This window comes from Parasphingomonas halimpatiens, assembly GCF_036663795.1.
Taxonomy (GTDB): Bacteria; Pseudomonadota; Alphaproteobacteria; order Sphingomonadales; family Sphingomonadaceae; genus Sphingomonas.
This window is the reverse complement of the sequence record NZ_JAXOJP010000009.1, coordinates 111,661-168,506: the sequence shown is the minus strand read 5'-3', so window position 1 is coordinate 168,506 and position 56,846 is coordinate 111,661. Positions and strand designations below refer to the sequence as shown.

The 56,846-nt window shown below is 65.7% G+C and carries 53 protein-coding genes (1 of these 53 running past the window's edge); 31 read left to right on the top strand and 22 right to left on the bottom strand.

Features of this window, described 5'->3' with window-relative positions:
• The first annotated feature begins 61 nt into the window (after window positions 1-61).
• The 6 genes from U1839_RS12040 to U1839_RS12015 all read left to right on the top strand — a co-directional run bounded on the left by U1839_RS12040 (window position 62) and on the right by U1839_RS12015 (window position 8,132).
• Window positions 62-1,486, top strand: a complete 1,425-nt coding sequence (locus U1839_RS12040) for an MFS transporter (protein WP_332803864.1) — start codon at window positions 62-64, stop codon at window positions 1,484-1,486.
• A 73-nt stretch (window positions 1,487-1,559) separates the two neighbouring features.
• Window positions 1,560-2,330, top strand: coding sequence for a nuclear transport factor 2 family protein (locus U1839_RS12035; RefSeq protein WP_332803863.1), 771 nt, complete (start codon window positions 1,560-1,562; stop codon window positions 2,328-2,330).
• Between the two features lie 114 nt (window positions 2,331-2,444).
• A complete protein-coding gene (locus U1839_RS12030; protein WP_332803862.1) occupies window positions 2,445-3,872 on the top strand; it encodes an NAD-dependent succinate-semialdehyde dehydrogenase in 1,428 nt (475 codons plus the stop codon).
• A 14-nt stretch (window positions 3,873-3,886) separates the two neighbouring features.
• Window positions 3,887-5,479: an FAD-binding oxidoreductase gene (locus U1839_RS12025; RefSeq protein WP_332803861.1), complete on the top strand. Its 1,593-nt coding sequence runs from the start codon at window positions 3,887-3,889 to the stop codon at window positions 5,477-5,479.
• A complete protein-coding gene (locus tag U1839_RS12020) occupies window positions 5,476-6,531 on the top strand; it encodes an amidohydrolase family protein (RefSeq protein ID WP_332803860.1) in 1,056 nt (351 codons plus the stop codon). Before U1839_RS12025 ends, U1839_RS12020 begins: the two co-directional genes overlap by 4 nt.
• Window positions 6,528-8,132 carry an MFS transporter gene (locus U1839_RS12015; RefSeq protein WP_332803859.1) on the top strand — a complete coding sequence of 535 codons (1,605 nt, stop codon included), beginning with the start codon at window positions 6,528-6,530 and terminating at the stop codon, window positions 8,130-8,132. The genes U1839_RS12020 and U1839_RS12015 overlap by 4 nt, the downstream gene beginning before the upstream one ends.
• Window positions 8,133-8,136: 4 nt before the next feature.
• Here the strand turns inward: U1839_RS12015 and U1839_RS12010 are convergent, their stop codons facing one another.
• Window positions 8,137-8,595, bottom strand: a complete 459-nt coding sequence (locus U1839_RS12010) for a DUF3237 domain-containing protein (RefSeq protein ID WP_332803858.1) — start codon at window positions 8,593-8,595, stop codon at window positions 8,137-8,139.
• Window positions 8,592-10,061, bottom strand: a complete 1,470-nt coding sequence (locus U1839_RS12005; RefSeq protein WP_332803857.1) for a lignostilbene-alpha,beta-dioxygenase — start codon at window positions 10,059-10,061, stop codon at window positions 8,592-8,594. The genes U1839_RS12010 and U1839_RS12005 overlap by 4 nt, the downstream gene beginning before the upstream one ends.
• 104 nt (window positions 10,062-10,165) lie before the next feature.
• Here U1839_RS12005 and U1839_RS12000 point away from each other — a divergent pair, with 104 nt between their 5' ends.
• Window positions 10,166-10,630: a Saro_0803 family transcriptional regulator gene (locus tag U1839_RS12000; RefSeq protein ID WP_332803856.1), complete on the top strand. Its 465-nt coding sequence runs from the start codon at window positions 10,166-10,168 to the stop codon at window positions 10,628-10,630.
• A gap of 42 nt (window positions 10,631-10,672) precedes the next feature.
• Here U1839_RS12000 and U1839_RS11995 read toward each other — a convergent pair whose 3' ends face one another.
• Genes U1839_RS11995 through ligK form a run of 4 tightly spaced genes read right to left on the bottom strand, consistent with a single transcriptional unit; the run spans window position 10,673 to window position 14,982 of the window.
• Window positions 10,673-12,382 carry an acyl-CoA dehydrogenase family protein gene (locus tag U1839_RS11995; protein ID WP_332803855.1) on the bottom strand — a complete coding sequence of 570 codons (1,710 nt, stop codon included), beginning with the start codon at window positions 12,380-12,382 and terminating at the stop codon, window positions 10,673-10,675.
• A complete protein-coding gene (locus U1839_RS11990; protein ID WP_332803854.1) occupies window positions 12,382-13,263 on the bottom strand; it encodes an amidohydrolase family protein in 882 nt (293 codons plus the stop codon). The genes U1839_RS11995 and U1839_RS11990 overlap by 1 nt, the downstream gene beginning before the upstream one ends.
• A complete protein-coding gene (locus U1839_RS11985; RefSeq protein WP_332803853.1) occupies window positions 13,260-14,315 on the bottom strand; it encodes a 4-oxalomesaconate tautomerase in 1,056 nt (351 codons plus the stop codon). The genes U1839_RS11990 and U1839_RS11985 overlap by 4 nt, the downstream gene beginning before the upstream one ends.
• Window positions 14,308-14,982: a 4-carboxy-4-hydroxy-2-oxoadipate aldolase/oxaloacetate decarboxylase gene (gene ligK / locus U1839_RS11980; protein WP_332803852.1), complete on the bottom strand. Its 675-nt coding sequence runs from the start codon at window positions 14,980-14,982 to the stop codon at window positions 14,308-14,310. The genes U1839_RS11985 and ligK overlap by 8 nt, the downstream gene beginning before the upstream one ends.
• Before the next feature lie 97 nt (window positions 14,983-15,079).
• Here ligK and U1839_RS11975 point away from each other — a divergent pair, with 97 nt between their 5' ends.
• From U1839_RS11975 to pobA, 7 genes are all read left to right on the top strand, one after another.
• Entirely contained in the window at window positions 15,080-16,291 is a 1,212-nt protein-coding gene (locus U1839_RS11975; protein WP_332803851.1) for a LysR family transcriptional regulator, read from the top strand.
• Between the two features lie 55 nt (window positions 16,292-16,346).
• The gene (locus tag U1839_RS11970; RefSeq protein WP_332803850.1) at window positions 16,347-17,237 is read left to right on the top strand and encodes an NAD(P)-dependent oxidoreductase; all 891 of its coding nucleotides are present in this window, start codon (window positions 16,347-16,349) and stop codon (window positions 17,235-17,237) included.
• Window positions 17,234-18,253 (top strand): amidohydrolase family protein, encoded by a 1,020-nt coding sequence (locus U1839_RS11965; RefSeq protein WP_332803849.1) that lies wholly within the window; start codon window positions 17,234-17,236, stop codon window positions 18,251-18,253. Before U1839_RS11970 ends, U1839_RS11965 begins: the two co-directional genes overlap by 4 nt.
• Window positions 18,250-18,660 (top strand): protocatechuate 4,5-dioxygenase subunit alpha, encoded by a 411-nt coding sequence (gene ligA / locus U1839_RS11960; RefSeq protein ID WP_281125238.1) that lies wholly within the window; start codon window positions 18,250-18,252, stop codon window positions 18,658-18,660. The genes U1839_RS11965 and ligA overlap by 4 nt, the downstream gene beginning before the upstream one ends.
• 2 nt (window positions 18,661-18,662) lie before the next feature.
• A complete protein-coding gene (locus U1839_RS11955; RefSeq protein ID WP_332803848.1) occupies window positions 18,663-19,559 on the top strand; it encodes a class III extradiol dioxygenase subunit beta in 897 nt (298 codons plus the stop codon).
• 76 nt (window positions 19,560-19,635) lie between these two features.
• Window positions 19,636-20,577, top strand: a complete 942-nt coding sequence (locus tag U1839_RS11950; protein WP_332803875.1) for a Gfo/Idh/MocA family oxidoreductase — start codon at window positions 19,636-19,638, stop codon at window positions 20,575-20,577.
• Entirely contained in the window at window positions 20,574-21,737 is a 1,164-nt protein-coding gene (gene pobA, locus U1839_RS11945; protein WP_332803847.1) for a 4-hydroxybenzoate 3-monooxygenase, read from the top strand. Before U1839_RS11950 ends, pobA begins: the two co-directional genes overlap by 4 nt.
• 18 nt (window positions 21,738-21,755) lie before the next feature.
• Here the strand turns inward: pobA and U1839_RS11940 are convergent, their stop codons facing one another.
• Both U1839_RS11940 and U1839_RS11935 read right to left on the bottom strand, forming a co-directional pair.
• Window positions 21,756-23,093 (bottom strand): MFS transporter, encoded by a 1,338-nt coding sequence (locus U1839_RS11940; protein ID WP_332803846.1) that lies wholly within the window; start codon window positions 23,091-23,093, stop codon window positions 21,756-21,758.
• The gene (locus U1839_RS11935) at window positions 23,093-23,803 is read right to left on the bottom strand and encodes a nuclear transport factor 2 family protein (RefSeq protein WP_332803845.1); all 711 of its coding nucleotides are present in this window, start codon (window positions 23,801-23,803) and stop codon (window positions 23,093-23,095) included. The genes U1839_RS11940 and U1839_RS11935 overlap by 1 nt, the downstream gene beginning before the upstream one ends.
• 68 nt (window positions 23,804-23,871) lie before the next feature.
• Here U1839_RS11935 and U1839_RS11930 point away from each other — a divergent pair, with 68 nt between their 5' ends.
• On the top strand, window positions 23,872-24,786 hold the full coding sequence (locus tag U1839_RS11930) for an SDR family NAD(P)-dependent oxidoreductase (RefSeq protein ID WP_332803844.1): 915 nt from the start codon (window positions 23,872-23,874) through the stop codon (window positions 24,784-24,786).
• Here the strand turns inward: U1839_RS11930 and U1839_RS11925 are convergent.
• The gene (locus tag U1839_RS11925; protein ID WP_332803843.1) at window positions 24,783-25,574 is read right to left on the bottom strand and encodes a CmcJ/NvfI family oxidoreductase; all 792 of its coding nucleotides are present in this window, start codon (window positions 25,572-25,574) and stop codon (window positions 24,783-24,785) included. The genes U1839_RS11930 and U1839_RS11925 overlap by 4 nt on opposite strands.
• Window positions 25,575-25,801: 227 nt before the next feature.
• Between U1839_RS11925 and U1839_RS11920 the strand changes: the two genes are divergently transcribed.
• The 8 genes from U1839_RS11920 to U1839_RS11885 all read left to right on the top strand — a co-directional run bounded on the left by U1839_RS11920 (window position 25,802) and on the right by U1839_RS11885 (window position 36,115).
• Entirely contained in the window at window positions 25,802-28,309 is a 2,508-nt protein-coding gene (locus U1839_RS11920) for a TonB-dependent receptor (RefSeq protein ID WP_332803842.1), read from the top strand.
• 116 nt (window positions 28,310-28,425) lie between these two features.
• A complete protein-coding gene (locus tag U1839_RS11915; RefSeq protein ID WP_332803841.1) occupies window positions 28,426-29,205 on the top strand; it encodes a glutathione S-transferase family protein in 780 nt (259 codons plus the stop codon).
• Window positions 29,202-29,951: a glutathione S-transferase family protein gene (locus U1839_RS11910; protein WP_332803840.1), complete on the top strand. Its 750-nt coding sequence runs from the start codon at window positions 29,202-29,204 to the stop codon at window positions 29,949-29,951. The genes U1839_RS11915 and U1839_RS11910 overlap by 4 nt, the downstream gene beginning before the upstream one ends.
• 1 nt (window position 29,952) lies before the next feature.
• On the top strand, window positions 29,953-31,515 hold the full coding sequence (locus tag U1839_RS11905) for a class I adenylate-forming enzyme family protein (RefSeq protein ID WP_332803839.1): 1,563 nt from the start codon (window positions 29,953-29,955) through the stop codon (window positions 31,513-31,515).
• 28 nt (window positions 31,516-31,543) lie between these two features.
• On the top strand, window positions 31,544-33,700 hold the full coding sequence (locus U1839_RS11900) for a PQQ-dependent dehydrogenase, methanol/ethanol family (protein WP_332803838.1): 2,157 nt from the start codon (window positions 31,544-31,546) through the stop codon (window positions 33,698-33,700).
• Between the two features lie 22 nt (window positions 33,701-33,722).
• Window positions 33,723-34,595 (top strand): amidohydrolase family protein, encoded by an 873-nt coding sequence (locus tag U1839_RS11895; RefSeq protein WP_332803837.1) that lies wholly within the window; start codon window positions 33,723-33,725, stop codon window positions 34,593-34,595.
• Entirely contained in the window at window positions 34,592-35,341 is a 750-nt protein-coding gene (locus U1839_RS11890) for an SDR family NAD(P)-dependent oxidoreductase (RefSeq protein WP_332803836.1), read from the top strand. Before U1839_RS11895 ends, U1839_RS11890 begins: the two co-directional genes overlap by 4 nt.
• A 9-nt stretch (window positions 35,342-35,350) precedes the next feature.
• On the top strand, window positions 35,351-36,115 hold the full coding sequence (locus U1839_RS11885; protein WP_332803835.1) for a glutathione S-transferase family protein: 765 nt from the start codon (window positions 35,351-35,353) through the stop codon (window positions 36,113-36,115).
• Between the two features lie 3 nt (window positions 36,116-36,118).
• On the opposite strand, the gene U1839_RS11880 is transcribed toward U1839_RS11885, so the two are convergent.
• A complete protein-coding gene (locus U1839_RS11880; RefSeq protein WP_332803834.1) occupies window positions 36,119-36,517 on the bottom strand; it encodes a VOC family protein in 399 nt (132 codons plus the stop codon).
• A 149-nt stretch (window positions 36,518-36,666) separates the two neighbouring features.
• Between U1839_RS11880 and ligM the strand changes: the two genes are divergently transcribed.
• Both ligM and U1839_RS11870 read left to right on the top strand, forming a co-directional pair.
• A complete protein-coding gene (gene ligM / locus U1839_RS11875; protein ID WP_332803833.1) occupies window positions 36,667-38,070 on the top strand; it encodes a vanillate/3-O-methylgallate O-demethylase in 1,404 nt (467 codons plus the stop codon).
• Between the two features lie 65 nt (window positions 38,071-38,135).
• On the top strand, window positions 38,136-38,807 hold the full coding sequence (locus U1839_RS11870; RefSeq protein ID WP_332803832.1) for an alpha/beta fold hydrolase: 672 nt from the start codon (window positions 38,136-38,138) through the stop codon (window positions 38,805-38,807).
• 17 nt (window positions 38,808-38,824) lie between these two features.
• Here U1839_RS11870 and U1839_RS11865 read toward each other — a convergent pair whose 3' ends face one another.
• The 3 genes from U1839_RS11865 to U1839_RS11855 are packed head-to-tail and all read right to left on the bottom strand — an operon-like array spanning window position 38,825 to window position 41,584.
• Window positions 38,825-39,718: an SDR family NAD(P)-dependent oxidoreductase gene (locus U1839_RS11865; protein ID WP_332803831.1), complete on the bottom strand. Its 894-nt coding sequence runs from the start codon at window positions 39,716-39,718 to the stop codon at window positions 38,825-38,827.
• The gene (locus U1839_RS11860) at window positions 39,715-40,674 is read right to left on the bottom strand and encodes an SDR family oxidoreductase (protein ID WP_332803830.1); all 960 of its coding nucleotides are present in this window, start codon (window positions 40,672-40,674) and stop codon (window positions 39,715-39,717) included. The genes U1839_RS11865 and U1839_RS11860 overlap by 4 nt, the downstream gene beginning before the upstream one ends.
• Window positions 40,675-40,708: 34 nt before the next feature.
• Complete coding sequence (locus tag U1839_RS11855; RefSeq protein WP_332803829.1) at window positions 40,709-41,584, bottom strand: beta-keto acid cleavage family enzyme; 876 nt, start codon at window positions 41,582-41,584, stop codon at window positions 40,709-40,711.
• 118 nt (window positions 41,585-41,702) lie between these two features.
• Here U1839_RS11855 and U1839_RS11850 point away from each other — a divergent pair, with 118 nt between their 5' ends.
• Window positions 41,703-42,524, top strand: a complete 822-nt coding sequence (locus U1839_RS11850) for a helix-turn-helix transcriptional regulator (RefSeq protein ID WP_332803828.1) — start codon at window positions 41,703-41,705, stop codon at window positions 42,522-42,524.
• A 9-nt stretch (window positions 42,525-42,533) separates the two neighbouring features.
• Here U1839_RS11850 and U1839_RS11845 read toward each other — a convergent pair whose 3' ends face one another.
• The 5 genes from U1839_RS11845 to U1839_RS11825 are packed head-to-tail and all read right to left on the bottom strand — an operon-like array spanning window position 42,534 to window position 47,616.
• Window positions 42,534-43,937, bottom strand: coding sequence for an MFS transporter (locus tag U1839_RS11845; protein WP_332803827.1), 1,404 nt, complete (start codon window positions 43,935-43,937; stop codon window positions 42,534-42,536).
• A gap of 14 nt (window positions 43,938-43,951) precedes the next feature.
• A complete protein-coding gene (locus U1839_RS11840; RefSeq protein ID WP_332803826.1) occupies window positions 43,952-45,622 on the bottom strand; it encodes a GMC family oxidoreductase in 1,671 nt (556 codons plus the stop codon).
• A 24-nt stretch (window positions 45,623-45,646) separates the two neighbouring features.
• Entirely contained in the window at window positions 45,647-46,510 is an 864-nt protein-coding gene (locus U1839_RS11835; RefSeq protein WP_332803825.1) for a CmcJ/NvfI family oxidoreductase, read from the bottom strand.
• Between the two features lie 2 nt (window positions 46,511-46,512).
• Window positions 46,513-46,941, bottom strand: coding sequence for an acyl-CoA thioesterase (locus tag U1839_RS11830; RefSeq protein ID WP_332803824.1), 429 nt, complete (start codon window positions 46,939-46,941; stop codon window positions 46,513-46,515).
• Window positions 46,942-46,947: 6 nt separating this feature from the next.
• On the bottom strand, window positions 46,948-47,616 hold the full coding sequence (locus U1839_RS11825) for a glutathione S-transferase family protein (protein WP_332803823.1): 669 nt from the start codon (window positions 47,614-47,616) through the stop codon (window positions 46,948-46,950).
• 215 nt (window positions 47,617-47,831) lie between these two features.
• On the opposite strand from U1839_RS11825, the gene U1839_RS11820 reads away from it, so the two are divergent.
• Genes U1839_RS11820 through U1839_RS11805 form a run of 4 tightly spaced genes read left to right on the top strand, consistent with a single transcriptional unit; the run spans window position 47,832 to window position 51,736 of the window.
• Window positions 47,832-48,584 (top strand): glutathione S-transferase family protein, encoded by a 753-nt coding sequence (locus U1839_RS11820; RefSeq protein WP_332803822.1) that lies wholly within the window; start codon window positions 47,832-47,834, stop codon window positions 48,582-48,584.
• Window positions 48,585-48,596: 12 nt separating this feature from the next.
• Window positions 48,597-49,430, top strand: a complete 834-nt coding sequence (locus U1839_RS11815) for a beta-etherase (protein ID WP_332803821.1) — start codon at window positions 48,597-48,599, stop codon at window positions 49,428-49,430.
• Entirely contained in the window at window positions 49,431-50,267 is an 837-nt protein-coding gene (locus U1839_RS11810) for a glutathione S-transferase family protein (RefSeq protein WP_332803820.1), read from the top strand. It abuts the gene before it with no gap.
• Window positions 50,268-50,290: 23 nt separating this feature from the next.
• On the top strand, window positions 50,291-51,736 hold the full coding sequence (locus tag U1839_RS11805; protein ID WP_332803819.1) for an aldehyde dehydrogenase family protein: 1,446 nt from the start codon (window positions 50,291-50,293) through the stop codon (window positions 51,734-51,736).
• Between the two features lie 45 nt (window positions 51,737-51,781).
• On the opposite strand, the gene U1839_RS11800 is transcribed toward U1839_RS11805, so the two are convergent.
• Window positions 51,782-52,390, bottom strand: coding sequence for an NAD(P)-dependent oxidoreductase (locus U1839_RS11800; protein WP_332803818.1), 609 nt, complete (start codon window positions 52,388-52,390; stop codon window positions 51,782-51,784).
• A gap of 83 nt (window positions 52,391-52,473) precedes the next feature.
• Here U1839_RS11800 and nov2 point away from each other — a divergent pair, with 83 nt between their 5' ends.
• A complete protein-coding gene (nov2, locus tag U1839_RS11795; RefSeq protein ID WP_332803817.1) occupies window positions 52,474-53,952 on the top strand; it encodes a lignostilbene-alpha,beta-dioxygenase NOV2 in 1,479 nt (492 codons plus the stop codon).
• A gap of 7 nt (window positions 53,953-53,959) precedes the next feature.
• Here the strand turns inward: nov2 and U1839_RS11790 are convergent, their stop codons facing one another.
• The 3 genes in view from U1839_RS11790 to U1839_RS11780 are tightly spaced (each overlapping or abutting the next) and all read right to left on the bottom strand, a layout consistent with a single transcriptional unit that may run on beyond the window.
• A complete protein-coding gene (locus tag U1839_RS11790; RefSeq protein WP_332803816.1) occupies window positions 53,960-55,522 on the bottom strand; it encodes a class I adenylate-forming enzyme family protein in 1,563 nt (520 codons plus the stop codon).
• Window positions 55,522-56,364: an HAD-IIA family hydrolase gene (locus U1839_RS11785; RefSeq protein WP_332803815.1), complete on the bottom strand. Its 843-nt coding sequence runs from the start codon at window positions 56,362-56,364 to the stop codon at window positions 55,522-55,524. The genes U1839_RS11790 and U1839_RS11785 overlap by 1 nt, the downstream gene beginning before the upstream one ends.
• Window positions 56,361-56,846: the 3' end of a hydroxymethylglutaryl-CoA lyase-like TIM-barrel protein gene (locus U1839_RS11780; protein WP_332803814.1), read on the bottom strand. 981 nt of this gene lie beyond the right edge of the window; only the last 486 of its 1,467 coding nucleotides appear in the window; the start codon falls outside the window, past its right edge; its stop codon occupies window positions 56,361-56,363. Before U1839_RS11780 ends, U1839_RS11785 begins: the two co-directional genes overlap by 4 nt.

The following is a 56,846-nucleotide window of genomic DNA, read 5'->3' as shown; positions in this document are numbered from 1 at the left end:
ACAGTTTGCCAAGCCAAAACGACGCGTCGCCCGAGCGATGCGCGATTAGGAGAGGACGAGAATGGGCATCGCGCACGCCGCCGCCGCTACCGAAATCATGGCGAGCGAGGAAATGGCGCTCGTCGAGGGATCACCCGCCTCGGCACGCACATGGTCGTCGCCGGGCGCCGCCTATTGGGCGCTGTTCGTGATCGTGCTGGCGACCTTCCTGACCTTTTTCGACCAGGTCGTGTTCGGCATGCTCGCGCAGCGCATCAAGACCGATTTCGGCCTGACCGATTCGCAACTTGGCTTCCTCGCCGGGCCGGCGAGCATCATCTGCTACCTCTTCATCGGCATCCCGCTCGCACGGCTGGCGGACATCTTCCCGCGCAAATATGTGCTCGCCGGCGGGGTTACCGTGATCGGCGTCATCACCGCATTGGGCGGGATCGCGCAGACCTTCACCCAGTTTGTCGGGACGCGCGTTTTCCTCGCCGCCGGCGGGTCCGCGCATGCGCCCTCATCCTATTCGCTGCTCGCCGATGCCTTCCCACCGAAAAAGCTGACGCGCGCCTTCGCGCTATTGCAGTTCGGGTTCATCGGCGGCGTCACGCTCGGCCCGATCGTCGGCGGCATGCTGATCGGCATGACTGCGCAATGGGCGCCGACCTATATCGGCGGCCTGAAGATTCTCGGCTGGCAGTGGATCATGGTGTGGATCGGGATTCCCGGGCTGCTCGTCGCGTTGCTCTTCCTGACCGTGAAGGAGCCCTTGCGGCTGGCGCCGCATGCCGACGCCGTCCAGCCGCCGCGCGATGCCCCGCTCGGGCGGCGCCTGCTGACCTTTAGCGGGTTCGATGCGGCGCAGGCGATCCATGCCAAGCGGCGCGTTTATTATCCGCTGTTTGCGGGTCTCGCGCTCAGCGCGATCGAGACATTCGGGCTGCAATTCTGGCGCGTCCCCTTCATGATTCGCACCTTCGGCTGGAACGAGGCGCAGATCGGCGCGGTGATGGGGAGCATGATCCTTGTCGCCTCGCTGCTCGGGCTGCTGCTCGGCGGCATCTTCGTCGAATGGCTGGCCAAGCGTTACAAGGACGCCAATGTCCGTGCCGCCGCGATCCTGTTCGGCTGCGTCACGGTCTGTTCGATCATCTCGCCGCTGATGCCCAACGGCTATATGTCGCTCGGCGTGATGAGCCTCGGCGCAATGTTCGGCATTGCGGGTGCCGTCCCGCAAAATGCCGCGATCCAGCGCGTCGCGCCCAATGCGATGCGCGGACAGGTGACGGCGATCTACCTGTTCATGTTCACCTTCTTCGGCGCGATGGGCAGCTTCATCGTCGGGCTGGTGCAGGATCTGGTGATCGGCAACGAGGCCGAACTGTGGAAGACGCTGGTGATCACCGCCTCAGTCCTCCTGCCGATCGCGACTTTGTGCATGGTGCGGGCGATCCGGCCGTATCGCGAGGAAGTCGAGGCGCTCGAAGCTGCGGGCCGTTGACAGGCGGCGCCGGACAACGCAGATTGTATGCAACGCATACATATCGATTTGCTAGATTCTTGGGAGAGAAGACATGGCCGACGCCGACCGCATCGCGAAGCTCGAACACAGCGTGGAAAATCTGTCGCGCCGCCTGCAGCAGCGCGAGGACGAGCTCGACATCCGCAAGCTGCAATATCTCTACGGCTATCTCATCGACAAATGCCTCTATAACGAGACCGTCGACCTGTTCACCGACGATGGCGAAGTGTGCTTCTTCGGCGGCGTGTGGCGCGGCAAGGAAGGCATTCGCCGGCTCTATGTCGAGCGCTTCCAGAAGCGCTTCACCCATGGCACGAACGGCCCGATCGACGGCTTCCTGCTCGACCACCCGCAGCTCCAGGACATCATCGACGTCGAGCCGAACGGGGTGATTGCCCATGCGCGCGCACGGTCGATGATGCAGGCCGGACGGCACAAGGATTTCGCTGATCCCACCAACCCGATGCTCGGCGCGCGCCAATGGTGGGAAGGCGGCATTTACGAGAACACCTATGAGAAGGTGGACGGGGTGTGGCGGATCAAGATCCTCAACTACATGCCGCAATGGCACGCCGACTTCGACAGCGGCTGGGCCAACACCAAAGCGGAATATGTCCCCTTCCCGTCCGTCACCTATCCCGAGGACCCGACCGGCCCCGATGCGCTGATCGAGGACCATTGGCTGTGGCCGACGCACAAGGTCGTCCCCTTCCACATGAAGCATCCGGTGACCGGCAAGGCGATTGTACCGGAGCGCTGGCAGGGCGATATTGATCGCGAGCAGGCGGCGAAAGCTGCCAAGGTCGCCGCGGCGGGCGCCTAGCCTTCCGACCGACCCGACACGGTCGGCACCGTGCCTGTCGCAGCGCAGCAACCCTTGCAAGGTTGCTGCGCTGGACAGGCCGGTTGCCGGAAAAGCGTAAATGAGGCGAGCGCGATGACCTATCCCGAACTTTACATGATCATCGACGGCGAGCGCGTCTCGGGCGGCGGGCGGCGGACCCACGCGGTCGTCAATCCGGCAACCGGCGAGACGCTTGCCGAACTGCCGCTCGCCGATGCCGCCGATCTCGATCGCGCGCTCGATACCGCGCAGCGCGGTTTCCGCCGCTGGCGGAACTCGACCCCGCATGAGCGCGCCGCCGTCCTTCAGGGCGCCGCGCGGCTGATGCTGGAGCGGCAGGACGCGCTCGCCCGCGTCGCGACGATGGAAGAAGGCAAGACCTTCGCCGAGGCGAAGATCGAAGTGCTGATGAATGTCGGCCTGTTCAACTTCTATGCCGGCGAGGTCTTCCGCCTCTATGGCCGCACGCTGGTCCGCCCGGCCGGCCAGCGCTCGACGGTGACGAAAGAGCCGGTCGGCCCGGTCGCCGCCTTCGCGCCGTGGAACTTCCCGCTCGGCAATCCCGGTCGCAAGCTCGGCGCGCCGATCGCAGCCGGCTGCTCGGTGATCCTCAAGGCGGCGGAGGAAACGCCGGCTTCGGCGCTCGGCGTGCTGCAGTGCCTGCTCGACGCTGGGTTGCCGCCGGAAGTGGCGCAGGCGGTGTTCGGCGTGCCCGACGAAGTCTCGCGGCATCTGCTCGGCTCGCCGATCATCCGCAAGCTCAGCTTCACCGGGTCGACGGTGGTCGGCAAGCACCTCGCCAAGCTCGCCGCCGAGGATTGCAAACGCACGACGATGGAACTCGGCGGCCACGGCCCGGTGCTGGTGTTCGACGATGTCGATGTCGACGCGGTGCTCAACACGGTCGTCGCGTCGAAATATCGCAATGCCGGCCAGGTCTGCGTCTCACCGACGCGCTTCATCGTCCAGGAAGATGTGTTCGAGCGTTTCCGCGACGGCTTTGCCGAGCGCGCGCGGCGCATCGTCGTCGGCGACGGACTCGATCCCGCGAGCGTGATGGGGCCGATGGCCAATCCGCGTCGCCCCGATGCGATGGAGCGGCTGATCGGCGACGCCACCGCCAGCGGGGCAAAGCTCGACGCCGGCGGCGAGCGGATCGGCAATCGCGGCTTCTTCTACCAGCCGAGCGTGCTGTCGCAGATCCCGCTCGACGCGGCGGTGATGAACGAAGAGCCGTTCGGCCCGCTCGCCCTGATCAATCCCTATGCCGACGAGGCGGCAATGATCGCCGAGGCCAACCGCCTGCCCTACGGGCTCGCGGCCTATGCATGGACGCGCGACGCGCAGCGCCAGCGCCGCGTCGCGCGCGAGATCGAGAGCGGCATGGTCGGTATCAATTCGATGATGATCGGCGGCGCGGACTCGCCGTTCGGCGGCGTCAAATGGTCGGGCCACGGCTCGGAGGACGGCCCGGAAGGGCTCGATGCCTGCCTCGTCACCAAGGCGGTACACGAAGCATAGGATCGGAGCGCGCGATGGTCGAGGATGCGAAGTTGCTGAAGCCGCGCGCCGCCGCGATCGACGCGGCGCTGCGCGAGATGGAGGCGATCCTCGGCCGCGACGGACTGCTCGTCGATCCCGTCCAGGTCGCCGAGTTCCGCGATCCGTTCGCGCCGCCCGAGGGCGACTGGTACGAGCCGGGTGCGGTGCTGATGCCGGCATCGGTCGAAGAGGTGCAGGCAATCCTGCGCGTCGCCAATGCCCATGGCACGCCGGTATGGACCAGCGGCCAAGGGCGCAACAACGGCTATGGCGGCCCGGCGCCGCGCGTTTCGGGTTCGTTCGTCGTCTCGCTGCGGCGGATGAATAGGGTGCTTCAGGTCGACGAGGAATCGGCCTGGGCGCTGGTCGAGCCGGGCGTGCGCTTCTTCGATCTCTACGATCATCTGCGCGCCACTGGATCGCGGCTGTGGATGTCGGTCCCCGATCTCGGCTGGGGCAGTATCGTCGGCAACACGCTCGACCACGGCGTCGGCTACACGCCGATGGGCGACCACATGGCGAGCCAGTGCGGCATGGAGGTCGTGCTCGCCAATGGCGACATCCTGCGCACCGGCATGGGCGGGATGGAGAATCCGCGCGGCTGGCATGTCTTCAAGCATGGCTGCGGCCCCTCCCCGGACGGCCTGTTCAGCCAGTCGAACTTCGGCATCGTGACCAAGATGGGCGTGTGGCTGATGCCCCCGCCCGACTGCTACATGCCGGGCTGGCTCACGCTGCGCAACGACAGCGACCTTGAACTGCTGCTCGAACGACTGCGGCCGTTAATGCTCGACGGGACGATCCCCAACCAGCCGATGATCATCAACGCGGTCTGCGCCGCCTCCGCCTTCTGGGGCCGCGACGACTGGTACACCGGCGACGGACCGATCCCGGATGAGATCATCGACAAGATCGCCGAGACGCCGGGCTTCGGGCGCTGGGTGATGCGCTTCGCGCTGTACGGTGACGAGAAGATCGTCGAGCGACAGCGCGAGATCGTCCAGGATGCGCTCGGCACGATCCCCGGCGCGACGATCAGCTTCTCCAAATATGACGGCCGCAACCTGCCCGAACTGGAGAACCCGCACGAACGGGTGCAGGCCGGCATTCCCAGCATGGCGCTCGACCGCATGACCCGCTGGTATGGCGGCGACAAGGGCGGGCATATCGGCTTTTCCTCGGCGATGCCCATCACCGGCCGCGACGGCGCGGCGATTCGCGATCTGGTACGCAACCAACTCAACGCAGCCGGGCTCGATTATAGCGGCGTCATCATCGTCTCGAAGCGCAGCATGATCCATGTCGGGCTCGTCGTCTTCGACACCGGCAACGCCGCCCAGGCGACCGCCGCCTATGCGGCGTGCAAGGCGATGATCGAGCCGGCCGGCAAGCTTGGTTATGGCGAGTACCGCTCGCACCTCGACTTCATGGATCTCGTGGCGGAGCAGTATAGCTTCAACGACCACGCCCAGCGCCGCTTCGCCGAAACGATCAAGGACAGCCTCGATCCCAACGGCATCCTCTCGCCCGGCAAGCAGGGCATCTGGCCCAGGGCCTATCGCAAACAGGACATCCCCACGACATGACCCATGAACTCAAGACCGGCGGTGATCGCGGCTATCTGCGCATCGCCACCGAGGAAGCCTTTGCCACGCGCGAGCAGATCGACGCCTATCTGCGGATGGTCAAGGACGGATCCGCGGACAAGGGCATGACCTCGCTCTGGGGCTTCTACGCCCAGTCGCCGTCAGAGCGCGCGGTCGAGATCATCGAACGCCTGCTCGATCTCGGCGAGCGCCGCATCGCCGACATGGACGCGACCGGCATCGACGTGGCGATCCTGTCGCTCACCTCGCCGGGCGTGCAACCGCTGCTCGACGTGAGCGAGGCCAAGGCGATGGTGCGCCGCGCCAACGATTATCTTGCCGAGCGCTGCGAAAAATATCCGACGCGTTTTTTCGGCATGACCTCGATCGCGCCGCAGGACCCCGCATGGTCGGCGGAAGAGATCAAGCGCGGCGCCGGCGAACTCGGCTTCCGCGGCGTGATGGTCAACAGCCACACGCTCGGCCACTATCTCGACGAGCCGCAGTTCGACCCGATCTTCCGCGCGCTCGCCGAAACCGGGCAGCCGCTCTACATCCACCCGCAGACGCTGCCCGACAACATGATCGGCGGCCTGATCGATGCTGGGCTCGATGGCGCGATCTTCGGCTTCGGGGTGGAGACCGCGATGCACCTGTTGCGGCTCATCACCACGGGAATCTTCGACCGTTATCCCGATCTGCAGATCGCCGTCGGGCATGGCGGCGAGGCGATCCCCTATTGGCTGTATCGCATGGATTACATGCACAAGGCCGGCGTGCGCTCGCAGCGCTATGCCCGCCTCAAGCCGTTGCAGAAGGACCTGTTCGGCTGTCTGCGCGAGAATGTGCTGGCGACGACCAGCGGCATGCCTTTCCCTCCGGCGATTAAGCTGATGATGGAGGTAATGGGCGACGATCGCGTGATGTACGCGATGGATTACCCTTACGAATATGTCGCCGACGAGGTCCGCGCGCACGATCTGCTCGAGGTGAGCGATGCCGCGAAGAAGAAGCTGATGCAGACCAACGCCGAGCGCGTGTTCAAGCTGTGACCATCGCCGCGCCGATCCGCTCCGGCGCCTGGTATGCGCTCATCCTGGTGGCGGCGACGCAGGCGATCAGCCTGCTCGACCGCAATATCCTTGCGATCCTCGCGCCGAGCATCAAGGCCGATCTCGGCATCGGCGACTCCGAGATGGGGCTGCTCTACGGCACCGTCTTCGCCTTTTTCTATGCCCTCTTCTCGCTGCCGCTCGGTCGCCTGGCCGATGGCTGGGTGCGCACACGCCTGCTCGCGATCACGATCTTCTTCTGGTCGATCGCGACCGGGCTCGCAGCGTTCGCCGGCGGCTTCACGCTGCTGGCGCTGTCGCGGTTGGGCGTGGGCATTGGGGAGGCAGCATCGCAGCCGGCAGGCACCAGCCTCGTCTACGACTATTTCCCCAGTCGCCAGCGCGGGCTGGTGATGGCGGTGCTCGCCGCAGCGATCGCGATCGGGCTCGGCGGCTCCTCGATCCTTGGCGGCGTCGCCGCGCAATGGTGGGATACGCGCTACCATGGCAGTGGCGCGCCGTTCGGTTTCCATGGCTGGCAGTTCGCCTTTGTGGTCGCGGCCCTGCCGGGAATCCTCATCGCCTTGCTGATGTGGCGCCTACGCGAACCCCAACGCGGCGCGATGGACGGGATCGCGACGCCCGTGGATCCGCACCCGTTCCGCGCAAGCCTTCGCGTCCTCGGCGCTGCCACGCCCGTCGCCAACTGGGTTGCGCTCGGCCGCGCGGGCGCGACGCGACGCGACTGGGCGATTAACCTCGGCGTGCTTGGCGTGATCGTGACGGGCTTCATCCTGATCGTCCGCTGGGCCGACGGCTTTTCGCCGCGTCCGCCGATCGTCCTTGGCGGCGTGGCGATCAGCCCGCACGCGCTGCAATGGGGCGTGATCGGCTTTGGGCTGTACGTCGTCGTCAACCTGCTCCAGGCACTGCGCCGCACCGATCCGCCGGCCTTCGCGGTGATCGCGACATCGCCCTCGCTGATATTGTGCATGCTGGTCGGCGCGCTGCAGTCGGTGATCAATTACGGCAATATGAGCTTCACGCCGTCTTTCATCATGCGCTCCTACGCGCTCACGCCAGCCGAAACCGGCCTGAAGTTCGGGTTGCTGGCAACGGCACTGGGCATCATCGGCCCGATGATAGCTGGTCCCCTGTCCGACTGGGTCAGCGCGCGCTGGCCGGGGGGCGGTCGCGTCTGGGTGACGATCGTCGCGCTCGGCATATCGCCGCTGATCGCGCCCTGGGTCTATGCCGCGCCGACGGCGAGCGACTTCTACCTGCGCTTCACGGTGTTCAGCCTTGCGCTGACGATGTGGCTGCCGCCGCTTTATGCGGTGATGTACGATCAGGTGCTGCCGCGCATGCGCGGGATCACCGCCAGCCTCTATATCGTCGTGTCGACGATCACGGGGCTCGGGATGGGTCCGTACATCGTCGGCATGGTCAGCGACGCGACCGGCAATCTCGGCCACGCCATCCTGACGGTGAACTGGGTCGCGATCCCGATCGTCGTGATGCTGGTGATCCTGGCGTCGCGCGTCCGCCGCGACCATGCCGGCCTCGCCGACCGCGCGCGCGCTGCGGGCGAACCGATCTGACGGGTCAGGTCACCCGCCACACCCACAGCTTGATGCCAAGCGCGTAACGCGCCCCGGCGCAGACGAAGATGCTGCGGTTGAGCCAGTCATATTTCCCGACCGGCGCAATGAATTCGGGAACTGTGCGGAAATAATATTCCGCCGGGTCGACATCCTCGCCGCGGCCGAGCCGCTGCATCACCTCGGCCGGGCCGTGACGCAGCCCGCGGTTGCGGATCTGGATCACGACACCGTCATCGGTCTCGATCGCATAGGTCGCATCGGCGACCGTCACGCCATCGGCGCGCGTCAGTTGCCAGTCCGCCCCCTGGCCGAGGAGGCTGCCGCGAATGTTCGGGCCCTCGACGGGACCCGAGAAGATCGGGATGATCCTTCGCGTGCCGTCATAGGTCTGGCCGATCGGTATCGCCTCGCCCAGCGCCCCGCCAGCTTCGTAGACGAATTCGAGACCGGGCTTGATCACGCAGCCAGCCCGATCTGATCGGCATTCGCCCAGTTCCCGTGCAGGCCGAAGCGCAGGCGGATCGGGATTCGGATCTCGGCGATCGGCCCCTTCTCGATGTCGAGCGCGTCGAACAGCAACAGGTCGGAGCGGTGTTCTTCCAGGCGATTGCATACCTGGACGATCCAGCCATCGCCTTCCGCCGCGTCGTCGCCGCGCGGAATGAAGCACGGCTCCTGCAACGACGATGTCGGGCCGCACCACCATTTCTGCTCGCGCTTGGTTTCATGGTCGACCAGCCCGAGCGTGTTCATGACGAAACCGCCCGCGCTGCCACCCTTCAGCTCGACCGGCTTGGTCGGGTCGATCACCAGCATCCAGCCATAGCGATAGGACAGCCCCGTGCGGCGATCGTCGATGCGCGGGAATTCTCCCATCATGCCGGTGAGCCGCTCGAAGCTTTCGAAGTCGTCCGAATTCGATGCCATGTCGACCGTCCAGCGCGTCAGGAAGCTGGCAGATTCCTTGCCGTTGAACGGCGCGCCGTGGATGTCGGGAAAGAACGGGAACATGTTGTTCTTCGCCTCGGGCGTGTCGAAGTGGATCTTTGTGCCCTCCTGAAACGCGTTCATCACATGGCTGGCGAAGCAATTGTCGCGCCTGAACCAGCGGATGTCGGCGGCCGTCGCGTCGGCGCGGCGTGGCAGCACGCCGAGATAGACCGGCAACGTCGTGTCGAAGCCGAAATGCGGCAGCCCCTGTTCGAGGCGCTCCCAGTTCGAGGTGCTCGGCACGACGTGAAACAGCGCGTAATCGGGCGTGATCGCGAAATCGTGCATCATCGCGTAATAGGGCAGTTCGAACCACAGTTCCTGCTTCAACACCCCCTCGGGCGACACGACATAATAGGTCATGTCACGCGTCAGCACGCCCTTGGCGGCATAGCCGAAGGCGATCATGTCGCCCGTCTCGGGATCGATCTTGGGGTGCGCCGTGAAGGTCTGCCCGGTCATCGCGCCGTTGAACCAGGTATAGCCTTCGGTCTCCAGCGTCGCCGGGTTCATCACCAGCGCGGGCGAATCCTCCTTCAAGGCGTAAAGCTTGCCGCCATAGACGAAGGCGTTGGTGTTCGCGGTGCCGCGGATCTTGCCCTTGACGCTCTCGTCGTCGGTCAACGGATTGCGGTAGGCGCCGAACAGGCCCTTGCCCGCTTCATGCTCGAGCTTCCACTTGTCGGTCTGCGCCCAGCGCTGCCGGAAATCGACGCGTCCGTCATGGAAACGGAACATCGTGATCATCCCGTCGCCGTTGAACGCAATGTCGTCGCCAAGGCGCGGCGGGAACTGCGGATCGGGCTGGACGCGATAGAAGGCGCCGTTGAGCTCGGCAGGGATAATGCCCTTCACATCGAGGTCGGCGATGTCGGCTTCGACCCGCGACGGCATGTTGAAGCCGGTGAACGCAGCTGTGTCGGGGAAATGCGTCATGGCCGATCCTCTCGATTCTATCGTTGCCGACTTTGTATGTAAGACGAACAATATTTTCAAGCGCGCGCATTGACGCTGCGATATGAAACGCTCAAACTGTTACTATGAGTTACCAGTCTGAGACGATCGACGAGAAGCCAGCGGCGGAAGCCGACATCGGCGATATCGACCAGATTGTCGGCTTTCACATCCGTCTGGCCCATGGCGCGGTCTATCGGCACTTCACCGAGACCTTCGCCGACCTCGACCTGACGCAGAAGCAGGTCTCGGCGCTGTGGCTGATCGACGATCATCCCGATATCGCCCAGGCGGATATCGGTCGACGGCTGCAGATGGATCGCGCTACCGTGATGGCGATCATCAATCGGCTTCAGAAGCGCGGCTTCGTCGAACGCGGCGCCTCGACCGGCGATCGGCGGCGCCAGACGCTTCACCTGACGCCGTCGGGGCATAACGCGCTGCTCAAGGCGCGCGCCAGCGTAATCGAGCATGAGGCATGGCTGAAGGCGCGCTTCAACGACCGCGAGCTTGCCCAGTTCGTCAAATTGCTGCGGCGCATCCACGAATAAAGTGACCAGCCAAGGCGCGCGCCAACCCCGGCCGGCCCGACGTCAATCGCTGCCCCGGCCGAGATAGTCCGAAAATCCATCGAGCCGCGCCGCGCCCAGTGTCGCGAGACGCGCTTCCGCCTCCGCCAGCGCGGGAAGTTCGGCGAGGTAGAAATCCGCTGCCGCCGCGAGCCGCCGGCCGGTTTCGTCCTCTCCGGCAAAGCGGACCAGCCGCAACGCGATCCATCCGCCGACCGCAAGGCCGCACAGTTCGAGGAAGGCGGTCGCGCCAGCATCGGCTTCGCGCGCCGTATCGCGCCACCCTTCGACCGTCCGCGTGACATCTTCCAACGAATCGAGCACGCCGGCCACACTGCGCGAATGGGGATCATCGACCAGATCGCCACGCGCCGCCGACAGGAATCGATTGAGCCCCTCGCCACGATCCCGCCACAGCCGCCGATGGACCATGTCGATCGCCTGGATCCCGCTGGTCCCTTCGAAGACCGCGAAAACGCGCGCGTCGCGCAGGCGCCGCTCGACCGACCATTCGCGCGTGTACCCCGCACCGCCAAGCACCTGTAGCGCACCGCTCGCCACGTCGAACGCCAGCCGCGCCGAGATGTCCTTGGCGAGTGGCAGGAGGAATTGCGCCAGCGCCAGCCATCCGCCGCGATCGGCCTCGGGCGCCCGCTCGCCGAGATCCATTGTCACCGCCGCGACCAGCGCAATCCCGCGCGCCACTTCAACCCGCCCGGCCATGCGCAATAATTGCCGCTGGACGTCGGCATGCGCGACGATCGGTACCGGCGCGGCCGCCGGATCGCCGCCCTGGCGACGGTCCCGGGCATAACCGAGAGCGGTGGCGAGCGCAGCTTCCGCGACCCCGACGCCTTGCGGCGCGCAGGCGAGCCGCATCAACAACATCATGTGGAAAAGGGTCTGGAGTCCGCGGCCCGGCTGACCGATCGGTATGGCGTGCGCTTCCTCGAAGCCGAGCACGCAGGTCGGCGAGCCATGCAGGCCGAGCTTCTCCTCGATCCGTCGCAGCGCCACGCCATTGGGCGAGCCGTCGTCGAGGCGATCGGGGACGAGAAACAGGCTGAGCCCGCGCACGCCGGGCTCGTCCGAAGAGCGCGCGATCATGCAATGGCCAATGCGCGTGGTCAGGTCGTGATCGCCATAGCTGATCCAGCATTTCTCGCCGGTGACCCGCCACGATACATCGTCATGACGCGTTGCGCGGGTTCGCACGCGACCGACATCCGACCCCGCCTCGGGCTCGGAAATGCAGATCGTCGCGGCCCATTCACCCGATGCGAGCTTTGGCACCCACGCGGCGCAGGTCGCTTCATCGGCCGCACCGCTCAGCATCGCCGCGGCCGTGCGGTTCGGCGTCGCGAGCATCGTGAAGGCGCAGGACGCGCGGTTGAACAGTTCCTCACACGCCGTGGTCAGCACGAGCGGCAGGCCCTGCCCGCCCGATGCTTCCGGCAAGGCAAGCGTCAGCCAGCCATCGCCGGCAAAGCGTGTCCAGGCGTCGCGGTGCCCCGGCGCGCAGACGACGCGGCCGTCTTCGACCCGGGCACCGACGCGATCGAGCGTCGCGTCGAGCGGGTCGATCACCCCCTCGGCGAACCGCGCCGCCTGATCGATGATCGCGGCCCAGGTCTCGTGGTCTACGCCATCCGGAATCGCGTCCGTCAGCTGGTCGAGAAACGAGACGATCGACAGATGGCGGACAAGCGCCTCGACCTGACGCGAATAGGTCATCAATCCGCCCAGTAGAGCCGCATCGGATTGTCGACGAGTAGCTTGTGCTGAAGTTCCGCGGTCGGCGCGATCCGCGGGATCATGTCGACCAGCGCGCCGTCGTCGGGTATCGCATCCTGCATATTGGGGTGCGGCCAGTCGGTGCCCCACAGGACACGCGTCGGATAATCGGCGACGAGCGGGGCGACGGCGCGCGCGAAATCATCCCATGGCGCGCCGGCCGGATCGAGCCGATCGGGGCAGGTCGCCTTGAAATGAATGTCGTCGCGGCTGTCGAGCAATGCCCGGAACGCCCGCATGTCGGCGCCGTCGGGTCCCTGACGGACATCAGGGCGCCCCATATGGTCGATCACCAGCGGAACCGGGATCGCGTCGAGGAACGGGCGCAGTTCCGCCAGGATATCGGCCTCGAAATAGACGACGACGTGCCAGCCCGCCGGCAACCGCCCGGCAACTTCGAGAAACCTGTCCTTGGGCGCATCGTCGACGAGGCGCTTCAGGAAGTTGAAGCGAATGCCGCGAATGCCGCCCTCGTGAAGCGCGGCGAGGTCGGCATCGGAAATCGCCGGGTCGACCACCGCGACGCCCCGCGCGCGACCGCCCGAGCGCGCGATCGCGTCGAGCGTCGCGGCGTTGTCCGTGCCGTGGCAGCTCGCCTGGACGATGACGTTGCGGGCGAAGCCGAGCCGGTCGCGCAGGGCGAACAGCATGTCCGGCCCGGCGTCCTGCGGCAGATATTTGGCCTTGGCGCTGAACGGGAAAAGGTCGGCCGGGCCGAACACATGGCAATGCGCATCGACCGCGCCGGCCAGCGGCACGAAGCGCGGGCGCGAAGGCTCGAGGGTCCAACTGCGAATGCGCCCTGCGGCATCGGTGCTCATACGAAAACCTCTCCGTCCATCAGCTTGCGTGCGGTGCGCAGCAGCGCCGCCGTCTCGACCGCGCCATTCGCGTCGGTGGTGAGGACGCAGGTCATCTCGCCGGTCGGATGCTCGACCGACAGCGTCTTGCTGGTTCCTTCGGGCACCACCGCCACCTCGGCAGCGGGCGAGCCGGCGATCATGCAGGCGGTCGCGACGCTCACCGCACCGAGCACGCCGATCGTCGCGTGCGCGCGGTGCGGAATGAAGCTGCGCACGGTTACCGCGCCGCCGTGTTTCGGGGAGGCAACGAGCATCATCTTGGGCACCGACTTGTCGGTGACGTCGCCCAGATTCATCATCGGCCCGGCCTTCAGCCGGATCGCCTCGATCCGCGCCTTGAGCTCGGTCGCCGCGTCGAGCGTGTCGCGATCCTCATAGCCGGTCGCCCCGACATCGCTCGCCTTGAACACGACGCACGGCATGCCGTTGTCGATCAGCGTACAGCGCACGCCCTCGATCTCGTCGGCCGCATTGCCGGTCGGCAGCAGCGCGCCGCACGACGAGCCCGCCGTATCGCGGAATTCGAGCGGCACCGGCGCCGCCGTGCCGGGGACGCCGTCGATCCGCGCATCGCCCGCATAGGTCACCGTGCCGCCCGGCGTCGCGACCGTCGCGACGGCAATCTGGCCGGTATTTTCCATATAGATCGCGACCCGCGTCGTCTCGGCGTCCGCCGCGACCAGCCCGCGTTCGATCGCGAACGGCCCGACTCCCGCGAGCATGTTGCCGCAATTCTGACTGTCGGAGACGATCGCCTGATCGACGAAGACCTGCAGGAAGAGGTAATCGACATCGACGCCGTCGCGCGCCGAGCGAGACACGACCGCGACCTTGGAGGTGAGCGGATCGGCACCGCCCATACCGTCGATCTGGCTCGGGTCTGGCGATCCCATCACCCGCAACAGCGCCGCGTCGCGCGTCGCGACATCGGCGGGCAGATCGTCGGCGAGGAAGAAGGCGCCCTTCGACGTGCCGCCGCGCATCCACATGCACCGGATGCCGTCACTCATAGCGCAGCCCCAGCGCCTCCAGCTTGCCGCGCATGTCATAAATGTCGAGCCCGAGTTCGCCTGCGGCGAGCCGGACACGCTTCGACTCTTCCGCCGCTTCGCGCGCCTGCGTCTTGGCGAGCACCGCATCCGCATCGGCGCGCCGCACGACACAGACGCCATCGTCGTCGGCGACGATCACGTCGCCTGCCTCAATCTGCGCGCTCGCACAGACGATCGGTACGTTGACCGAGCCGAGCGTCGCCTTGATCGTGCCCTGCGCGAATACCGCCTTCGACCAGACCGGGAAGCCCATGCGGGTGAGGTCACGCACGTCGCGCACGCCCGCATCGATCACCAGGCCGCGACAGCCGCGCGCCATCGCGGAGGTGGCGAGAAGGTCTCCGAAATAGCCATCCTCGCACGGGCTGGTCGGGGCAAGGACGAGGATATCGCCCTCGTGCAGTTGCTCGATCGCGACATGGAGCATCCAGTTGTCGCCCGGCGGCGCCGAAATGGTGACGGCCGAACCAGCGATACGTGCGCCGGCATAGATCGGCCGCATATGGCTGGCGAGCAGCCCGATCCGGCCTTGCGCCTCATGAACGGTGGCGACGCCGGCGGCAGCAAGGCCGTCGATCGTCTCCGCCGAAGCGCGTTGGATGTTGCGGACGACGCGTCCTGCCATGGCTGCTCTCCTTCTGTTTCTCGCGGCTAGCCCCGCGCGCGACGGGCCGCCCAATCCATATTGCGCGCGACACATAAGTTTTTGCTATGTCTATCCCATGTCCACTCCCCTTCCCTTCGATCTCAACCTGCGCCATCTGCGGTCGCTTTCGGCGGTCGTCGAGCATGGCACGTTGAGTGCCGCCGCAACGCGGGTCGGGTTGTCGCAGCCCGCGCTGACGCAAGGGTTGTCCAAACTGGAGCGTCAACTCGACCGCGTCCTGTTCGACCGCCGCCCTGACGGGCTGGCGCCGACCGAGGCAGGGCTGGTGATGGCGAGCCGTGCCGCCGCCGCTTTCGCCTATCTGGGATCGGCCAGTCGCGCGCGAACCGCCGGGCGTGGTTTTTCGCGCCCCGAACAATTGATGACCGCCACCCAGCTCGAAGCGTTCCTGCACGTCGCCAATGCCGGCAGCTTCGTCGGCGCAGCCGCCGAAAGCAGCCTGTCGCAGCCCGCGCTGCACCGGGCGGTGCGCGATCTCGAACAGGTGACGGGGGTGCCACTGGTCGAACGGCGCGGTCGCGGCGTCGCACTGACGGCGCACGGCCAGCGGATGGCACGCGGTGTGCGGCTCGCGGAGCGCGAAATCGCCGCAGGAATCGCTGAACTCTCCGCCGATCCCGCCGGTACGGGCCGGATCGCGATCGGCGCGATGCCGCTGTCGCGCGCGCTGATCCTGCCGCGCGCGCTCGCCGCGTTCACGCGGGCGGCGCCGGGCGTGGCGGTGGATGTCATTGAAGGATCGTGGCGAGAATTGATCGACCCGTTGCGCGACGGCCTGCTCGACATGACGATCGGTGCGTTGCGCGACACGCCGCCACCGGGGGTGGTCCAACGCGCCTTGTTTGCCGATCGCCTCGCGGTGGTCGCCCGCGCCGGCCACCCGCTTGCCGGCATCGCAGCACCGACGCGCGATGACCTTGCCGGTTTTCCCTGGATCGTCGGCTCCCGCGAGACTCCGCTCGCCGCGCATTGGCACCGCCTGTTTGCGGGTGGCACCCTGCCGGCAGCGCCGATCGCCTGTGGATCGGTGATGGTGATCCGCGGATTGCTGCAGGACAGCGACTTGCTGACGTTGCTTTCCCCCGATCAGGTCGCGCTGGAAATCGATGCCGGCCTGCTGACCACGATCGGCCCGCCGCTGGCCGCCAGCCTGCGCACGATCGGCCTGACGACGCGTGCCGACTGGCGGCCGACGACCGCGCAGCGCCGGCTCGTCGAATTGATCGAAGCGGCATCCGCCGAGGTCGCAATTCGGGAAAACGAATAGCCGCCAACGCATTCCGATTGGCATCGCCGCACCCTCGCCCGGTAGCGCCGCGAGCATGGAGAGCGGCATCACCTTCATCGGGTTCGGCGAGGCGGGCATGGCATTCGCCGATGGCGGGCCGGTGCGCAGCGTGCGCGGCTACGACCGCAAGCTCGATGACCCGGCAATGCGCGCGGCCAAGCTTGCCGACTTCGCCGCATGCGGCGCCAACGCCTGCGACACTGCCGAGGCGGCGCTCGATGGCGCGGGGGTCGTGCTGTCGCTCGTCACCGCCGACCAGGCGCTCGCCGCCGCCAGCACCGACGCGCCCTTCCTCGCGCCCGACGCGCTGTGGCTCGACATGAATTCCGTCGCCCCCGACACCAAGCGCGCCGCTGCTGCGCTGGTCGCGCCGCACGCGCGTTATGTCGATGTCGCGGTGATGGCGCCCGTCCATCCCGCCCGGCGCGACGTCCCGCTGCTCGTATCCGGCCCGCATGCCGAGGCAGGTGCGAAAGCACTGGGCAGTCTTGGCTTTAGCAATCTGCGCATTGTCCCCGGCGATATCGGCGCGGCCTCGTCGATCAAGATGATCCGTTCGGTGATGGTCAAGGGGATCGAGGCGCTGTCGGCCGAATGCGTCCTCGCGGCCGAAGCCGCCGGCGTGCGCGAGGCGGTGATCGCCTCGCTCGATGCGAGCTGGCCCGGCGCCGACTGGGCGCGTCGCTTCGACTATAATCTCGACCGCATGATGGTCCACGGCCTACGCCGCGCCGCCGAGATGGAGGAGGTCGTCAAGACGCTCGACGCGCTCGGCACCGGCGCCGCCATGACGCGCGGCACGGTCGCCCGGCAACGCGACATCGGAGAACGCCACCTCGCGCCCGCTGCCGGTCTCGACGGCAAGCTCGCCGCCTTGGGGAACAGCCCGCAACCGTCCGCCGCTGCGAGGGAGCAAGCCGCATGATCATCGATTGCCACGGCCATTACACGACCGCACCGGCGGCGCATAACGACTGGCGCGAGGCGCAGAAGGCCGCGTTCAAGGCTGGAGCCGCAGCGCCCCTTTACCCCACGATCTCCGACGACGAGATCCGCGAGACGCTGGAAGCGAACCAGCTGCGCCTGCTGCGCGAACGCGGCGCGGACATGACGATCTTCAGCCCGCGCGCCTCGGCGATGGCGCCGCATGTCGGCGACGAGGGCGTTGCCACGGCATGGGCGCGCGCCAACAACGACCTGATCCGGCGCTGCGTCGATCTCTATCCGGACATCTTTGCCGGCGTGTGCATGCTGCCGCAAAACCCCAAGGCCGACATGGCGGGCTCGATTGCCGAGCTGCGCCGCTGTGTCGAGGAACTCGGTTTCATCGGCTGCAACCTCAACCCCGATCCGGGCGGCGGGCACTTCACCGCCCCGCCCCTCACCGATCAATTCTGGTATCCCTTTTACGAGGCGATGGTCGAACTCGACGTGCCGGCGATGATCCACGTCTCGGGATCGTGCAATCCCGGGCTCCATGCGACCGGCGCCTATTACATCGCCGCCGACACGATCGCCTTCATGCAGCTGATCGAGGGCGATCTGTTCGCCGACTTCCCGACCCTGCGCTTCATCATCCCACATGGCGGCGGCGCGGTGCCCTATCATTGGGGTCGCTATCGCGGCCTGGCCGACATGCTCAAAAAGCCGGCGCTCGACGGTCATGTGATGAACAACGTGTATTTCGATACCTGCGTCTATCACCAGCCCGGTATCGACCTGCTCACCGACGTGATCGACACCAAGAACATCCTGTTCGGCAGCGAGATGGTCGGTGCGGTGCGCGGCATCGACCCGACCACGGGGCAATATTTCGACGACACCAAGCGTTATGTCGACGCGCTGCCGATCAGCGACGAACAACGCCACGCGATATACGAAGGCAATGCGCGTCGGGTCTTTCCCCGCCTCGATGCCAAGTTGAAGGAGAGAGGCAAGTGACCGGCCCCCGCGACATCCACCAATATCTCGCCGAGTTCGAGGACATTCCCGGCACCCGCGTCTTCACCGCCAAGCGCGCGCGCCAGGGCTATCATCTCAACCAGTGCGCGATGAGCCTGATGAAGGACGAGAATCGCCAGCGCTTCCGCGCCGACGAAAGCGCCTATCTCGACGAGTGGAAACTGACGCCCGAGCAGAAGGATGCGCTGCTGAAGCGCGACTATAACCGGCTGCTCGATCTCGGCGGCAACGTCTATTTCCTCGCCAAGGTCTTCTCCACCGATGGGCAGAGTTTCGCGCAGGCGGTGTCGACGATGACCGACATGAATTTCGCAGACTACACCAAGATGATGGTCGCGGGCGGACGTTCGCCCGAGGGCCAGCGCTCGATCAAAGAGGGCCGATAGACATGGCACGCATCACCGCCGGCGTGGCTTCGAGCCACGTCCCGCTGCTCGGGGTCGCCGCAGACACGGGCAAGGACGCAGACGACTATTTCCGTCCGATCTTCGCCGGGTACGACTGGACCCGCGAATGGGAAAAGACCGAAAAGCCGGACGTCGTGATCCTGGTCTATAACGACCATGCCTCGGCGTTCGACATGAAGATCATCCCGACCTTCGCGATCGGGTGCGCCGAGTCCTACAAGCCGGCCGACGAAGGCTGGGGGCCGCGCCAGGTACCCGATGTCGAGGGGCATCCCGACCTCGCCTGGCACATCGCGCAGAGCCTGATCCTCGACGAATTCGACATGACGATCATCAACGAGATGGACGTCGACCACGGCCTCACCGTGCCGCTGACGATGATGTACGGCGCGCCCGACGCCTGGCCGACAAAGGTCATCCCGCTGGCGGTCAATGTCGTTACCTATCCGCCGCCCTCGGGCAATCGCTGCTGGGCGCTCGGTGAGGCGATCGCGCGCGCCGTGGCGAGCTTCGAGGAAGATCTGAACGTCCAGGTGTGGGGCACCGGCGGCATGAGCCACCAGCTTCAGGGGCCGCGCGCCGGCCTGATCAATCGCGAATGGGACAATATGTTCCTCGACGGGCTGATCGGCGAGGACGACCATCTGCGGCGTATCCCGCACATCGAATATCTGCGCGAGACCGGCTCCGAGGGCATCGAGATGGTCATGTGGCTGATCATGCGCGGCGCGATGGGCAAGCGTACCCGCGCGCTGCATCGCCACTATCATGTGCCGTGCAGCAACACCGCGATCGGTCATCTCGTGCTCCGCCCCGACAATGGCGAGGGATATGACATGACCGGCAGCGATGCCGATCAGGCCATCGCGGCCGAATAGCGGCACCTGCCGTCAACCTAACCCGGCCCCGCCGCGAGGCGGGGCACCTTCACAGACAGGACTTCCGATCATGACCCTGCGTATCGCGCTGGCAGGGGCCGGCGCTTTCGGCGAGAAGCATCTCGACGGACTGAAGAAGATCGATGGCGTCACGGTGACCAGTCTGGTCGGCCGCCGGCTTGAGCCGACCCAGGCGGTCGCCGCGAAATATGGCATCGGACACGCCTGCACCGACCTTGCCGACAGCCTGGCGCGCGACGATGTCGATGCGGTCATTCTGTGCACGCCGACGCAAATGCACGCCGCGCAGGCGCTGCAATGCCTCGAAGCGGGCAAGCACGTCCAGGTCGAGATTCCACTGGCCGACAGCCTCGCCGAGGCCGAGGCGGTGCTGGCGAAGCAGCAGGAGACGGGCCTCGTCGCGATGGTCGGGCACACGCGGCGCTTCAACCCGAGCCACCAATATCTGCACCGCAAGTTCGCCAGCGGCGAGGCGAACGTCCAGCAGATGGACGTCCAGACCTATTTCTTCCGGCGCAAGAACATGAACGCCAAAGGCGAAGCGCGGAGCTGGACCGACCATCTACTCTGGCATCACGCGGCGCACACTGTCGACCTGTTCGCCTATCAGGCCGGACCGATCGTTGCGGCGAACGCGTTGCAGGGACCGATCCATCCGGAACTCGGCATCGCGATGGACATGTCGATCCAGCTCAAGGCCGAGAGCGGCGCGATCTGCACGCTGAGCCTGTCGTTCAACAATGACGGGCCGCTCGGCACCTTCTTCCGCTACATCTGCGACAACGGCACCTGGATCGCCCGCTATGACGATCTGGTCACGGGCAAGGAAGAGCCGATGGACCTGACCGGCGTCGCGGTTTCGAACAACGGCATCGAGTTGCAGGACCGCGAATTCGTCGCGGCGATCCTCGAGGGGCGCGAGCCCAACAGCTCGGTCGCGCAGGTGCTGCCCTGTTACCGCGTGCTCGACCAGCTCGAGAAGCAGCTCAACGCATGAAGACGCAGGTCGCGATTATCGGTGGCGGACCCGCCGGGCTGCTGCTCGGCCATTTGTTGCGGGCGGCGGGGATCGATTGCCTGATCGTCGAACGCCAGTCCCGCGCGCATGTCGAAGGTCGCATCCGCGCCGGCGTCCTCGAAACCGTCACAACCGACCTGCTCCGCCAATTGGGCATAGACGCCAGGCTCGACAGCGAGGGGCTCGTCGAGGCGGGGTTCAATCTTGCCACCGACGACCAGGTCATCCGCATCGATATCGCCAGGCTGACCGGGCAGCATGTCACCGTCTATGGCCAGACCGAGCTGACGCGGGACTTGATCGACGCGGCGCCGGGTCGTGGTCTCGATATCGTCTTCGAGGCAAGCGATGTGGCGATCCATGATATCGATGGCGACGCCCCGTTCGTGACCTGGACCAAGGACGGCGTGGCACAGCGGGCGGATTGCGCATACGTCGCCGGCTGCGATGGCTTCCACGGTCCCTCGCGCCGTGCGATCGGACCGGGTGCGGAATTCGAGCGCGTCTATCCGTTCGGCTGGCTCGGCATTTTGTCAGATGTCCCGCCCTGCCATGACGAACTGATCTACGCCAACACAAGCGACGGTTTTGCGCTGGCGTCGATGCGATCCAAAACGCGCAGCCGCTATTATATCCAGGTCCCGGTCGACACGCCGCTGGCGGACTGGCCCGAAGAACGCCTGTGGGACGAACTCGCGCGTCGCTTCGCGCCGCTCGCCGCACGCCCTGTGGTGCGCGGCCCGGCGCTCGAGATATCGATCGCGCCGCTGCGCTCCTATGTGTTCGAGACGATGCGGCGCGGGCGCCTGTTCCTCGCCGGGGATTCGGCGCACATCGTGCCGCCGACCGGCGCCAAGGGCCTGAACCTCGCCGCGTCCGACGTCGCCTATCTCGCCGAGGCGCTGATCGCGGCGACCACGCGCGGCGATGCGTCGGGGCTCGACGGTTACCAGGCGCGGGCGCTCGCCCGGATCTGGAAGGCGGAGCGCTTCAGCTGGTACCTGACCAAACTGATGCACCGCTTCCCCGAGGACGGCAGCTTCGAGCACCGTATGCAGGTCGCCGAAATCGACTATGTCGCCAATTCGGTAGCGATGCAGACCGCCATTGCGGAGAATTATGTCGGCCTGCCGCTCTGAGCGCGCGCTCAGGTCTTTCTATTTCGCGCCCTCGAACCGCAATGTGACCCCGGCCAAAGCGAGCGCCGCCACCAGCGAGCCCAGCGCCAGCGCGATCGCGACGCCGGCGAGCGGCAGTCCGGCGGCGAACAGGTAACCCGCGAGGATCGGCGAGAGTGCGGCGCCCCCGCGTCCGACGCCGATCACGAAGCCGGTACCCGTCGCGCGCACATGCGTGGGGAAAGCCCGCGCGAAGATCGTGTAGAGGCCAACCAACGCGCTGTTGGTGAACAGCCCCGACGCACAGGCAAGCGCAGCGAGCCCACCCAGCGAACGGACGCCGGCGGCACCGAACAGCGCGACCATGATCGACGACATCGCAAGCACGGCCACCGTCATCGGCTTGAGCGCAAAGCGCTGCGCGAGCAGGCCGAAGATCGCGCCGCCCACCGCTCCGCCCACATTCGCCCAGACCAGCACGGTCGCCGCCTGCGACGCCGGATAGCCGATGTCGACGACGATCTTGGGCACCCATTTGAGGATGAAGTAGAAGCTGACGACGTGCGCGAAATAGGCCAGCGTCACGAGCAGCGTCGTGCCGCGCAGCCCCGGCCGCAGGATATCGACGATTGACCCGCGATCTTCCTCCGCCGTCGGTGTCGGCAGCGCAACGACCGGACCATGCCCCATCCGCGCCAGCGTGCGGTTGACCCGGTCCAACGCCCCTGCCGGGCGTCGGGCAATCAGGAACTGCACCGGCTCGGGCACAAAGAACCAGACTAGCGGTATGAAGCCGGCGGTGATCAGCGCACCGAATTCGAACACCAGCCGCCAGTCTCCGCCTTTCAGCAGGACCGACGAAATGGCGCCGCCGATCACGGCACCGATCGGGTAGCCGATGACCATCAGCGCCAGCGCGACGTTGCGGCGGCGCACGCTCGCAAACTCTGCCGCCGCCGCGTTGATCGCCGCCAGCATCCCGCCGATTCCGAGCCCGGTGAGCACCCGCCAGATCGACAGCACGAAGATGCTGCGCGCCGTCGTCACCATGAACATGCCGGATACCATCACGACGAGGCAACCGAGAATCGTCCGCCGCCGCCCGATGCGGTCGGCAACGCCGCCCAGCAAGATCGAGCCCAGCGCCATGCCGATCAGTTCCATCGACAGCACGACACCGAGCGCGGCGCGATCGATGCCCCATTCGGCGGCGATGCCGGGCGCGGCGAAGCTGATCGACAGCACGTCGAAGCCGTCGAGCGCGTTGAGCCCGACCGTGATGGCGATGGCGGCGATCTGCAGCCGGCTCATTGGCGACTCATCGACAATGGTACGCGGATCGCGGTTCATGGCGGCATCCTGATCAGGCAGTGACATCAACGCGATCCCTGCCCGGCGAGAACGGCGCCAAAGCGCGGGTGGGCGAAATGCATCGGCACGTCCTGCCGATGTGGCCAGGTCTGACGGATCTGCGCGGCGGGCAGGATGACGTCCGGCCCGGTCGGATCCTCGGGATAAAGCACCGCTGCCGGCTGGAGGTGCGCCTTTGTATGGGCGAGGCCGGTTTCATAATCCCCCTGCCACTGCATCATATAATCGAGCCGCTTGATCTTCCACACGCCGTCCTCACGGACATAGTCGTTTTCATAGATACCGGCTTCCCAGAATTGCTGCGGCATGAAATCGGGCTTCTGTTCGATGACGCTGTCATGCCAGCCGCCCAGCAACATGCCGCGGAACCGCCCTTTGGCCGTCTGCCGGTCGGGCGCGATGGTGATGATGTCCTGCATCTGGAAGTGGTCGAGCACCAGTCCGTCGACCGGCCCCGGGCGCCCCTGGGTGAACCGCCCCGCGATCCAGTCGCCATAGAGCCGTTTGACGCCGGCATGGCCGTGATATTCGCCCGACAGAAACACGACGACGCCATCGCCCGCGAACAGCTGCGCCACGTCCTCGGGCCGGTTGAAATCGATGTAATAGCCATAGGCCCAGTGAAGCCGGCGGATAGCGTTGAGATCTTCAAGCTCGCCGACCCGCTGCTCCAGCGCATCAAAACGCTCCTCAAGCGTCGAAACCGCTTTTGGCATCATCCCTACTCCTGATATATTTGTATGCGAGACTAACAAATAAATGGCTCATGGCGAGAGGGAAAATCATGACCTGGCAAGGCAAGGTGGCATTCGTCACCGGCGGGGTTTCGGGAATCGGTTTCGGAATCGCGCGCGTGTTCGGACAGGCGGGGATGCGTCTGGCACTATCCTATCGCGACGAGAACCACCGCGACGCAGCGGCATGCTGGTTTGCCGATTCCGGCCATGAAGCGCCGCTCTTTCTGAAGCTCGACGTGACCGATCGCAAACGCTTCGCCGAGGTCGCCGAGGAGATCGACGCGCATTTCGGGCGGCTCGATATCCTCGTCAACAATGCCGGTGTGAGCGTGTTCGGGCCGACCGACGAAGCCAGCCACGCCGATTACGACTGGATCATGGGCGTGAATTTCGGCGGGGTTGCCAATGGGCTTGTCGCGCTGTTGCCGAACATCAAGCGCAGCGGCCGTGGCGGCCATGTCGTCAACGTCGCCTCGATGGCGGCGTATCTCTCGGGGCCACAGGCGGGCATCTACACGGCGAGCAAATTCGCCGTTCGCGGGCTGACCGAATCGCTGCGCTTCAATCTCGCGCCGCACGGCATCGGCTGTTCGCTGATGTGCCCCGGCCTGACCCGCACCAATGCCTGGGACAGCGCGCTGAAACGCCCCGAATACTATGCGAGTTCGGGCTTCGCGGCGGTCGACCGCGAAGAGTTGGAGACATTCGGCACCGCCTTTCTGGCGGGGATGGACCCGCTCGAGGTCGGCGAGAAGACCCTTGCCGGCATGACGCGCAACGATGCCGTGATCTTCACCCACCCCGAATTTGCTGAGGATTTCCGCGATATCTACGAAGCGAGCATCGCCGCGCTGCCCGACGAGCCTGTGCCGGAAGGGCGACGCGAGATCGAACGATTACGGCGCGCGGCCGCGCGTGCCGCGGCGTCGGGCCAGGCAATCGGCCTCGCCGACCTTGCCTAGAACCAATAAGCGATCGCGCGCATCTCGATCGAGGCGCGCGGCGGCACATCTGCCGGGCAATCCGGATCGTCGAAGGCGACGTGCGGTACCGAATGGGCGCGCGCGGGGTCGCTATCATTGGTCTTGAACATGATCACCTCGTCGCGCCCCAGATCGCGAAACCAGTGCCAGCGATGGGCCCGCGAATGCGCAACGACCAGCCCCTCGAACGACCAGACATCCTCGCCATCGCGATCGAAAACGGCGTCCGCGGGTAGCAGGTCGCCCTTGCTCACACTGCGCGCGTCGCACAGGGCAAGCGGCACGTCCTGCGGCGCGGCGGAGAGCGCGCGCCAGATATTGTAATGCGCCACGCGGCGAGCGGGCTGGCGCGAGTCGGGGTGCGACCGGGCGGAGAACTGCGTCGCCGTCGCATCCGAGATGTCGACATGCGCAAAGCGCGCGGGTCGGGAGTTGTCGAGCGCCCCCGACAGGGACGATCGTTCGGCGAATCGCAACACACCGGCGCCCGTAACCACCACCGCGTCGGCACCCGTGACGTCACGAACCAGTGACGCGATCTCGTCGGGATGGATTTTTGCGACGTCGGCCGCGTCGGCGAAATCTGCAACCGCGCTGCGGTGCGGCACCAAAGCGAACCCCTCCGCATCGAGCGACGTCGCCAAGGCACGCGACTCGGTGATCGTCATCGGTGTTGGCGACAGAATGACGGTATCCCGACTGGAATCATTGGCGAAATAGCGCATCCGGGGCTGATCTCGCGCCACATAATTGATCACCGCCTCCATCGCACGCCATCCTCTTCTCGATCCTGCTAAGCAATGCTGCGCAGCATTTCCGCAACAAGCAATCGGGGATCCGCCAAGGCAGGAAGTGCTTATGGTGGTAGTTTCGCTACTTCTTGTCCGCCACCTTTTCGTATGTCTTACTGACTTCGAGGCGGCACTGGCCGGCTCGCTAAAAGCCACGATCCATCAAAGGACGGGCTTACCAGATTCATGGGGGAGGAGCTTTGATGCACCATATTGTCCATACCCGTAGGTTCACGCGCTTGCTCGCGTCCGCCTCGATGTCGAGCCTGTTGCTCGCCACGCCAGCGCTTGCGCAGACGCAATCGACGCCGCCGACCGCACCGCCGGCCGATCAGGCCGCCGCCAGCGATCAGACGACGACCCAGGACATCATCGTGACCGCGCAGTTCCGGCAGGAGCGGCTGCAGGACACGCCGATCTCGATCACCGCAGTCAATGCCGCCCAGCTCGAGGCGAGGAACCAGACCGATCTCGCCCAGGTCGCCGACACAGCACCGAACGTGTCGCTCAAGCCGCAAGGCGCCTCGTTCGGCCCGTCGATCGTCGCCTCGATCCGCGGCGTTGGCCAGAACGACTTCAACCCGGCCTATGAGCCCGGCGTCGGCATCTACATCGACGATGTCTATTATCCGCAATTGACCGGGGCGGTTTTCGACCTGCTCGACCTCGACCGCGTCGAAATCTTGCGCGGTCCGCAGGGCACGCTCGCCGGGCGGAACTCGGAAGGCGGCTCGATCAAGATGTATTCGAAGAAGCCGACCGGCGAGAATGGCGGCTTCGTCGAGGCGAGCTACGGTTCGCGCCACATGATCGGCGTACGGGCCGCCGCCGACTTCAAGCTCACCAACAATCTGTTCGGCCGCGTCTCGGGCGTGTTCAAGCAGCAGGACGGCTTCGTCGATCGTCTCGACTATGGCTGCGCCAATCCGGGCAGCGGCGTCGCCTCGACCCGGTCGCCCGGGGACTGCCGGATCAGCCGCCTGGGAGGCGTCGGCTATCAGGCGATCCGCGGCATGCTCCGCTGGCAGCCGACCGACGCGCTTGAGGTCAACCTCATCGGCGATTACACGCATGACGAGCACACGATCGCCGGCGAGGTGCTGCTCGCAACCTCGACACTCAACACGTCCAATGTGAACGCTGCCCCGGGCGTTCCCTATGACAACCGCTTCATCTGCGGCGCCTATTGCAACTACATTACCACGGGCCAGCCCGCCGGCACCTGGGTGACCCCGATCCCGGGAGATCCGTTCCACGCGACGGGCACCCCGCTCGCCGCGACCTCCGGCACCGATCGCAGCCTGTACAATGGGTGGGGCGTATCGGGGCAGATCAACTACCAACTCAACGAAGCGATCGCGATCACGTCGATCACCGGCTATCGGGCGTTCGATACGCGGTTCGATTCCGACGACGATCTTTCGCCGGCAAGTAACGGCTTCGGCGAGAATCACCTGACCAACTGGAGCTTCAGCGAGGAGCTCCGCGCCAATGTGAAGCTTGCCTCGACGCTCAATTTCACGCTCGGCGGCTATTATTTCAAACAGAAGTCGGTCTACGATTCGATCCAGGACATCCGTTATGTCCCGGTCTATCCGCTTCAGTTCCGGCAGCCCGACCCGACGGCTGCCGATGCCAAGGCGGTATTCGCCCACCTGTCCTGGGAACCAATCACCGGCATGACGTTGAGCGGCGGCATCCGCTATACAGATGAATCGAAGCAACAGACTTACTACCGTCTGAACTACAACGGAACGGTCAACGCATTTCTCGATCCCGTCGGCGCTGCCTACGGCATCGGCTATTCGGGTCCCGATCCTTTGGATGCAGATCACAACCCAGCGACTACTACGGTCACCGCATTGTCCGGACTGACGGCGCGATACAAGGCCAAGCGCTTCGACTATCGCGCGGCAATCGACTATCGTTTCTCGCCCGAACTGCTGGTCTACGCCTCCTTCTCGACGGGCTTCAAGGGTGGCGGCAGCAACCCGCGGCCATTCAACACCAAGCAGGTCATCCCGTTCGCGCCGGAGCAACTGAACGCTTATGAGGTCGGTTTCAAGGCGGATCTGTTCGACCGCAAGCTGCGCTTCAACATGTCCGGATTCATCAACAAATACAAGGATATCCAGATCCCGGTCAGCACGTGCCCGGATGCGCCGTGCGCCGCGCGCCTGAACGCCGGCGCCGGAACCATCAAGGGGTTCGAGGCCGAACTGACGGCGTTCCCGGTTCCCGGTCTCTCGATCGATGCGTCGCTCAGCTACCTAACCTTCGCCTATGACCCGAACTCGCTGAACCCGGCCGCGACCTATCCCACCAATACCGGCGGCATTCTGCCGAACGATCCCACGACCGTCCCGCCGTGGAAGGCGACGTTCGGTGCGCAGTACAAGATCGACCTGGGTAATGCGGGGAGTCTGACGCCGCGCTTCGACGTCAACTATCAGGACAAGCAATATACCGGCCCGACCGTCATCAGCGGGACCCGCTTCCTGAACTTCATCCCGTCCTACACGCTGGCGAACGCGCGGCTGACATGGACCAATGCCGACCAGAATCTCGACGTCTCCTTCGCGGCGAGCAACCTCTTCAACAAATATTACCTGCTGACGATCTTCGATCTGCGCGGCGCCGGCGCGGGCTTCCGCAAGGGTCGGCCGGGCACGCCGCAGGAGTTCTCGATCTCGATCAAGAAGAAGTTCTGACCACCCACTATCCAGGCGATCGGACGGGGCGGCCCTTATCGGCCGCCCCCCTTTTGCCCCGGTAACTCAGGCGCCCACCGGCCGCGTTGCCGGCAGACCAAAGGCGATACCCCCGAATGACCGCCGAAACCGATCGCGTTACGCTCTATCATTGGGAGCCCAACGCCAATTCGGGCAAACCAATGCTTACGCTGTTCGAGAAGGGCGTCGCCTTCGATAGCCACTATCTCGACCTGCTCAACTTCGACCAGCACAAGCCCGACTATCTGGCGATCAACCCACTGGGGACGATCCCCGCCATGACGCATGGCGACCGCGTGCTGACCGAATCCACCGCGATCATGGAATATGTCGATGAGGCCTTTGCCGGCCCGCGACTGATGCCGGACGATCCGGTCGATCGCTGGCGGGTGCGCTGGTGGATGAAATTCATGGACCAGTGGCTCGCGCCGAGCTTTTCGATGATCGGCTGGAGCGTGTTCGTCGGGCCGTCGGTACGACAACGCGATCCGGCAGAACTCGACGCCGCGATCGAACGGATCCCCATGGCAGAACGGCGCGTCGCCTGGCGCAAGGCGATCAGCGGTGCCTTCTCGCCCGAGGAGATGGCTGAATCGCAGCGTCGTGTCGCGCTCGGCATCGGCTTGCTCGAAGAAGCGCTCGGCAAGCGCGAATGGCTCGCCTCGCCCAGCTACAGTCTTGCCGACATCAATGGTTTCAACCTTGGCTATGCGCTGCCGCTGTCGCAGCCGCATCTCTCGAACGACGAGCTCACGCCCAACATCATGCGCTGGCTGCGCGCTATCTATGCCCGTCCGGCCACGCGGGCGTGCTGGGCGATGGGCCGCACCGACATGGCGAAACGCGTGAAGATCCTGGAAAGCGAGCCGGCATGACCACGATCCTTTTCCACGGCGAGCCAAATGGCCCGTCGCTCACCGTGCTCGCCGCCGCGTTCGAAAAGCAGGTCGACCTGACGCTCGCGCGGATCGATCTTGCCGCCGGCGAGCGCCATGGCGGCACCGTGCCGCGCGCCATGGAGGTCGATCAGTCGATCGAGGGCGAAGGCCCTGTGCTCGTCGTTGACGGCACGCCAATGGCCGATAGCGTGTTCATCGCCTGCTACCTCGACGATATCGGCACAGGCGCGCCGCTACGGCCCGCCGATCCCTATGCCCGGTGGCAGACGATGGCGTGGTGCCGCTATGTCATCGAGCGCATCGCACCGGCCGCCGCCTATCTCGGGCTGAGCCACGCCCCGCCACGGGCCGTCCCGGCGGGCATCGCCAGCATCGACCTGGCGGATCGCTGGCGCGATGCGGTCGAAGGACGTTTCGACCCGGGCAAGCTCGACGACAGCCGCAGCAAGATCGCGCAAGGTATCGACAAGGTCGAGGCGCAGCTGGCCGACGGCCGTGCGTGGCTGATGGATGATTTCAGCGTCGCCGATCTCGAAAGCTACGCCTGGCTGGCCGGGATGCCGCGGCTGGCCCCCGAAGCGTTCGTCTCGCGTCCGCGGACGGCGGCATGGCTCGACCGGGTGAAGGCCAGACCTTCGGTCACGCGCGCCTTGTCCCTTGCAACTGCGCCCGCGCCTGAAACTGTCTGGGCGCCGGGCCCTGAAATCAATCGCTGGGGCTGAGATGCGCTCGATCGACTATTTCGACCGGGGGCACGATCTCGACCCCGACCGTACCGCGCTTATCGACGTGGCCAACGGCGAACGTCTGACGTTCGCCGAGGTCAAGTCGCTGACCGAGCGGGTCGCCGCCGCGATGTATGCCGCAGGTTTCACCAACCAGCAGCCGGTCGCGCTCTACGGCCCCAACAGCGCCGCGATCATGGTCGCGCTGCTGGCGATCTGGCGCGCCAACGGCCAGTGGGTGCCGGTCAACACCCGCAACGCGATCGACGCGAACGCGGCGTACCTTTCCTATGTGCGTTGCGGCTGGATGTTCTATCATTCGAGCATGGCCGGGGACGTGGCGGTGTTGCGCCAACGCAGCCCGACATTGGCCCACTTTGTCTGCCTCGACCAACCGATGGGCGATGACCCCTCGCTCGACCAATTCATCGCCGCTGCGCCTGCCACGCCGCTGCCTGATTTCTCCGATCCCTTCGGCGCGCCTGATGGGGTCGTCGGCCTGTTTCCGACCGGCGGAACGACCGGACCGTCGAAAGGCGTGGTCGTGACCAACCTTGGCTGGGGAACAATGCTCGAGACGCTGGGCGCGGCGGTTGGTGGCGATGTCGGGAACCCGGTCTCGCTCGTCGTCGCGCCGGTCACCCATGCCGCCGGGCCGGTCGCACTTGGCACGATGGCGCTCGGCGCGACGCAGGTCATCCTCCCCGGCTTCGACGCGGACAAGGTGCTGCAGGCGATCGCGGAGCATCGCGTGACTCACATGTATCTGCCGCCAACCGCGCTTTACGGGTTGCTCGGATCCACCGAACTCGGTCGGCAGGACGTTTCATCATTGCGCTATTTCATCCTCGTCGGCTCGCCTGTGTCGCCCGAAAAGCTGCGCCAGGCCGTCACGGTCTTCGGTCCGTGCATGTGCCAGGCCTATGGCCAGGTCGAATCCCCGATGATCACGACATGGCTCCCGCCCGAAGTCGTCGCAGCCGCGGCGCGCGGCGAGCATCCCGAACGGTTGGCAAGTTGCGGCCGCGCAACGCGATCGGTGCAAATCGGCATCATGGACGATGGGGGCAATTTGCTGCCCGATGGCGAACGCGGCGAGATCGTCGTACGTGGCGTGCTGGTGTCGAAGGAATATTTCGAGATGCCCGAGGCGACGGCCGAAGCGCGTCTGTTCGGCTGGCACCATACCGGCGACGTCGCTTACCGTGACGCGGATGGCTTCTACTATATCGTCGATCGCAAGAAGGACATGGTCGTGACGGGCGGTTTCAACGTCTTCACCGCCGAGGTCGAAGCCGCGATCACGGAGTTGCCGCACGTGCGCGAATGCGCGGTAATCGGCATTCCGCACGACAAATGGGGCGAGGCGGTCCACGCGATCGTCGTCGCGGACGCGATCGAGGCGGAGGCCATCATCACCCATGCCAAGGCGCGACTGGGTGGCGTGAAGGCACCTAAAACCGTCACCTTTGTCGATGCTATCCCCCGAACACCGACGGGCAAGATGGACAAGAAGGCATTGCGCGCTGATTATTGGCGCGGTGACCGGCTGGTGAACTGAACAGGTACGGGACGAGAGGATGTTGAGGATGATGCGAACGACGGGGCGACCTGGCGCTGCACTGATGGCGAGCAGCGTGTTCGCTTTGGCTCTGGCTGCCTGTCATGCCACCGACCCGTCCGGCCCCGCTGCCGCGACATTGGCGAAGAGCGGCGTGACCGACACCGCGATCGCCGCACCAGAAAGCAGCGAGTGGCTGAGCTACGGTCGCGATTATAGCGAACAGCGCTTCTCGCCACTGACCCAGATCAGCAGCGACAGCGTTGGCCAACTTGGCCTTGCGTGGTCGGCAGACCTCGAAACCGCGCGCGGGCAGGAAGCCACGCCGCTGATGCACAATGGCACGCTCTACGTTTCGACCGCGTGGAGCATGGTCAAGGCCTATGACGCCGCCACCGGCAAGGCAAAATGGTCCTACGACCCCAAGGTGCCGCGCGACACGCTGGCACGTGCATGCTGCGATGCGGTCAACCGCGGCGTCGCGCTCTATGGCGACAAACTCTATGTCGGCACGCTCGACGGCAGACTGGTTGCGCTGGATCAGGCGACCGGGCGGGTCGTGTGGGAGAAGGTCGTTGTCCCCAATCAAACCGACTATTCGATCACCGGCGCGCCGCGCATCGTCAAGGGGCGGGTGCTGATCGGTAGCGGCGGGGCGGAATACAAGGCGCGTGGTTATCTTGCGGCGTTCGACGCCGAAACCGGCGCCGAGGCGTGGCGCTTCCACACCGTACCCGGCAACCCGGCCGATGGCTTCGAGAACAAGGCGATGGAGGCCGCGGCCAAGACCTGGACCGGGGAATGGTGGAAGCTGGGCGGCGGCGGCACCGTGTGGGATTCGATCACCTACGATCCCCAGCTCAACCTCGTTTTCTTCGGCACCGGCAATGCCGAGCCATGGAACCCGGCACCGACCGGGCGGACCGGCGACAGTCTCTATACCTCGTCGATCGTTGCCGTGAATGCCGACACCGGCGCCTATGTCTGGCATTTCCAGGAGACGCCGGAGGATCGCTGGGACTTCGACAGCGACGCCCAGATCACCGTCGCCGACCTGGCCATCAACGGCCAGCAACGCCGCGTGTTGCTCCACGCTCCCAAGAACGGCGTGTTCTACGTGATTGACGCGAAGAGCGGACAATTCATCTCCGCCAACCCGTTCGTCCCGGTCAACTGGGCGTCAGCGTTCGACTCCAAGACCGGTCGTCCCACGATCAACCCCGCAGCGCGCTACGAGAAGGCGGCGACACCGTTCATCGGCCTGCCCGGCGCCGGCGGAGCGCATAGCTGGCAACCGATGAGCTTCAACCCGAAGACCGGCCTGGTCTATCTTCCCGCCAACATTGCCGGCTTCCCTTATGCGGCAGCGAAGGACTGGAAGCCGTCGGATATCGGCTTCCAGACCGCGATCGATGGAGCGGCCACCGCGATGCCCGCGAATGCCGATGTGCAAGCCGGAGCGATGAAGGTGACGACGGGCGCGCTGATCGCCTGGGATCCGGTCGCCGGAAAAGTCCGCTGGACGGTGCCGCAGGTCGGCCCGTGGAATGGCGGCACGCTGACCACCGCCGGCAATCTCGTCTTCCAGGGCAATGCGGAGGGGCAGTTCGTCGCCTATAGCGCCGACAAGGGCAGCAGGCTGTGGTCCTTCCCCGCCCAGACCGGGATCATCGCAGCGCCGATGACCTATGCCATTGGCGGCCAGCAATATGTCGCGGTCCTCGCCGGCTGGGGCGGTGTCTGGGACATCGCCACCGGCGTGCTTGCGCGCAAATCGGGCGCGACGCGCAACATCAGTCGGCTGCTGGTCTTCAAGCTCGGCGCCAAGGGCGCCCTGCCCCCGGCCCAACCGATGACCAAGCTCGTGCTCGATCCGCCCGCGTTCCGGGGAACGCCCCAGCAAGTCGCGCGCGGCGGGCAACTCTACGGCCGCTACTGTAATGTGTGCCACGGCGATGCCGCGGTGGCCGGCGGGCTCAACCCCGATCTCCGGCATTCCGGCGCGCTCAATGCGGCGGAAGCGATCCGCTCGGTGGTCATCGACGGGGCCCTGCACGAGAACGGCATGGTCTCGTTCAAGTCGGCGTTGACCGCCGCCGATGCCGAGGCGATCAGGCAATATCTCATCAGCCGGGCCAACGAGGACAAGGCGCTCGAACTGCGCACCAAGCCCGCGGCCCGCTAAGCGACGTCAGGAAATCAGGAAAATGCCGATCGACCTCTCCAAGATCGCCGCGATCGACGTCCATGTCCATGCCGAGGTGTCGTGCCACGACCCCGAGGACCCGGTCATGGCGAAGTTTTTCGACGCGGCCTCGACCTATTTCAAGGCCGACCGCAAGCGCCCGACGATGCCCGAGACAATCGCTTATTATCGCGAACGCAACATCGCCTTCTGCCTGTTCACGGTCGACGCCGAATGCGGCATGGGCACCAAGCGGATCAGCAATTACGAAGTCGCTGAGATCGCTGCGCAGAATGACGATATCGTCATCCCCTTCGCCTCGATCGATCCGCACAAGGGCAAGCTCGGCGCGCGCGAGGCGCGCGATCTGGTCGAGAATTACGGGGTCAGGGGCTTCAAGTTCCATGGCATCGCGCAGGATGCGCACCCAGCAGACCGCATGGCCTATCCGATCTATGAGGTGATCGCCGAACACAAGCTGCCGGCGATCTTCCACACCGGCCATTCGGGCATGGGAACCGGTATGCCCGGCGGCGGTGGCCTGCGGCTCAAATATGGCCAGCCGATCCTGATCGACGATGTCGCGGTCGATTTCCCCGACATGAAGTTCATCCTGGCGCATCCGAGCTGGCCGTGGACCGACGAGAGCCTGTCGATGGCGCTGCACAAGGACAATGTCTTCATCGACCTGTCGGGATGGTCGCCGAAATATTTTCCGAAGCAGGTGATCCAGTACGCCAACACCCAGCTTAAGCATAAGATGATGTTCGGCTCCGACTGGCCACTGATCCGCCCCGAGAAGTGGATCGACGCCGCCAAGGAAGCGGGTTTCCGCGACGAGGTGCTACCGCTGATCATGAAGGACAACGCGGTGCGCGTGCTGGGTCTCGGATGACCGGCCTCGCCGGTCGCCATATCGTCGTGACCGGCGCATCGTCGGGGATCGGCCGGGCGACCGCCCTCCTGCTCGCCGCGCGCGGCGCCAAGGTATCGCTGATCGCACGCCGCGCCGACGCGATCGAGGCGGTACGCAATGTCGCCGGCGGCGAGACCTTTGCTGCACCCGCCGACGTGTCCGACCGTGCAGCATTACTTGCAGCATTCGCCGCCGCCGAAGCGGCATTTGGTCCCATCGATGGCTTGTTCGCCAACGCGGGCACGGGCGGCGCCTTCGCGCCGTTCAGCGACTATGACGACGCCGTCTTCGAAGCCGTGCTGCGGACCAACCTCCTTGCGCCCTTCTGGGCGATGAAGCACGTCCTGCCCGGCATGATGGCGCGGCGGCGCGGCGCGATCCTCGTGACCGGCAGCCTCGCCAGCGAGCGGGGCATGGCGCACAATCCGGGCTATGTCGCCTCCAAGCATGGCGTGCTCGGCCTGGTGCGCGCGGCGGCGATCGAGGCCGCGCCGCACGGTGTCCGCGCCAATTGCATCGTGCCCGGCTTCATCGAAACCGAGATGCTCGCCAACCTCGGCGAAGGCGCGCTCGCCGCGATGAACGCGCGCACCCCGCAGGGCCGCACCGGCCGGCCGGAGGAGGTGGCAGAGGTCGCCGCCTTCCTGCTGTCCGACGCTGCCAGCCACGTCACCGGCCAGTCATGGGCGGTCGATGGCGGCATCCTCAACACGCTCACCGTCTAGGACCACGCCATGGCGCTCACATATTATCACGCCGAGCCACTCGCCAATTCGCTGAAATCGATGGCACCGTTGTTCGAGAAGGAGCTCGCGTTCGAGAGCGTGTACGTCAACCTGCACAAGTTCGAGCAGCATGAGCCGTGGTTCGTCGCGATCAATCCGGAAGGCCAAGTGCCCGTGCTCGATCACGATGGATTAATCGTCACGCACAGCACGGTCATCAACGAATATCTCGAAGATGCCTTTCCCGATGCGCCGCCGCTCCGCCCCAACACGCCACAGGGCAATGCGCGGATGCGCTACTGGAACAAGTTCGTCGACGAGCATGTCATGAACCATGTCTCGATGCATGGCTGGCACCGCATGGTCGGCATCATCGCGCGCAAGATCGAGAGCGGCGACTTCGAGGAAATGATGGCGCGCATCCCGCTGCCCGATCAGCGCGCAAAGTGGAAAGCCGCGCGATCGGGCTTCTCGGACGAGCAACTGACCAATGCCACCGCCAAGATCGAGTACGCGCTCGACAAGGTCGAAACCCAGCTCGTGGCCACGCCATGGCTGGCGGGTGAAAGCTATACGCTCGCCGACATCAACTTCTATGCGCATTGCGGCATGATGGTCGAGCGGATGTTCCCCGAAATGGCGGTGGCGACGCGCTTCCCCAGGCTGGTCGCATGGCGCGACCGGGTTACCGCGCGCCCGGCGATGCAAATTGCGCTTGCCATGCCCGACCATACCGAGCCCGGCCTGCGCACCTGGTCCGGCCACGCTCGCTGAGCGCTACGCGCCGAAGAAGTTGAGTTCGAGCACCACGCCATCGGGGTCGCTCACGAAGAGCTGCCGCAACCCGGCGGGCGGCACCTCGTTGCAGCAATAGTCGAGCTTCATCGCGATCAGGCGCGCGACCACCGCGTCGCGCCCGACGCAACGGAACGCGACATGGTGCAGCGCGCCGGTCGGACCGGGCGCCATATCGCGATCCATCAGCCTTGGCGCATCGAGCGCGTTCAGGTGCAGCACGGCACGCCCGCTGCTATCGTACATCCACCGGGCGGTTTCATGCGTCAGCGGCGGCGGCGCGGGGCGCGAGTCGAGCGCGAGCAGATCGCGGTAGAAGCCTTCCGCGCGGTCGAGATCCGTCGTCACGATGTTGATATGGTCGAGCGCTTCCACCGTCATGTCATCATCTCTCCTCGACGCGAGGTGTCGTGCCGCACGGACGCACCCCATGATATTCGTTTGCGTCGCATACAACTTATTCTATGAGGAGCCCACAGGCTTTGCTCACCGCCGGGAAACGGCTGTGAGGCGTACAAGGGAGATGATCGATGGCAAGCAATCTCGAATCGGTGCTGAACGCGGCGGGCAATCCCGTCGAAATGCTGCGCAACTCGCAACTCGGCGCCTATGTCTATCCGGTCGTGGCGGCCGAATTTCACAACTGGCGCAGCGAGCAATGGGCCTGGCAGCATAGCGCCGTCCTGTTCGACCAGTCGCACCACATGGTCGACCTGTTCATCCGCGGCCGCGACGCGCTCAAGCTGCTGACCGAGACGATGATCAATTCGCCCAAGGGCTGGACGGTCAACAAGGCCAAGCAATATGTGCCGACCACGCCCTATGGCCATGTCATCGGCGACGGCATCATCTTCTGGCTGGCCGAGCAGGAATTCGTCTATGTCGGCCGCGCGCCGGCGGCGAACTGGCTGATGTTCCAGGCCGAGACCGGCGGCTACGACGTCGAGATCGTCAAGGACGATCGCAGCCCGTCGCGCCCGATGGGCAAGCCGGTGAAGCGCATCAACTGGCGTTTCCAGATCCAGGGCCCCAACGCCTGGTCGATCATCGAGAAGCTCCACGGCGGCCCGCTCGAACAGCTCAAATTCTTCAACATGAGCGAGATGAACATCGCCGGCCGCAAGGTTCGCACGCTGCGTCACGGCATGTCGGGCGCGCCGGGTCTGGAGATCTGGGGCCCCTATGACGAGCAGGAGGAAATCCGCGCCGCCATCCTCGAGGCAGGCAAGGAGTTCGGTATCGTGCCGTGCGGCAGCCGCGCCTATCCGTCGAACACGCTCGAATCGGGCTGGATCCCCTCCCCGCTCCCCGCCATCTACACCGGCGAGAAGCTCAAGGCGTATCGCGAGTGGCTCGGCGCCGACAGCTATGAGGCGACCGGCTCGATCGGCGGCAGCTTCGTCTCGGAGAAAATCGAGGACTATTATCTCAATCCGTGGGAGCTGGGTTACGGCCCGTTCGTGAAGTTCGATCACGATTTCCACGGCCGCGAGGCGCTGGAGGCGATCGATCCCGCCGCGCAGCGCAAGAAGGTCACGCTGGCCTGGAACCCCGATGACATGGCGAAGATCTTCGCCTCGCTGTTCGACCCCGATGGCGAGCAGTACAAGTTCTTCGACCTACCGCTCGCCAATTATGCCTCGTCAAACTACGACGTGGTCAAGGACGCGTCGGGCAAGGAAGTCGGCGTGTCGATGTTCACCGGCTACAGCTTCAACGAGAAGAGCGCGCTCAGCCTCGCGACGATCGATCCGTCGATCGAGGTCGGCAGCGAGGTCAAGGTGGTGTGGGGCGAGCCCAATGGCGGCACGCGCAAGACGACGGTCGAGCCGCACAAGCAGCTCGAGGTGCGCGCGATCGTAAGCTCGATCCCCTATTCGCGCGTTGCCCGCGAAACCTATCAGGAAGGCTGGCGCACGACGCAGCCGGCGTGAGCCGATAACGCCGGGCAGCGTCACGCTGCCCGGCACGTTACGGCTGGCAACGCAGTGAGGCGAACATGACCGACTATGTCCTCGTTCACGGCGCCTGGGGCAGCGTGCGGGCCTATGCAAGGCTGGCGGACGAACTGCGCGCCGCCGGGCACCGCGTCGTCGTTGCCGAGCTGACCGGGCTCGGCACCCGCGCGGACCAACTCTCTCCCTCGATCGACCTCTCACGCCACGTCGCCGACGTCATCGAGCAGATCGAGGCGGCGGGGTTCGATCGCTTCGTGCTCGCCGGGCACAGCTATGGCGGCATGGTCGTGACCGGCGTTGCGACCAGGCTGGGCGCGCGGATCGACGCGCTGGTTTACATCGACGCGTTCCTGCCGGCGGATGGCCAGTCGCTCTGGGACATCACCGGCGACTTCGAACATCGCCATTATATCGACGCGCAACGCGATACGCCCGGCCTGGTCGGGCCGCTGCCCGGCGTCACCGGTGTCGACGTCGGTCGCCATCCGTTGCTGACGCTGATCGAACCAGTGCGCTTTTCTGGCGAGGAGGCGAAGGTGCCCCGGCGCGTCTATGTCTTCGCCGAAAGCTGGCAGCCCACGCCATTCGCCGGCTTCCACGCCACGGTCGCGGCGGACCCCGCCTGGGAGGTCCACCGCGCCGATGCGACCCACAACGTCATGGCCGATCAACCCGAACAGTTGCTGGCCATGCTGCTGGCCCAGGCCGGATAGCCTGACCGACAGGCTCCTCAGCCATCCACCGGCTCCTTCTTCTGCCCGCCGGGCACGCCATGCGCCGCCCGCGCCTCATATTCCGGATCGTCCTTGGGGTTCGCGAGCGCGGTCATCACGCGTTCGTGGATTTCCTCAAGCGTGCCGCGGAACTCGGGGTAAGGCAGGATGTAGAGCTGGTCGTCTTCGACGCCTTTCAGGACATAGCGGGCGAGCGTTTCCGGCTCCATGCCGACCGAGATGACACGCTTCAGGTGCGCGAACATTTGCGGGTCGGCGCCGTAGTAACCAGTGTTCTGCAGATGCGCCGGCCGCGTCAGTACCGCCTCATGGATGTTGGTGTTGACCGCACCGGGGCACAGCATCGACACGCCGATCCCATGCTCGGCAAGGTCGAGCGCGAGGCATTCGGATAGGCCGCGGATCGCCATCTTCGAGGTGCAATAGATTCCCGTGCCCTTTAGCGCGACGAAGGCCGACATCGAGGCGGTATTGACGATATGACCGCCATTGCCGCGTTCGATCATGCGCGGGACGAAGGTCTGGATGCCGTTGATCACGCCACCGACATTGACGCTCAGCTGCCAGTCCCAATCGTCATAGGTCGCCTTCTGCAGCGGCCCGAAGATCGATACCCCCGCCGTGTTGAACAGCAGCTCGACCGGCCCAAGCCTGGCCTCCACCGCATCGGCGGCGGCGGCATAGGCGGCGCGATCGGTGATATCGAGCTTCACCGCCATCGCCTCGTGCTCGGTGCCGGCGAAATAGGCCATCGCCTCGTCGAGATGGTCCTGGCGGATGTCGGCGATGGCGACCTTGCAGCCGGCCTCGGCGAAGACCTTGGCCTGGCCCAGCGCCACGCCCGAGCCGCCCCCGGTAATGAAGGCGGTACGCCCTGCGACCTTCGTCATGCCACCTTCTCCGGCAGCGTAACGGGCGTCGCGGTGCGCCGCGCCAGCTGGTCCTCGAACTCCTTGTTGCGCAGCAAAAAGCCGATCGCCTCGGCGCGTTCATGGTTGATCTCTTCGTCGGGCATCGAGGCGAGGATCGCATCGAAGCGCGTGCGCATCCCCGCGGCGAATTCGGGATGCGTCAGGATGTAGAGGTCGTTGGCGCGAATGCCGGCAAGCACGCGCTCGCCCACTTCGTCGGCCGACATCCACAGCGGCGATACGGCTCGCTTGCCCAATTCCTCCTCCCGCGCGCGGTAGCCGCTGTCGGCCTTGAATTCGTCGGGGCGCAGTTCGCCCGACATGGCGATGTTGCTCTGCACCGGCCCGGGCATGAACGCCGAGACGCCGATATTCTCGGCCGCCAGTTCGCCGCGGATTGCTTCGGACAGGCCCAGCACCGCCGCCTTTGCTGCGGTATAGGTCGCCGAGAAGGAGATCGGCACGAGCGCCGACTGCGACGAGGTCGTCACGATCTGCCCGCCCTCGCCATGCGCCCTGATGCGCGGCAGGATGGTGACGAGGCCGTTGATCACGCCCCCGAAATTCACCCCCATCGCCCAGTCCCAGTCGTCGTAGCGCGCGTCGACGATCGGGCCCATGATTCCGACGCCAGCGTTGCCGATCAGCAGGTGGATCTTGCCGAAGCGCGCCTCCGCCTGGTCGGCGGCACGCGCGAAACCGGCGCGATCGGTCACGTCGAGTTGTACCGTCTCGACTTGCTCGTCCGCGCCAAGCGACGCCTTCGCCTCGGCCAGCGAACTCTCGCGAATATCCGCGATCACGACATTCGCGCCCGCCTTGACGAGCGCGCGGGCGATACCCAGCCCGATGCCGTTCGCGCCGCCGGTGATGAACGCGGTCTTGCCGGTCACGTCCGCCATCGGCGCCGTGCCTGGTGCAGCCTCATGGGCCATGATTTTCCTCTCCCTTATGATGTGTACGCGTCGCTTAGTGTTTGAGCCCGAGCATCTTGCGCGTCTCCTCGACGCTGGCGATGTCCCCACCCAGGCGGTCGACCAGGTCGACACCCCAGCGGACCAGATCCGCATTGTCGGCAGCCTGCTGGCCACGACGCAGGAAGATCGTGTCTTCGAACCCGACGCGAATGTTGCCGCCGAGCAGCACCGCCTGCGCCGCCATCGGGAAGGAGTGGCGGCTGACGCCGAACCCGGTCCAAAGCGCGCCGCGCGGCAACTGGTTCTTGCTGTACATCATCGCCTCGGGGGTCGCCGGCAACCCGTATTTTGTGCCCAGCACGAAGGAATAGGGCGCATTCGTCGGAAGCGCGCCCTTCGCCATCAGGTCGTCGGCGAACACGAAATCACCCGCCTCGAAGCATTCGATCTCAGGCAACACCCCCGCATCCTGGATCATGTGCCCCATGCGGGTGATCATCGGATCGAGATTGATCGCCACGCCGCCCCATAATTGCATGGTGCAGATGTCCACCGTGCACATGTCGGGTTTGAGGTCGAGGATATGCTCGAGCCGGCGTTCGGCGGTGAACATCAGCGTGCCGGGCCCGGCAACCGCCGGATCCTCCTCGCTCTGCATCCAGGTGCAGCCCGGGCCGGTGGTGACGTTGAGGATCACCGCGTCGTTCTTCGCCCGGATCAGGCCGACAACCTCGCGATAATCATCCAGCGCCTGGCTCGGCACGCCCGTTTCGCGATCGCGCACATGCAGGTGAATGATCGCCGCGCCCGCCTCCGCCGCGGCAAGCGCTTCCGCCGCCACATGTTCGGGCCGGAACGGGAAATTGGGATGGTTGGGGATCGGGGAACTGCCCGTAACGGCACAGGTAATAAAGACCTTGTCGGCCACGCTTACTCTCCTATGGCGAGCGGGACACCGGCTCGCGCTACGCAATCGGGAGTCGCAGAAGCCGTTCGATCGGACTAGACGGTTCGCTGTGCCATCATTGGGAGTAACTGGATAAGCCATGGCGCGAAGCGAAGAACTCTCCCGTTTTCTTAAGTCGGTCCGGGCGCGACTGTCCCCCGCCGATGTCGGCCTGCCGGTCGGCGAGCGCCGACGCACCAAGGGGCTGCGCCGCGAAGAGGTCGCCGCGCTCGCTGGCATGAGCGTCACCTGGTACACCTGGTTCGAGCAGGGCCGCGATGTCCAGCTGTCGGTGCCGATGATCGAGCGCCTGGGCCGAACGCTGCGGCTCGACAGCAACGAGCGCGAATTCCTCTTTGCGCTGGCGCAGCATCGCCCCCCGCCGCTCGAGACGCAGACCGACGAGGATATCCGCCCCGCGACGCAGCACATGATGGACAGCCTGTCGATTCCCGCGCTGGTGATCATTGAGGACTGGACCGTGATCGGCTGGAACGCACTCGTCGCCCGTGCCTTTCGCGACTATGGCCCGCTGCCGCGCAGCGAGCGCAACCTGTTCAAGATTCTGATGCTCGACGATCGCTATCGCACCGACAGCGCACATTTCCGCGAGATGGCACACCGCCTCGTCGCCCGGTTCAAATGGGATTATAGCCGCACCTCGAAGCCGGAAATCTTCGACGAGATCATCGCCGAGATGATGGATAAGTCTGAACTGTTCCGCGAATGCTGGAAGGAATCCGAGATCCTTCCGTATTTCGAACACGTCAACACCGCGCTCATGCCCGGCGTCGGCGACATCGGCTTCTGGCATTCATCCTACGTCGTCGAGGGCGCGCCAGGGCAACGACTGCTGCTGTTCGCGCCCCTCGACAAGGCAAGCGCCGACCATCTCGCACAACTGGCGGAAAACGTCCGCTAGCGCCGAAGCTCAGGCAAGTTCCGCGCCGAGCCGGTGGCCGCTCACTGCGGCGCCGGCATCGCGCGGCAAGCGCGCGAACAGCGGGATCGCCATCGCGCCGACGCCGGCAAGGCACAGGATCGCGAGGCGATAGTCCGCCAGCGATCCCGCGCCACCGCCCTCGCCGACTGCAAGGTTGACGAGCAGCGACGCGAGCGACACGCCCAGCGCCGCTGACAGCGCGTTGGCGAGATTGTTGAGCACCGTCGCTCCGGCAAGCTCGTCCTGATCGACGTCAGCGAAGGTCAGGGCCATCATGCCGGTAAAGGCAATCGACCGTGCCGCGCCCACGACCAGCAGTGCGAGGCACAGCAGCCAGAACGGCATTGCGGGGTGGAGCAGCCCGATGCCGGCAATCCCGACGACCATCGTCGTGGTTCCCGTGATCAGCGCGCGGCGGAAGCCGAGCCGGGTGATCGCGGCACCTGCGATCGGCTTGAGCAGCAGGTCGCCAAGATTCTGCGCCAGCAGCAGGACACCCGTCGCGACCGGCGACAGCCCGAAGCCAACCTGGAAGAAGAGCGGCAGCAGCAGCGCCTGGCCCATGAACGGCAGCCGCATGAGAAAGCCAGCACCGAAGGCGATACTCCGGAACGTGCCGTGGCGCAGCGCGGCGAGCGGTACGATCGGCGCCGCCGCGCGCCGCATATGCCGCATCGCAAGCACGCCCGTCGCGCCGGCCGCGATCGCGAGCAACGCCGGCGCGTGCCACGCTGCCGGCTGCGCGCCGAGCCGCTCCATCGCCAGAACCGCCCCGGCGAGCGCGGCCGCCACCAGCACGAAGCCGCGCAGATCGAACGCCGCGCGCACCTCGGCGCGCAGATCGGGCACCATCCGCCAGACCAGCGCAATGCCGATCACGGCGAGCGGCAGGTTGATGAAGAAGATATACTGCCACCCCAGCGCGGCCGTGATGAAGCCGCCGAGCGGCGGACCGATAACGGGCGCGATCAGTGCCGGCGTGGTGCTGATCGCGGTCATCTGCACCAGCTGACGCTTGGGCGTGACCCGCAGCAACACGAGGTTGGCGACTGGCACCATCAGGCTGGCGAAGAACGCCTGCAAGGCCCGCGCTGCCACGAACCCGGTCAGGGTCGTGCTCGCGCCACACAGCAGCGAGGCGAGCGCGAAGCCGAGGATCGCCGTCATCAGCACCCGCTTCGTGCCAAGCCGCTCCGCAACCCAGCTGCTGATCGGCAGAAACATCGCCGAAACGAGCAGATAGGCCGTGATCCCGATGCCGAGATCGACCGGCGCTACGCCGAAGTCGCGCGCCATATGCGGCAGCGCGGTCGAAATGATGGTCCCCTCCAGGATGCCCATGAACATCACGACCGCGACGACGATCGCGATCGCACGCGGGGCCGGCGACACGCCCGGATGCGAGGTCAGGATGCGAGCGCCACGGGCACATGACGACCGAGGATCAGGTCGCTTGCCCGCTCCGCGATCATGATGGTTGCTGCGTTGGTATTGCCCGAAACGATCCGCGGCATGATCGACGCGTCCACGACACGCAACCGCTCGACACCGTTCACCCGCAGTTCGGGATCGACCACCGCCGCCGGGTCGGTGCCCACGCGGCAAGTGCCGACGACATGGTAGAGCGTCGATCCCGCCATCCGGGCATAGCCGAGCATGGCTTCATCGGTATCGCCGAACGGGTCGCCGGTCGTCGCGAGATAAGGCGTGATCGCAGGCTGCGCCATGACCTTGCGGATGAGTTTGACCGGGGCAACCGCGACCTGCTGGTCGATCGGATCCGAGAGATAATTGGGCACGATCATGGGATAGATGGCGGGATCGTTCGATCGGATATGAATGTGCCCGCGTGATTCCGGGCGCACCTGACAGGGCGTGCACGTGACGCCGGGCGTTTGTTCGAGGTCGAAGGCCTGCTCTTCGTTCTGCTTCTTCAAATCGACCGACGCCGCCATGAGATGCAGCTGCACGTCGGGGCTGGCAAGCTCGGGCCGCGTCCGGGTGAAGGCGACGATGTGCGCCACGGCATAGCTGAGCAGGCCTTTGCGGGTCAGCGCATATTTCGCGACTTCCCGGGCCAGGTTCCAGCCATGCGCCATCTGGTTGACGGTGCGGTGACCCGGCTTCACCGGCCACTGCGCGCCAATCATATAGTGATCCTGCATATTCTCGCCGACGCCTGGCGCTTCGTGCAATTGCGTGATGCCATGGTCGGACAGCACGGCGCCGCGGCCGATGCCTGACAATTCGAGCAGTTTCGGCGACTCTACCGCGCCCGCCGCCAGGATGACCTCGGCATGGGCGCGGGCGCGCATGATGCGCCCTTTCTGCTCATACTCTACCCCGACCGCGGTCTTGCCTTCGAACAGGACACGGTGCGTCAGCGCGCGCGTCTCGACCCGAAGATTGCTGCGCCCTTCGACTGGATGGAGATAACCGACCGCCGTCGAGCAACGACGGCCGTTCCTCGTCGTCAGCTGGAACCAGGTGACGCCGTCCTGGTCACGTGCGTTGAGATCGGGCGAATAGGGAATGCCTGCCTCGACACAGGCATCGAGCAACGCCTGGCTGACCGCGTTGCGTTCGGGGAAATCCGCGGTGTTGAGCGGCCCGCCGCTGCCATGCGTATCGCAGGCGCCGCGTTCCTGATTCTGCGCGCGGCGGAAATAGGGCAGCACGTCATCATAGGACCAGCCCTGGCACCCCATCTGCCGCCAGCCGTCATAATCCTCCACCTGGCCGCGAATGTAGAGCAAGCCGTTGATCGACGAGGAGCCGCCGAGCACCTTGCCCTTGGGCCATTTGTGAACGCGTCCGTCGGTCCCGGCGTCCGGCTCGGTCTCGTACAACCAGTTGACCTTGGGGTCGTTCAGCGTCTTGCCGAAGCCTATCGGGGTGTGGATCATCATGTTCGAGACGAACTGGCTCGGCGCCCTGAACGGCCGATCGTCGCCCCCCGCTTCGAGCAGCAGCACGCGGTTGCCGGGCTCGGCGGAAAGCCTGTTGGCGAGCACGCAGCCCGCGCTGCCCGCGCCGACGATGATATAGTCGGCCTCGATATCGTAGGAAACGCTCACCAAAAACCCCCCGCTAACCGGCAGTCAGTTACTGAAAAAGGCGATCGCGCGGAACTCGTAGCTCTCGCGCGTATGGGCATCCGGCCGACTGGTGTCGTGAAAGGCGGTGTGCGGCGCGCGCCACGCCCGGGCATGATCGCTGTCGTGGAACTTGATAAAGATCGCCTCGTCGGCGGTCATGTCAGGGAAATACCACCAGCGATGCGCCGGATTGTGATGGAAGATCGTCGCGGCGGCCATGTTCTCCTCGCCCTCGATCGGCGCGTACAGCGCATCGCCCTCCGGAATCACGTCGACATCGACCTTGACGTTGGCGACCGCATCCTCCTCGCCGACGCTGCCGAATTCGCACAAGGCCAGTGGCCAGTCCTGCGGCGGTGGCGAGAAGGTGCGCCACAGGCTGAAGGCAATGAACCGGCTGAAGCCCGGCCCGCCCGGCACCGCCTTGTCGTACAGCGCACGCGCAATGCGGTGTGCGGTCGCCGTGTTGAAATCGACATGCGCCTCGGCCGCTGGCGGCTGGATCCCCGCCCCCGAGATGATCGGCGAGCGCAACTGCCCGCCCATCGGCACGACGAGGTCGCAGCCGGTCAACGCACGGGCGACGGCGGCGACCTCGTCCGGATAAGCCTTCACCGCCGCCGGATCACGGAAATCGACCACCGCGCTCGGCTGGCGGGACAGGCAGAAACCATGCTCGTCGAGCGTGAAGGGCTTCGGCGCCAGGCGCGCGTTGCGGATCGTGACGGGATAGGATTGGTAGATGCCGGTGTTGACCTCGCGGCCCGGCGCCCAGAAGCGCCGGTTGATCCGCGAAGTCGGGATCAGATAATCGATCGTCGTGTCGATCGCCTCGGGTGCCCGGCTGGGCTGCACGATGGTCGCCATGGTCATCCTCGTCTTTCGAACAGCGCCCGCACCGCATCCGGCACGCGTTCGGCGCGCAAGCCGGCGGGGCGGTCGGGCGCGGGCACGGTCCACACACGCTTTTCGGTACATTCGACGCAGCTTTGCCCGTCACGCGAGAGACGGTGCTGGATCGTGAAGCTGCTGTTGCCGAAATCGGGCGCCGCCGTCTCGACGAGAACGTCGTCGCCATAGCTGCACGCCGCCAGAAAACGCGCCGACACGTCGACCATCGGATAACCCGCGACGTTCATCGCGGCGAGCATGTCGCGCTTCTTCGGCAGCCCCGCCGCCTCGAACAACAGCACGGTGCTTTCGCCGAAGATGTCGAAATAGCGCGGCGCGTAGACGATACCCGCGGGGTCGCATTGGCCCCATTCGATGCGGACGGTGCGTTGGGAGAAGGGGGTCACTGCGCGTCAGGCCAGGATATTCTTGCCCTGGGTGACGGTCTTTTCCGCCATCTCCTCGGCCTTGGGCGGTACGGGGACGAGCAGCCCGCGCTGGACGGCAGGCCGCGCCCCGATCTCGTCATACCAGCGCAGCAGGTGATTGAATCCGTCCATCGGGACCTGCGCCCATTCATGGCCGCGCACCCAGGGGAAACAGGCGATGTCGGCGATCGAATAGTCGCCGGCGAGATAGCGGTTGTCGGCGAGCCGCCTGTCCATCACCTCGAACAGCCGCTGGCTCTCACGCACATAGCGGTCGATCACCTTGGGCAGCTTTTCATCGAAATAACGATTGAAGACGGTCGCCTGCCCCATCATCGGGCCGAGCCCCGACATCTGCCACATCAGCCACTGGATCACCCGGCTGCGCCCATGGACGTCCTGTGGCAGGAAACGGCCGAACTTCTCGGCGAGGTAAATCATGATCGCGCCGGATTCGAACACCGGGAAATCGCCGTCGTCATGATCGATCAGCGTCGGGATGCGCCCATTGGGGTTGAGCGCGACGTACCAATCCTCCTTCTGGACACGATTGGTCAGCGAGATCGGCGTCACCTGGTACGGCACGCCCAGTTCCTCGAGCAGGATCGCGACCTTCCAGCCATTCGGGGTCTCGGACGTCAGCAATTCGAGCATCTTGTGCCTCTCCCAGGGTCCCGCGCATCTTGGCGATGGCCGGGCCATGTCTGGATCGGGCAAAGTCGCCGACCGGGCAAGACGACTGCCGGCGCTATCATTGCGACTGACAGGTTGGGGCCGCGGCGCCGTTAGTCCGGATGATAGTATAGCCAGACGACTTGTGGTCACCCTCCCCGACCGTCACCAACCGCGACAAAAGGAGAGGAAATCTGATGCTGACCCTGTACAGCTTTGGCCCGGCAGCCAATTCGCTGAAGCCATTGCTCGCGCTCTATGAAAAGGGGCTCGATTTCACGCCGCGCTTCGTCGACCCGACACGGTTCGAGCATCACGAGAAATGGTTCAAGAAGATCAATCCGCGCGGCCAGGTTCCGGCGCTCGACCATGACGGGCACATCATCACCGAATCGACGGTGATTTGCGAATATCTCGAAGACGCCTTCCCCGATGCGCCGAAGCTCAGGCCGACCGATCCGGTCGCCATCGCCGAAATGCGCGTCTGGACGAAATGGGTCGACGAATATTTCTGCTGGTGCGTCTCGACCATCGGCTGGGAACGGATGATCGGCCCGATGGCGCGCAAGCTCTCGGACGAGGCGTTCGAGGAGCAGGTGAAGCGCATTCCGGTACCCGAACAGCAGGTGAAATGGCGCAATGCCCGTGCCGGTTTCCCGCAGGAAACGCTCGAGGAGGAGATGCGCAAGATCCGCGTCTCGGTCGCGAAGCTCGAAGCGCGACTGGCGGAAAGTCCCTGGCTTGCCGGCGACACCTATACTTTGGCCGATATCTGCAATTTCGCCATCGCCAACGGGATGCAGTTCGGCTTTGCCGATGTCGTTAACAAGGAGGCCACGCCGCACCTCGTGGCCTGGATAGAGCGGATCAACGCCCGCCCCGCCGCGCAGGCGATGTTCGCGAAATCGAAGAGCGAGATGCCCGTCCGCCAAGCGGCCCCGGCGGCCTGAAGGACGCAGCGGATGACACAGAACAAGCGCATTACGCTTTACGACCTCCAGCTTGCCTCGGGCTGCACGATCAGCCCATTCGTGTGGCGCACCAAATATGCGCTGGCGCACAAGGGCTTCGACGTGGATCTCGTCGGCGGCGGCTTCACCGGTATCATGGAGCGGACCGGCGGACGCTCCGAACGCCTGCCCGCGATCATCGATGACGGAAAATGGGTGCTCGATAGCTGGCTGATCGCCGAATATCTCGACGAGACCTATCCTGATCGGCCGATGCTGTTCGAAGGCCCGAGTATGAAGGTGCTCACCAAATTCATCGATGGCTGGCTGTGGCGCACCGCGATCTCGCCATGGTTCTCCTGCTACATCCTCGACTATCACGACCTGTCGTTGCCGCAGGACCATGATTATGTCCGCACGACGCGCGAGAAATGGTTCCTCGGCGGGCGGACGCTGGAGGAATCGCAGGCCGGCCGCGAGGATCGGCTGCCGCTCGTCCCGCCCTTGCTGGAGCCGCTGCGCCAGTTGCTGCGCGAGACGAAGTGGCTTGGCGGGGACACGCCCAACTATGCCGACTTCACCGCGCTCGCGGTGTTCCTGTGGGCCCGATCGGTCGCGAAGACGCCACCGCTGACCGAGGACGATCCGCTGCGCGACTGGCTCGACCGCGGATTCGACCTATATAATGGCCTGGGCCGCCACCCCGGCATGCACAGCCTGTTCGGCTTGCAGTTGCGCGACGGCGATCCAGCGCCGTTTGTCAAGGATGGCGGCGGTGCCGCGCCGGCCCCGCTCAATCGCGGCGCGGGAACGGTACCCGCGCCGACGCCCGTAGCGAACAACTAGGTGGAGAGCATCAACGTGGGATGGAGCGACGAGCCGGCCGGCGGTACCTTGCGGATGTATCACATCCCCGGCTGCCCCTTTTCCGAGCGGGTCGAGCTGCTGCTCGACCTCAAGGGGCTGTCGACGATCATGGCCGACCATGAGATCGACATCTCGAAGCCGCGCCCCGAATGGCTGCTGCGCAAGACGCGGGGCACCACCGCCCTGCCCGCGCTCGAACTGGAGAATGGCGAGACCTTGAAGGAAAGCATGGTCATCATGCGCTATTTCGAGGATCGTTTTCCCGAACGGCCGGTGGCGCGGCGCGACCCTTATGAGCATGCCGTCGAGGCGATGCTCCGTGCGACCGATGGCGCGTTCACCGGCGCGGGCTACCGCATGATCCTCAACCGCGACCCCGCGAAGCGTGAGGAGCTGAAGGCCGAGGTCGACGCGCAATATGCCCGGCTCGACGACTTCCTGCGTTATTACGCGCCCGACCGCGATTTCCTGTTCGACGCCTTTGGCTGGGCCGAGGTCGCCTTCACGCCGATGTTCAAGCGCCTGTGGTTTCTTGACTATTACGAGGCGTACCGGATTCCGCAGCATCTGACGCGCGTGCTGCGCTGGCGCGAAGCGTGCGTGACGCACCCGCTCGCCGAGCGGCATCACGGCTACCGCGAACTGATGACGCTCTATTATGATTACGCGCAGGGCGGCGGAAACGGGAAAATCCCCGAGGGACGCACCATATCCAGTTTCACGCTCGATCCGGCCTGGGACACACGTCCGATGCCGCCGCGCGAGAAGTGGGGCACGCCCGCCACCGATGCAGACCTGGGGCTGATCCCCGCCTGACTTTTCCCCGAGAGGACGATCACATGAAGAGCTACACGCAGAATTACATCGACGGTCACTGGGTCGACAGCAAGGGCGGTCGCAAACACCAGGTCATCAATCCCGCGACGCAAACCGTCGCGTCCGAAATCGTGCTCGGCACCGCGGCCGACGTCGACGACGCCGTGGCCGCCGCCCGGCGCGCCTTCGAGACTTTCTCGCAGACGACGAAGGAGGAGCGCATCGCGCTGCTCCAGCGCGTGATGGAGGAATATGGCAAGCGCGTGCCCGACATTGCCGAAGCGATCGCCACCGAGATGGGCTGCCCGATCTCGATCGCGAAGACCGCGCAGGCCGGCTCGGGCATGGGCCATCTCGGCAACGCGCTGAAGGCGCTGCAGGAGTATCACTTCCGCGAGAAGATCGGCGACAACACCGTCGTCCGCGAACCGATCGGCGTCGTCGCGCTGATCACGCCGTGGAATTGGCCGATGAACCAGATCGTCGCCAAGGTCGGCCCGGCGCTCGCCGCGGGCTGCACGATGATCCTAAAGCCCTCGGAAGAAGCCCCGACCTCGGCGGCGATCTTTGCCGAGGTGATGGATGCCGCCGGCGTGCCCGCCGGCGTGTTCAATCTCGTCCAGGGTGACGGCGAAGGCGTCGGCACTGCGCTGGCCAAGCATCCCGACATCGACATGGTGAGCTTCACCGGGTCGACCCGCGCCGGAATCATGGTCGCAAAGAACGCGGCGGACACCGTCAAGCGCGTCGCGCAGGAACTCGGTGGCAAGTCGCCCAACATCATCCTCGAAGGCACGCCGCTCGACAAGGCGCTGCCCGGCGGCGTCGGCGGCGTGCTGCTCAATTCGGGCCAGAGCTGCGTCGCGCCGACGCGGATGCTCGTCCACCGCTCGCAGCTTGACGAGGCGGCGAAAATGGTCGGCGCGATGTTCGCCGCCAAGGCCGTGGGCGACCCGCTGACCGAGGGCGACCATATCGGCCCCGTCGTCAACGAGAGCCAGTGGAACCGCATCCAGGGCCTGATCCAGAAGGGCATCGACGAGGGCGCCACGCTCGTCACGGGCGGCACCGGCCGCCCCGAGGGCATGGACACGGGCTTCTACGTCAAGCCGACCGTCTTCTCGAACGTGACCCCCGAAATGACGATCGCGCGCGAGGAAATCTTCGGGCCCGTGCTGGTGATCATGCCGTACGAGAATGACGATGACGCGGTGCGCATCGCCAACGACACGCCCTATGGCCTGGGCGCCTATATCGCCGGCGACCCGGCACGCGCCAAGAAGATCGTCCCGAAGATCCGCGCCGGCGCGGTGTTCGTCAACGCCGGCGGGCTTGCCTTCGACATGCCGTTCGGCGGCTATAAGCAGTCGGGCAATGGCCGCGAGTTCGGCAAGTTCGGGCTCGAGGAGTTCCTCGAGGTGAAATCCGTCATCGGCGCCCTGCCCGAGGACGAGCCGGTCGCGGCCTGAATGAGCTGTGCGGCGCGATCCCGATCAGGTCGCGCCGCTCGCTTTTCAATAACCGACGGTAAAGCGCTGCCGCGAATGCTTCGGCGTCTCGATCTCGTCGAGCAGCGCGACCGCATAATCCTCATAGCTGATATGGCTCTTCCCGTCCGCCGCGGTCAGCAGCGTGTCGGTGCCGAGGCGAAAATGCCCGGTGCGCTCGCCGGGGCCGAACATCATCGACGGCGAGAGATAGGTCCAGTCGAGCGCGGTTTCGCTGCGCAGCATTTCCAGCGCAGCACGCGCCGGGGTCGCCTCGGGCTTGATGAAATCGGGGAAGTCCGGCTGGTCGAGCAAGACCTTGCCCGGCGCGATTTCCAGCGAGGCGGCACCTCCCACGACGAGCAGCCGCCCGACATCGGACCCGCGCACGCCATCAAGCGCCTTGGCGAAATCGGTGTTGCCGAAACGCACCGTCAGAACGACGACGTCACTGCCCGCGATCGCCATGGCGGTCGCTTCGGGATCCGCGAGATCGGCGGTCTTCCAGGTCACGCCGTCTTCGGCTGCGGTGCCAGCGGTGCGCGCCACCGCCGTCACCTGATGTCCGCGCCGCCGCGCCTCCGCGACGAGCCGCTGCCCGACATTGCCGCTCGCGCCGACGATTGCGATATGCATGTCTTTCCTCTCATTTTCGTTTGTCCTACATACGATATCGTCAACGACGCCCAATGCAAGGCGCGGGTTTCAGGAGAGCGACGATGCGCGAATTTCCGCAGACCATCCACTTCACCGGATTGAACACGCCGCTGCGGATAGAGAGCGCGATCCGCAATCTGCCGGTGATCGGAGACCTGCCGGAAGAGATCCGCGGCGCCTTCTTTCGCGCGGTGCCCGACCCGGCGCATGTGCCGATGCACGACGACGATGTCGCGCTGTCGGGGGACGGCATGATTTCTCGCTTCCGTTTCGAGGACGGGCAGGTCGATTACGATATCCGCTACGTCGAGACCGAGCGCTACCGCCTCGAACGCGCCGCGCGGCGTGCGTTGTTCGGCCGCTATCGCAATCCCTTTACCGATGAGCCGGAAGTTGCCGGCCGCGACCGCACCGTCGCCAACACGACCCCCGTCTGGCACGCCGGTCGGCTGTTCATGACCAAGGAAGACGGTCTCGCCTATGAGATTGACCCCGAGACGCTCGACACGATCGGACGCTGGGACTTTTACGGCGCGCTGAAGTCCGAGACCTTCACCGCGCATCTGCGCGTCGATCCGGTCACCGGAGAGATGTTCTTCTTCGGCTATGAGGCGGGCGGGCTGTGCAGCCGCGATATCGCCTATTGCATCGCCGATCGCGACGGCAACCTCGTTTCCGAGCAATGGTTCGAAGCGCCCTATTGCGCCAGCGTGCACGATTTCGCGATCACCGAACGGCACGCGATCTTCCCGATCTTCCCGACGACGGCCGATCTCGACCGGCTCAAGGCCGGCGGCGCGCATTGGGCACATCAGCAGGAGCTCGAAAGCTGGGTCGGCATCATGCCGCGCTACGGCAAGGTCTCCGAAATGCGCTGGTTCAAGGGCCCCAAGGGGGTTTCCGCCTTCCATCTCGTCAACGCCTATGACGCGGGCGATCTGGTCCATCTCGACCTGTGCCTGACCGATACCAATGCCTTCGCCTTCATGCGCGAGGCGGGTGGCATCCACCGCCAGCCATGGGAGATCGAGGGCGCGCTGACCCGCTGGACCTTCGACCTCACGCGCAACAACGACAGCTTTGACGAGCGCCCGATCGGCCCGCCGGGCGATCTGCCGCGCGTGCGCGACATGGATCAGGGCAGGCCCTACCCGTTCGTCTTCTATTGCAGCATGAACCCGGCCGGCGGCCCGCCGCTACCCGGTGGCCCGGTCGGCGCCGCCTTCAACGCGCTGGTGCGGCTCGAACCCGAAAGCGGCCGTGTCACGACGATGACGCTGCCGCCGGAGATGGCGATCAGCGAACCCGTCCACCTTCCCGCCGCGCGCGACGGCCATGACGGCTGGTTGCTGACGGTGGTCGACCGACGTACCGGTGAGAGCGCGTTCGAATCCGAGCTTTGGGTGATCGACGCCGGCGACATTGCCGCCGGCGCGGTTGCGCGTGTCCCGCTGCCGGTGAGGTTGCGGCCGCAGGTCCACGGTGCCTGGGTGTCGGAGCAGCAACTCGCCCACCGCGCGACCCGGCCGGCCGCCGCCTGACGAGACTTCAATTCACATTGCGCGTCGTGTCGGTCCAGAAATCGGCCCGCATCGCCTTCTTGTCTGGCTTGCCGACCGGCGTGCGCGGGATCGCGTCGCGGAAGTGCACCGACTTCGGCGCCTTCACGCTGCCCAGCCGTGCCTTGCAATGCGCCTGGATCGCCTCGACCGGCAGCGCCCTGCCCGGCAGCAGCGTGACCAGCGCGGCGACGGCCTCGCCCCATTTGTCATCCGGCACGCCGATCACTGCGGCTTCCGCCACCTCGGGCAGTTCCATGATCGCGGCCTCGACCTCGGCCGAGAAGACGTTGAAGCCGCCGGTGACGATCATGTCCTTCTTGCGATCGACGATGTAGAAATAACCGTGCTCATCGCGCCGACCAACGTCGCCGGTGTGATGCCAGCCGTGCGTCCAGGATTCCGCCGTCGCCTCGGGCAGCTCGAAATAACCACCGCCGACGATCCCGCCCCGCGCCACGATCTCGCCCACCTCGCCCGCGCGCAGAAGGTTGCCGTCATCGTCCATCAGCTCGACGCGGACCGACGCGGTCGCGCTGCCGCAACTCGCCAACCGCTCGGGATGCTCGCCGCGCGCCGCCGCCGCGACGATTTCGGGCGACAGCCATGTCGCGACGAGATGGCACTCCGTCTGGCCATAGCTCTGGCACATGCACGGGCCGAATATTCCGACCGCCTGGCGCAGCTTTTCGGGCGACACCGCCGACCCGGCGAGCAGGAAATAACGCAAGCTGGCATAGTCGAAGGTCGCGACCTCGGGGTGCGCCAGCATCGCATACATCGCGGTCGGCGGGAGGAACATGTGGGTCACGCGATGCTCGCCGATCGCGCGCATCACCGCCTCGGCATCGAAGGTCGGCAGCACGACCACCGTCGCGCCCATCGCGATCCCCGCCATCGTGAACGGCCCGGCAGCATGGGTCAGCGGCGCGGTGGCGAGAAAGACCGGATGCTCGGCCGGCATGATGCTGCAGATCGTCTCGAGCATCGTCCCCCAGCTGCGGTTCATGACCCGCACGCCTTTCGCGCGACCCGTCGTGCCGCCGGTCGCGATGATCGCGGTCACCTCGCCGAGATTGCCGGTCGGGTCGCCGAGATCGGGTGACGGGGGGGCACCCACGGGCAGCATGAAGCGGTCGAGTGCGGGCGCATCGCCTTCGTCCCGGTCGAGGCAGATCATCCGTCGGATCGACGGGACACGCCGCTGCACCTCGCGCGCATCGTCGGCATAGCTCGAATGGTAAAACAGCCACTGCGCGCGGACATAGTCGAGATAGTCGATATTGGCGTCGAGCGCGTTGCGCGTGTTGACCGGGATCCATACCGCGCCCGCGCGCCACAGCCCCAACATCGTCGTCAGCACGGCGCCGTGATTGGGCGACATCACCGCCACCGGCGCCTGCGCCTCGAGCCCGTCCGCCAGCATCGCGCCGGCCAGCCGGTGCGACAGCACCGCCATCTCGGCATAGCTGTAGCACGTATCGTCGGCGATCAGCACGGTTCGTTCCGGCGCCAGACCGGCCTGTTTGTCGAAATAGTCGATGCTGCGCATCAGCGTGACGCCCCTTCGGATCCAAACAACAACGCCAGGAGGTCTCCGACCCCTTCGATCACGGCATGCGGTCGCTGCGCCTCGGGCACTGCGGCCCATTCAGCCGCGCTGGTCGTGCCCGTCGTCACCCCGATGCCGATCGCGCCACCGGCGCGCGCCATGATCGTCTCGACCTGCGGATCGTCGCCGACCACTGCCACCCGCTCAACCGGCACGCCGAGCTTCGCGGCGACGAAGTGCAACGCGGCGATCGAAGGCTTTCCGGTGACCTCGGGCTCGACGCCGGTGACGCGCGCGATCGCCCCGCCGATCGCGCAGCTGTACCCGAAGGCGCGGCCCGACTTGCTGGCGAAGAACGGCACATCGGACGCGCTGTGCAGCGCCGCGCCGTCGAGCACCGCGGCGGCGGCGGCATGGATGTCCTCCATCGAGCATGCCGGGTGCCAGGCGATGTAGACCGCGTCGGCACCGCCCTCGCCCGGCGCACAGGTCGCGATCCCCTCGGCCGCCAGCGCCGCCGCCACGCCGTCGCTGCCCAGCACCATCACCCGCCTGTAGCCTCGCGCCGCGAACAGACCGGCGGCAACGCTGTTGGGGGTGAACAATCGGTCATCGGCGATCGGCAATCCCAGCGCCCTGAGCCGCGGCGCCTGCTCCGCGGCGGGATAGGCACTGCCATTGGTCAGCGCGACGAACGGGATGCCGCGCCGTTCCATTTCCTCCAGCGTGGCGACCGCGCCCGCCAGCACCTGGTACCCACCGAGCGCACGATCGCTCAGGATCAGCGTGCCGTCGAGATCGAACATCACCCCTTCGGGCGTCGCAAACGGCTCGCCCCTCATACCCCCGCCTCCAGTTCGAGCCTGAAGCCCGCCTTCTCGACCGTGACCCGCGTCAGGTCGGTGCGCGCGAGCAGCCGCTCGACCAGCGCCATCACCGGCCGTGTCGCCGGATCGAAGTCGCGCGGCGCCGGGCCCGCCGCCTGCATCGCATCGACCATCGCCCCGGGCATCGTCGCGCGCAGCAGGAATTCCTCGTCCGAAAGGTTCGCGCCGACGCGGCGGCGCAATTCGGGCAGCGCTGCCATAACCGGCTCGGCCTCGAGCTCCTTCGCGCGCGGCGATGACCGAATTCTATCCATGATTTCAGGGGCTATGGGCCGGTTCGGCCGACCGAAACGGCCGATCGCATAGCGGATGATTTCGTCAGGTATCGTGGCATAGCGTTCGACACCCGTCACGTTGAGGACGGCCTGGGTCTGCAGCATCTGGGCGAAGGGCGTCATCACGATCGGCCAGCCCAGTTCCTCACGCACCCGCGCGAG

What these genes read in the sequence shown, in the direction of transcription:
- U1839_RS12035 (WP_332803863.1), top strand. Translation starts at nt 1,560, where the DNA reads ATGGCCGACGCCGACCGCATCGCGAAGCTCGAACACAGCGTGGAAAAT.
- U1839_RS11920 (WP_332803842.1), top strand. Translation starts at nt 25,802, where the DNA reads ATGCACCATATTGTCCATACCCGTAGGTTCACGCGCTTGCTCGCGTCC.
- U1839_RS11965 (WP_332803849.1), top strand. Translation starts at nt 17,234, where the DNA reads ATGATCATCGATTGCCACGGCCATTACACGACCGCACCGGCGGCGCAT.
- U1839_RS11785 (WP_332803815.1), bottom strand. Translation starts at nt 56,364, where the DNA reads ATGAGGGGCGAGCCGTTTGCGACGCCCGAAGGGGTGATGTTCGATCTC.
- U1839_RS11935 (WP_332803845.1), bottom strand. Translation starts at nt 23,803, where the DNA reads ATGCCAAAAGCGGTTTCGACGCTTGAGGAGCGTTTTGATGCGCTGGAG.
- U1839_RS11925 (WP_332803843.1), bottom strand. Translation starts at nt 25,574, where the DNA reads ATGGAGGCGGTGATCAATTATGTGGCGCGAGATCAGCCCCGGATGCGC.
- U1839_RS11865 (WP_332803831.1), bottom strand. Translation starts at nt 39,718, where the DNA reads ATGACGAAGGTCGCAGGGCGTACCGCCTTCATTACCGGGGGCGGCTCG.
- ligM (WP_332803833.1), top strand. Translation starts at nt 36,667, where the DNA reads ATGGCAAGCAATCTCGAATCGGTGCTGAACGCGGCGGGCAATCCCGTC.
- U1839_RS11860 (WP_332803830.1), bottom strand. Translation starts at nt 40,674, where the DNA reads ATGGCCCATGAGGCTGCACCAGGCACGGCGCCGATGGCGGACGTGACC.
- U1839_RS12020 (WP_332803860.1), top strand. Translation starts at nt 5,476, where the DNA reads ATGACCCATGAACTCAAGACCGGCGGTGATCGCGGCTATCTGCGCATC.
- U1839_RS11970 (WP_332803850.1), top strand. Translation starts at nt 16,347, where the DNA reads ATGGAGAGCGGCATCACCTTCATCGGGTTCGGCGAGGCGGGCATGGCA.
- U1839_RS11940 (WP_332803846.1), bottom strand. Translation starts at nt 23,093, where the DNA reads ATGTCACTGCCTGATCAGGATGCCGCCATGAACCGCGATCCGCGTACC.
- U1839_RS12025 (WP_332803861.1), top strand. Translation starts at nt 3,887, where the DNA reads ATGGTCGAGGATGCGAAGTTGCTGAAGCCGCGCGCCGCCGCGATCGAC.
- U1839_RS11850 (WP_332803828.1), top strand. Translation starts at nt 41,703, where the DNA reads ATGGCGCGAAGCGAAGAACTCTCCCGTTTTCTTAAGTCGGTCCGGGCG.
- U1839_RS11790 (WP_332803816.1), bottom strand. Translation starts at nt 55,522, where the DNA reads ATGCGCAGCATCGACTATTTCGACAAACAGGCCGGTCTGGCGCCGGAA.
- U1839_RS11955 (WP_332803848.1), top strand. Translation starts at nt 18,663, where the DNA reads ATGGCACGCATCACCGCCGGCGTGGCTTCGAGCCACGTCCCGCTGCTC.
- U1839_RS11870 (WP_332803832.1), top strand. Translation starts at nt 38,136, where the DNA reads ATGACCGACTATGTCCTCGTTCACGGCGCCTGGGGCAGCGTGCGGGCC.
- U1839_RS11815 (WP_332803821.1), top strand. Translation starts at nt 48,597, where the DNA reads ATGACACAGAACAAGCGCATTACGCTTTACGACCTCCAGCTTGCCTCG.
- U1839_RS11985 (WP_332803853.1), bottom strand. Translation starts at nt 14,315, where the DNA reads ATGAGTGACGGCATCCGGTGCATGTGGATGCGCGGCGGCACGTCGAAG.
- U1839_RS12005 (WP_332803857.1), bottom strand. Translation starts at nt 10,061, where the DNA reads ATGACGCATTTCCCCGACACAGCTGCGTTCACCGGCTTCAACATGCCG.
- U1839_RS12000 (WP_332803856.1), top strand. Translation starts at nt 10,166, where the DNA reads ATGAGTTACCAGTCTGAGACGATCGACGAGAAGCCAGCGGCGGAAGCC.
- ligK (WP_332803852.1), bottom strand. Translation starts at nt 14,982, where the DNA reads ATGGCAGGACGCGTCGTCCGCAACATCCAACGCGCTTCGGCGGAGACG.
- U1839_RS11825 (WP_332803823.1), bottom strand. Translation starts at nt 47,616, where the DNA reads ATGCTCGAATTGCTGACGTCCGAGACCCCGAATGGCTGGAAGGTCGCG.
- U1839_RS11885 (WP_332803835.1), top strand. Translation starts at nt 35,351, where the DNA reads ATGGCGCTCACATATTATCACGCCGAGCCACTCGCCAATTCGCTGAAA.
- pobA (WP_332803847.1), top strand. Translation starts at nt 20,574, where the DNA reads ATGAAGACGCAGGTCGCGATTATCGGTGGCGGACCCGCCGGGCTGCTG.
- U1839_RS11910 (WP_332803840.1), top strand. Translation starts at nt 29,202, where the DNA reads ATGACCACGATCCTTTTCCACGGCGAGCCAAATGGCCCGTCGCTCACC.
- U1839_RS12030 (WP_332803862.1), top strand. Translation starts at nt 2,445, where the DNA reads ATGACCTATCCCGAACTTTACATGATCATCGACGGCGAGCGCGTCTCG.
- U1839_RS11880 (WP_332803834.1), bottom strand. Translation starts at nt 36,517, where the DNA reads ATGACGGTGGAAGCGCTCGACCATATCAACATCGTGACGACGGATCTC.
- U1839_RS11835 (WP_332803825.1), bottom strand. Translation starts at nt 46,510, where the DNA reads ATGGCGACCATCGTGCAGCCCAGCCGGGCACCCGAGGCGATCGACACG.
- U1839_RS11890 (WP_332803836.1), top strand. Translation starts at nt 34,592, where the DNA reads ATGACCGGCCTCGCCGGTCGCCATATCGTCGTGACCGGCGCATCGTCG.
- U1839_RS12040 (WP_332803864.1), top strand. Translation starts at nt 62, where the DNA reads ATGGGCATCGCGCACGCCGCCGCCGCTACCGAAATCATGGCGAGCGAG.
- U1839_RS11915 (WP_332803841.1), top strand. Translation starts at nt 28,426, where the DNA reads ATGACCGCCGAAACCGATCGCGTTACGCTCTATCATTGGGAGCCCAAC.
- U1839_RS11820 (WP_332803822.1), top strand. Translation starts at nt 47,832, where the DNA reads ATGCTGACCCTGTACAGCTTTGGCCCGGCAGCCAATTCGCTGAAGCCA.
- U1839_RS11800 (WP_332803818.1), bottom strand. Translation starts at nt 52,390, where the DNA reads ATGCATATCGCAATCGTCGGCGCGAGCGGCAATGTCGGGCAGCGGCTC.
- U1839_RS11990 (WP_332803854.1), bottom strand. Translation starts at nt 13,263, where the DNA reads ATGAGCACCGATGCCGCAGGGCGCATTCGCAGTTGGACCCTCGAGCCT.
- nov2 (WP_332803817.1), top strand. Translation starts at nt 52,474, where the DNA reads ATGCGCGAATTTCCGCAGACCATCCACTTCACCGGATTGAACACGCCG.
- U1839_RS11900 (WP_332803838.1), top strand. Translation starts at nt 31,544, where the DNA reads ATGATGCGAACGACGGGGCGACCTGGCGCTGCACTGATGGCGAGCAGC.
- U1839_RS11905 (WP_332803839.1), top strand. Translation starts at nt 29,953, where the DNA reads ATGCGCTCGATCGACTATTTCGACCGGGGGCACGATCTCGACCCCGAC.
- U1839_RS11995 (WP_332803855.1), bottom strand. Translation starts at nt 12,382, where the DNA reads ATGACCTATTCGCGTCAGGTCGAGGCGCTTGTCCGCCATCTGTCGATC.
- U1839_RS11895 (WP_332803837.1), top strand. Translation starts at nt 33,723, where the DNA reads ATGCCGATCGACCTCTCCAAGATCGCCGCGATCGACGTCCATGTCCAT.
- U1839_RS11805 (WP_332803819.1), top strand. Translation starts at nt 50,291, where the DNA reads ATGAAGAGCTACACGCAGAATTACATCGACGGTCACTGGGTCGACAGC.
- U1839_RS11975 (WP_332803851.1), top strand. Translation starts at nt 15,080, where the DNA reads ATGTCCACTCCCCTTCCCTTCGATCTCAACCTGCGCCATCTGCGGTCG.
- U1839_RS11930 (WP_332803844.1), top strand. Translation starts at nt 23,872, where the DNA reads ATGACCTGGCAAGGCAAGGTGGCATTCGTCACCGGCGGGGTTTCGGGA.